Genomic DNA, 49,329 nt, shown 5'->3' with positions numbered 1-49,329 from the left:
CGAATTGCAACTGCAGAAATTGATGTTCCAGAAGTACCCGTATTAGATGCTTCTGGTGTTCCAGGTTCTGAAGAATTAGCTGCTGTTAACACATATAAATTAGAGATACCAGTTGCAATATCATAAGATGATACTAAAAGGTACGTAGTATTTAAATCAAAAGGAGTAGTACCATAAGTTAACGTACTTGAACTAGCACCAATTCCAAATAAAATTTTACCAGAACCATTATCCTTAGCTCCAACTCTTGATCTAAATTGAGCATAAGGCTGAGTATTAGAAGCTTCCATGATATGGAAAAAATAATTTCCTGTACCTACAGCACTTAAATTAACTAAAGCACTTGCGTATACTTTTCCAGAAGTTATAGTGGTAAACTCACTATTTACATCTTCTGAACCAGAACTTGAGAATGTCATTGATCCACCAATGTTTGAAGAAGGATAATCTGCCATTGATAAACTTGAAGTTGCATATCCAACAAGTGGCGCACCACCTGAATGAGTTGTCCACTCATTAGTGGTAGATGTTAAATCTCCAGCTGTAGTTCCATAGTCTAAATTTTTATCTAAAGAAACCATAGGAGTTAATACATAAGCACTTCCTGTAAATTGGTAATAATTTGCAGCTGCATACGTTCCTTCTGAAGCAAAACTAATATTATCAGCAAGAATGTCAGCTAAATAATCTCCAGGATTTGCGTCGAATTGAAATCCTAATAAATTACTTCCACTTAAATCGTAATCATCTTGTGTTAATTTATAATCTTTTGTACTAAAAGCACTTCCAATATATAATTGGAAACCTAACAAGGCTGTAGAGCTTTTACCCCATACTGGGTATTTTTCAGATAAAAAAGCAGGAAGGATATCTTTAGCATCATCAAGATTACTAAAACTTCCATACCCTAAATCTAAAGCATCATAATCGTCACTTGTAAGTGTATAAATAGCATCACCTACAATCACATCTTCTTGAGCATCAAGAGCAGCGTGAATTTCATCCATCGGTTCACAGCTTGTAAAAACCAAGCCTAAGACCGCTAATAAATAAATTATTTTTTTCATAATTCTATATTTTTAAAATTTAATTTTTGCACTAACATTAAATGTTCTTCCGTAACCATACCAAACTTTTGCAGTTTCAGTAACAGAACCTTCTCCATCAGTAGCATCAGCTATATATAGTGTATCAAATACATTGTTCATTCTTCCTGTAATTGTAGCATCTAAGTCACCAATTTTAAATCCATGTCTTAAACTCATATCAAATGTAGCGTATTCTGGCATTTTCCAAGCTTGTGGTGCACCAGCAGTACCTCTATCATTTGGATCGTAACGTGCATATAAATCTGCAAAGTAGTTATAATCTACTGTGAAATGTGTTTTATCCATTAATTCATAATCTAATCCTAAAGCAGCAGTTGTTTGTGCAGCATCAGAAACTTTCAATCCTGAAATAAACATATTTACAGTGTTTACTAAGTTTTGTTCTTCATCAAAAATTTGAACATTTTCAACATCATTTAGCCAAGTCCAATCTCCTAAAGATAGCATACCTGTTAATGTTAATTTGTCAGAAGATTTGTACATAAAGTCTAACTCAACACCTTGGTGTAATGCGTTTACACCCAAAATATTAGCACTTCCAAATGTTCCATCAGGGTTTTGGAAACTTCTTGTTAAGGTTCTGTCATTCCATTCAGTTCTGTATACATTAATATTAGCAGCGAAATTTTCACCTCTAAATCCATAACCTAGTTCAGCACTAAATATTTTTTCATTTTCAGCATCAGCATTAATATGCTCGTTGTCAAATTGTAAGAAAACAGAAGTAAAAATAGGAGCTTTTTCGAAATAACCAATGTTTGCAAAAACATTATGTTCATCATTAATATTGTAGTTAGCACCACCTTTTACGCTATATCCTCCGAAATTATATTTATCAGTTGTTTGTAAAGGATCGCTATCTAAATAATTAAAGTAATCAACTCTTCTGTATGAAGTATTTGATGCAGCAACTGAAATGAATCCAGATAAATTATCAGTATTATACTCTAATTGAGTAAATAAACCTAACCATCCCACTTCACCATCATTTTTATAAGAAAATTTATCACCAACTTTAAGAGCAGCGTTAGGGTTGTTTACGTCAGAGTTATCATACGCATAATCACCACCTAACAAATCTGTAACTTCTCTAAAGTGTTTTCCAGTATATGTTCTTAAATCTACACCTCCAATAAATGATAATTTATCATTTAATTCAGTTTTAAATGTTGATAAAGCACCAAACCATTCATGGTCGTTTCTTGAGGCTCTTAAATAAGCTTCAGAGCCTAAAGCTCCATTTGCTCTATTAATTGCAACAATATTATCTAAATCAATTGGTTGGTCATCACCACCTATTCTAACATTAAATAATCCTGTGTTAGAACCTGCAGTTCCACCACCACCACCAGAACCATACGAAGCATATATAGCTGTTGATAAACTAGATTTATCATTGATAGTCCAATAGTGATTTAAAGAAGTTTGAGATTTGTGATAGAAGTTATCTTCTACGTGAACTACTTGTCCATTTTTATATCCCCAATCTGAATTAAATTTAGTTCCACTTTCTGCGTTTCTATAAGTAGAAATTAAATGTTGGTTTTGTCTTTGCCCGTGTCTTTGTGGTGCTCCAAAAGCTGTAATAGATATTTTGTGATGGTCATTTATTTGTTTTGAAATATTCACAAAATAATTAGTTCCTTCAAATTCAGTACCATCCACATATCCATCTCCTTTTGTTTTAGCAGCAGAAATTGTTGCTGCAAATCCACTGTCTAATAAACCTGTTGAAACAGTTACACCATACTTTTGGTAACCATCGTTACCAACTGAAGTTGAAACGCTACCACCTTTTTCAATGTCAGTAGTTTTTGATAAGATATTTATAGTACCACCAATTGAAGGTACAGCTACTTTAGAAGCTCCTAAACCACGTTGCACTTGCATTGCACTTGTAACATCAGATAATCCAGCCCAGTTACTCCAGTAAACTCTACCGTTTTCCATATCATTAACAGGTACACCGTTAATCATAACCGCAACATTTTCAGAGTTAAAACCTCTTAAATTTAATCTACCATCACCAAATCCACCACCTGATTTAGTAGCGTACACACCTGGTGTAGATTTTAAAATTTCAGGAAATTCTTGAGATCCTAATTTGTTTTCAATTACATCAGCTTTTATAGTTGAAACTGCAACTGGCGTTTTTCTATCAATAGCAAAAGATGTAGCTGTAATAATAATTTCATCTAATGATTCAGCAGAAGGAGCTAAAGCAATTGTTCCAAAATCTTTGTTACCACTAAATGTTAATGATTTTGTTTCGTAACCTACGAATGAAACTAAAAGAGTACCATTAGTACTTGTAGTTTCGAATGTAAAATTTCCATCAAAATCTGTTGAAGCTCCTGTTTGTGTTCCTTGAAGAACTACAGTAGCACCAGGCAAAGGTTGATTTGTTTCGTCAACAACTTTACCAGTAAGTTTGGTTTGAGCAAAAATGATAGATGTTGAAATCAACATTACTACCACTAGCCAATTTTTAAAATTTCTCATTGTGTATTTAAATTTGAATTAAATGTTTGTGCAAAAATGCACTTTTTTATTGATTTTACCTTTGAACTTATTGTTAAATTTTAACAAAAAATTAAGACTTTTAAAAGTAATAAAATTAATACTATTAAAAATGATAAAAATCACCTTTAAACTGATTCATATTTGTTTATATATTAACAGTCTATTAACAGATGTTATTTTTTCGATAAGGTTGCTTAGTAAAGAGTTAAAATATTAATTTTTTTTATATAATTTTTGAGCTAATTCCTTTCCAAGTTCAACTCCAAATTGGTCATAACTAAAAATATTCCAAATTACACCTTGAACAAATATTTTATGTTCGTAAAAAGCGACTAAACTTCCTAAAGTTTTAGGAGAGAGTTTTTCTATTAAAACGGTGGTACTTGGTTTGTTTCCTTCAAAAATTTTATAAGGCAATAATGATTCAATTTCGCTCATTTTACCTTGTGTTTTTAAATCTAAATGAGCATCTTCTTTTGTTTTTCCTTCAGCGAGCGCTTGAGTTTGTGCAAAAAAGTTTGCCATTAACTTTTCATGGTGTTCTTTATTTCCATAAAGTGATTTTTTAAATCCAATGAAATCAGCTGGAATTAATTTGGTGCCTTGATGTAATAATTGCATAAATGCATGTTGAGAATTCGTCCCTGGACTTCCCCAAATTACACTTCCTGTTTGATAATTTACACGATTTCCATTTCTATCAACACTTTTACCATTACTTTCCATAATAGCTTGTTGCAAATAAGAAGGTAGTTTATTTAAATATTGTGTGTAAGGTAAAATAACTTCAGTTTCAGCATTAAAAAAGTTGGTATACCAAACACCTATTAAACTTAATAAAACAGGTGCGTTATTTTTAAAAGGAGTATTTTTAAAATGTTCATCCATTTCAAAAGCACCAATTAATAAATCTTTAAAGTTTTTGAAACCTACAGCTAAACTTATGGATAAACCAACGGTGCTCCATAAGGAGAAACGACCACCAACCCAATCCCACATTGGGAAAATATTAGTTGTAGTAATACCAAATTCACGTACCGATTTTAAATTAGTTGAAACGGCAACAAAATGTTTGGCAACATCATTATTAGTTGCAGTTTTTAAAAACCATTTTTTTATAGTTGTTGCATTGGTTAAGGTTTCTTGCGTAGTAAACGTTTTAGAAACAATTACAAATAACGTAGTTTCAGGATTTAAATTTTTAATCACTTCTTGAACATGGTCTCCATCAATATTTGAAACAAAATGAACGTTTAAATGATTTTTGTAATATTTTAGGGATTCAACAATCATGTCAGGGCCTAAATCTGAACCTCCAATTCCAATATTTACAATATCTGTGATAGATTTTCCAGTATATCCTTTCCAATCTCCTGAAGTAACTTTGTTAGTAAAAGATTCCATTTTAGCTAAAGCTTCTTTTACTTCAGGCATAATGTTTTTCCCGTTTACAAAAACTTCATTAGTTGATTGATTTCTTAAAGCAGTATGCAAAACAGCTCTTTTTTCGGTTTGATTTATTAGTTCTCCTGAAAATTGAGCGTTAATAGCACCTTTTAAATCAATTTCATGAGCTAATTCAACTAAATAATTTATAGTTTCTTCGGTAATTCTGTTTTTTGAATAATCAAATTCAAAGTCGTTAAAGTTGATAGTAAATTTATCTTTTCGCCCGATATCATTTAAAAATAATGATTTGAGGTGTACATTTTTTATATCGTTATAATGCGTTGTAAGTTGTTTCCAAGCTTTTGTCTCAGTTGGATTGATATTCTTCATGGTCATAATCTTAAGAGTTTAATTCTTCTTCAGAAAGAGTAATTTCTTTACTTAATTTAGGGTAGGGAATGGAGTCTAGTTTATTTTTAGATGGAATAATAAATTTGAAATACGCTGGTTTAACAGTTTCTTTCATAGGTTCTGCTGCTGGTAATTTTTGTTTGTATGGGTCAACTTGCTTTCCGTTTTTCCAAAAACGATAACAAACATGTGGCCCTGCTGTATTTCCAGTCATACCAATATAGCCTATAACTTCACCTTGTTTAACAACATCACCAACCTTAACGGCTCTTTTACTCATATGTAAATATTGAGTACTATAAGTGTTATTATGGCGTATTTTAACATAATTTCCATTCCCACCTTTGTATCTAGATTCTATTACGGTTCCATTTGCAGTTGCCATAATTTCTGTTCCAATAGGTGCTGCATAATCTGTTCCTTTATGTGGTCTAACTTTATTTCCATAGTAAGCAATTTTTCTTCTTAAATTATATCGAGAAGAAATTCGGCTAAATTTAACAGGCATTTTTAAAAACTGACGGCGTAAATTAGTGGCTTCATCATCAAAATAATCAGGAACTCCTAATAGGGTGTCTGCAATATATTTGAAAGCATAAAAAGGTTTTCCACCGTGTTCAAAATAAGCAGCTTTAACCTCGCCTATACCAACAGGAACAGTATCATTAATATATAATTGTTCATATATTAGTTTAAATTTGTCATTTTTTTGAAGTTTAGAAAAATCAATGGTCCAAGCATAAATATCATCAGCCATTTTAAAGGTGAGATAAGAACTCAATCCTTGGTTTTCCATGGCGTTTGATAGATTACTGGTAATTATACCTGAAGCTGTTTTAGTGACTTTTTTAACGGGTTTTTTAGCATTGTAAGCCGTTATTATAGAATCTTTAAAATCTATAACCGTATAACGAACTTTAGAGTGTTTATATATAAAAACTTGTGCTTGTTCGGTTGAATCTTTTTTTGCTAAAATAGTATATGGAACACCGCTTCTAATTTTTCTAACATTAAAAGTATCTTTTATTTTAGATACAATTTCTAAAACTTTAGGGTATTCTACATGATGTCTATCTAATATTTCACTAAAATTTTCTCCTGATTTTATAGTATCTTGAATCACTTTGAAATCATTCAATTTAAAACCATATTCATAAATAATTTTTGGTAATGCGGGTGTAATATTAATTACAGGTTTATCATCTTTACAAGCCGCTAATAAAACGACAACTAAAAGAGCAACTAGTATTTTTAAAGGGTTTGTATTCACGAATTAATAAGGTTAAAAATTTAAAACGCAAAAGTACAATTTAATTGTTGAAAATTATGTTAAAAGGATGCGCTAAACCTTTAAAAGCATCTAAATCTGCTCTTAGAGATCCAACGGCAAGTGAAGCTTTAATGCGTAGAGGAATTTTGTTTTCATCATCAGATATCCAAATACTTAAACTTTCTTTTTCTTTAAATACGCGTCCAGCTTGTACCAAAGGTCTAAATTTTAATGCTTTTACTTTCCCAAATTTTGTTCTTATAATTTCTCTACCTAAAAAATGAAGTTTAAAATTTGTGATTTCTTCATCAAAAAACATTTGTAATTGAATATCTTCTCCAATTTCTAAATTACCAATATCCTGATTTCTTAAGTAATATAATGAAGAAAGAATATCTTGTATATCACTACTTATTGGGTGTTTTTCTACCGTATTATGTTTATAATCTTTAACAGTTGCTTCATTTGTTTCATAATCGAATAATATTTCTTTGTTTTTTGTGTAGCCACCTTCATTTATTTTTCGAATAAAACGACAAGGTCTAAGCGTTTCTTTGTCTATATAAGATTGATAATTATCTTTTACTTTAAAGAACAAACTGATAAGTCCGGTAGATTTTCCTTGTCCAATAATGTGAAAAGCATTTTTATTATTATCAGTTACTTCCTTCACTTCTATTGTTGAATAACCAGCATTTAAAAAGTTACTATAGCTCATTCTAAATTTTAACCATTCACCTTTTTGAAATGCGTAATTAGTTGTGCTATCTTCATTTTTTACAGATTGTCCAAATGAAAATACAGAAATAAAAAGTAATAATAGTGTAATTTTCTTGTTCATTTATAGTTGAATTAAGGGCTGTTTTTTTTATAAAAATACAATTATTAAGCCAAAAATAATAAAAGCTTAATAATTTAAGGTTCTCCTTTTATTAAATTATGTAATTATTTAAGAACTTTATAAAGTTCCTCTTCGTTCTTGTTCAGCTTCAATACTTTCAAATAAGGCTTTAAAATTTCCTTTTCCAAATGATTGCGCACCTTTTCGTTGTATAATTTCAAAAAATAATGTTGGTCTATCAGTTACAGGTTTTGTAAAAATTTGTAATAAATATCCTTCATCATCACGGTCAACTAAAATACCTAAGTCTTTCAATTCAGCTAAATTTTCATCTATTTTTCCAACTCTATCTAACACAGTATCGTAATAAGATCCTGGAACGTATAAAAATTCTACACCACGCTCTGTCATAGCTTTCACGGTTTCTAGAATATTATTAGTTGCAACTGCAATATGTTGAACTCCTGGACCACTATAAAAATCTAAATATTCTTCAATTTGAGATTTCTTTTTCCCATTAGCAGGTTCGTTAATTGGGAATTTTACACGTCCATTCCCGTTAGTCATTACTTTACTCATTAGCGCCGTATATTGTGTTGAAATATCTTTATCATCAAAAGTAATTAAGTTTGCAAAACCCATAACTTTATTGTAAAAGTTAGCCCAAACATTCATTTCATTCCAGCCGACATTTCCAACCATATGATCAATATAGCGTAAGCCAACATTTGAAGGGTTGTGCGTAGATTCCCATTTTTCAAACTTTGGAAGAAATATACCGTTATAATTTTTACGTTCAACAAAAATATGAACGGTATCTCCGTATGTGTGAATTCCCGATCGAACAACTTCTCCAGAATCATCTGTCTCTTTTATAGGTTTTAAATAGGATTTAGCTCCTCGTTTTGTAGTTTCTTCCCAAGCTTTTGTTGCATCTTCAACCCAAAGTGCTACAACTTTTACACCATCACCATGTTTTGAAATGTGTTCAAAGATTTCTTTATTTTCTGAATTTGGCATTGGTGTAGTTAAAACCAATTTTATTTTATCTTGAACCAACACATAACTTGTTCTATCAGTCATTCCAGTTTCTAAACCAGCATATGCTAATGATTGAAACCCGAATGCTGTTTTATAATAATGTGCAGCTTGTTTAGCGTTACCAACATATAATTCAACATAATCAGTTCCTAATAAAGGTAAAAAATCCTCAGCATCAGGAAATATTTTTTCTAGTCCGTAATTAAAATTTTGTATGTTTTTTAGACTCATAACTTCGTTATTTAATAAGCCAATTAGCTAATTAGAGAATAAGCCAATTTTAGCTATTTGTTATTATTTCAACATTTTAGATGAAGAAATTATTTTATTTAATATTTTTCTTATTGTTGTTAATTTTTCAATTAAATAATCGGTATTTTCATAGGACTTTATTTCATTACAAATGAATAACCAATATTCTAATTCGTCAGCTTCTTTTAGAGCAATTTTTAATTTATGAATAAAATCTCTGTTACTTTCTGCATTTTGAGATTCTTTAACATTAGCTCCAATTGAAGTTCCAGATTGTAATATTTGTTTCGAAATAACGTATTTTTGATTTTTATTTAACGTTTCTGAATAGTTTATAATTTCAACCGCAAACTCAAATGTGAGTTTTAAAATGAGATTATCTTTATATTTTGGGCTTTCCGTAAATTTCATTTTTTTTATTGACTAATTATTCCATCCACGATTTATAATAATCATCTACCTGTAAATTCATAGCCTCTTCTGTAATCATAACGGGTTTAAAAGGATCAATCATTACAGCTAATTCTTCAGTAAACTTTTTACCGACACTTCTTTCAATTGCGCCAGGATGAGGCCCGTGAGGAATTCCTCCCGGATGCAATGTTAATTGCCCTTTTTCAATATTATTTCTACTCATAAAATCACCATCAACATAATACAATATTTCTTCAGAATCTATATTACTGTGATGATAAGGTGCCGGAATAGCTTTTGGGTGATAATCGTACATTCTTGGTACAAATGAACAAACTACAAAACCAGCGGCTTCCCAAGTTTGATGAATAGGTGGTGGCATATGAATACGACCTGTTAATGGTTCAAAATCATGAATTGAAAATGCATAAGGATAATTAAATCCGTCCCAACCAACAACATCAAAAGGATGATTATTATAGATATATTCCCATAGAACTCCTTGTTTTTTAATTAGAACTTTAAAACTTCCTTTTTCATCATGAGTTTTTAAATTGGTTGGTAATCTAAAATCACGTTCACAAAAAGGTGAATGTTCTAATAATTGCCCAAAATTATTCCGGTATTGTTTTGGAGTTACAATTGGGCTGAAAGATTCTACATATAGCAGTCTGTTTTCCTCAGTATTAAAAGCTATTTGATAAATTGTCCCACGAGGAATAATTAAATAATCACCATACTTAAAACTAATATTTCCATACATAGTTTTTAAGGTTCCAGATCCAACATGTACAAAAAGCATTTCATCGGCATCTCCATTTTTGTAAAAATAGGTTGAAGAAAATTCTTTTGGAGCCGCTAAACCAATATGCAAATCGTTATTTACAAAAAGCGTTTTTCTACTTTCTAAATAATCAGCTTCAGGTGGTAAAGAAAACCCTTTAAAACTAAGCGCTTTCATATTTTTTTCGATGGCAATTTTAGGAGCCACATTTTTCAGTTGCTTAATTTCAGAAACTATTGTTGGTGGATTTAAATGGTACAATAATGAAGACATGCCAACAAAACCGGCAGTTCCAAAAAGTTCTTCTTGATATAATCCGCCAGCTGGTTTTTCAAAAGTTGTATGACGTTTTGGTGGAATTTCACCTAATGAATAATATCTAGGCATTTTTATATTTTTTTAGTTAGAATAATAGCCCAAAAGGGCTGTAGTTGGTTAAAAATGAATTTTTTAAATTGAATTTCAACTTACTAAAGTTAAACAATTTTAAAATATGAAATTAAAAATTCACGTATAAAATAATTCACTCAGGATTTCTCTTGATTAAGAATTTAAGGAGTAGTAATAATTCAATCCAAGTTGTTTTCATGTTTCACAAATATAAAAATATTATTTTAAGGAAAATTTTAACCAAAAAAAAGAGCGCTTAAGCGCTCTTTTTTTAATATGTTTTCTAAAATTAAAATGAAATTCCACTAACTTCAATAACATTATTAATTTGTGGTGCATGCCTTTTTATAGTTGCTTCAACACCATTTTTTAAAGTCATTTGATTTACAGAACAACCTAAACAAGCACCTTCTAATTGTACACTAACTGTATCATTGGTAACACTAACTAATTTAATATTACCACCGTCAGCCTCTAAATAAGGTCTTATTTCTTGTAGTGCAATTTCTATAGTCGCTTTAAGTTCTTCTGTGTTCATAGTTACTTATTTGGTGCTACATCCACTCATCGTTGTAATTCTCACGATTTCAGTTGGAGGTAAATCTTTATTTCTTTTTACCAATTGAGAAAGCGTATTTTTTGTTATTTCAGTGAAAGCTTTTTCTAAAGGTGTGTTATCTTGTAATGCTACAGGATGACCAACATCACCAGCTTCTCTAATACTTTGTACTAATGGAACTTCACCTAAAAACTTAGTATCAATATCTTCAGCTAAATTTTTAGCACCATCTTTACCAAAAATATAATACTTATTATTGGGTAACTCAGCAGGTGTAAAATAACTCATATTTTCAACAATACCTAAAACAGGCACATTGATATCTTTTTGTTGAAACATAGCAACTCCTTTTTTAGCATCGGCTAATGCTATATCTTGTGGTGTGCTAACGATAACAACACCAGTAACGGCAACAGCTTGTACAATAGATAGGTGAATATCACCAGTTCCAGGAGGTAAATCAATTAAAAGAAAATCTAATTCTCCCCAATGAGAGTCAAAAATCATTTGATTTAATGCTTTTGAAGCAATTGCTCCACGCCAAATTACAGCTTGATTAGCATCAGTGAAAAATCCTAATGATAATATTTTTACACCATAACTTTCTATGGGTTGCATTTTTGATCGGCCATCAATTTCTACTGAAAGTGGTTTCGCATTTGCAACATCAAACATTAAATGTATTGATGGTCCGTACACATCAGCATCTAAAATTCCAACTTTAAAGCCCATTTTTTGTAAAGAAACCGCCATGTTTGCAGTTATGGTAGATTTTCCAACTCCACCTTTTCCTGATGCTATTGCAATAATATTTTTAATTCCAGGAATTGAGTTTTCTTTTACTTCAACTTTTTTTGTAGGAACAACTGCTGAAACATTCACTTTTACATCAATTTTTTGATCTATTTGATCGTGAATGGCTTTCATTATTTCAACTTCAATTTTCTTTTTTGCTTGTAATGTAGGGTTGTTAATGGTAACATCTACAATAACTTCTTTATCAAAAGTTACAATGTTTTTAATTGATTCACTTTCAATTAAACTTTTACCTTCTCCAGGCGCAGTTATAGTTTCAAGTACTTTTGTTATATCTTTTTTGCTTAAGGTCATAATTGTTTATCTAAAATCATTCTAAACAACAAATATACAGAGTTCAAACGAATATAAAAAAAATCCTTTTAAAAAGAAATGTAGAGGGTGTTACAGACGAATTAAAATATTATTCAATGTTTAATTCTTTAAAAGGATCCCAAAAAAGTTGTTTAAAATTTTGAACTTGATTATTATTGATAATAATTCCTTCACTTTCTAATAATTGTTGCATTAAATTAGTGCCATCAAAATGAATTTTTCCAGTTAATAAGCCATTTCTGTTTACAACTCTATGCGCAGGAATTTCATTTTTATTATGTGAAGCATTCATAGCCCATCCAACCATTCTTGCAGATTTAGCAGCTCCTAAATATTTTGCTATTGCTCCATAACTAGTTACTCTTCCGAAGGGAATTAATTTAGCAACCTCATAAACTTTATCAAAAAAATTTCCTGATTTTTTCATTCAATAAAAATAACAATTTAATATTGAAGTCTAAATTTAATGTAAGTTATAGGCTTTCCTTTTTCTAAATATTGACTTTCGTAGAAGGTTTGTGTGGAAGTTACTTCTAATGGTGAATGTGGGTTTTTATAGATATCATGATGTGCGTATAAAATTTCATGACCTGCACCGTGTAATAATCCTAAAGTATAACCGTGCATAAATTCGCTGTCGGTTTTTAAATTTACAATACCATTTGGTATTAAAACATGGTGGTATTTTTTAAGAAAATCAGCGTTTGTTAATCGATGCTTTGTACGAGTATATTTTATTTGAGGATCGGGAAAAGTAATCCAAATTTCGGTTACTTCATTTTCACTAAAAAGTAAATCTATGAGCTCTATTTGAGTTCTAATAAAAGCTACATTGGTTAAATTTTCTTCTAAAGCAGTTTTAGCACCTCTCCAAAAACGAGCACCTTTTAAGTCTATTCCAATATAATTAATTTGTGGATTTTTTCGAGCCAAGGCTATAGTATATTCACCTTTTCCACAGCCTAATTCTAATACTATTGGATTATTGTTATTAAAATGTTTGTGCCAATTACCTTTTAAAGATGATCCTTTCAATAAATCTTCTCGTTCAGGTTGAATTACATTGGAAAATGTATCGTTTTCACGAAATCTCTTAAGTTTGTTTTTACTTCCCACAAAATTTGAGTTTTAAAAAAGGAATGAAAGTGAAATTAAATTTAAAACTATTCAATTTCAGCTTTTTGATTTTTTTTTAATACACTTAACCAATAAATGAATGCGATAAAAGTTATTACAATAAATACCCAACTGATTGAGGTTTGTAACCACCAATTATCCATTGACCTTAAAGCATCGAATGGTTTAAATAAAACATTTGTACAAAAATCACCTATTGCCTTAAAAATATTGTTTGCAATCATATCTTAATTATATTTACAGGCAAAAGTATAAAATATAGTAATGATTGCAAATTTTTTTAATAAATCTAAGCCAGTTAATGTTTTTATTATAACATTGTTCCTTTTATTATTTTATATTTTTTCAAATTTTTCACCAAACGCTGTAGAGTTTTCAATAACTTTTTTATTTAAAAAATTGTTTCTATTCTTTTGGTACATTTTATACATTCTGATTTTTAAATTTATAGTAGAAAAAAATAAATTAACAAAAGATAATTCTTACGCATTGTTTTTAAGTGTATTACTGTTAGGTACCTTTTCTGAAGTATTTTTATCTAATTATATACTTTTTTCAAATTTAATCTTATTATTAAGTTTTAGAAAAATTTATAGTTTAAGAAGTGGTATAAATACTAATTTAAAACTTTTTGATGCTGCTTTTTGGATAGGAATTTCAGCAATAATTTATTCTTGGAGTATTTTATATTTATTTTTAATATATATAGGTATTATAATTTACAAAAAAATAAATTTAAAGAATTTGTTAATCCCTATAATTGGTTTTAGTGCTCCAATTTTTATTTACTTTACGTATAATTTTTATGTTGATAATTTACCTGCTTTTTATAATACATTTAATTACACTGTAAATTTAAATTTTATAACCTATAATTCTTTAAAATTTTTAATACCCATTACTTTTTTAATTACAGTATTATTATGGTCTATAGTTATAGTGACGCCAAAAATTATTTTGGTAAGTAATCACTTAAAATTTTCTTGGAGTATACTTTTAAATCATTTAATAATTTCAGTTATAATGGTATTATTATCACCAATTAAAAATGGTTCCGAATTTTTTTACTTGGTATTTCCATCTGTAATAATTATTACTAATTTTTTACAAAAAAGCAAATCATCTACATTTAAAAACTTAGTACTTTATTTATTTTTGATACTATCGGTGAGTGTTTATTTTTTATAATTTTTCACCAAAAGCTAAATCACCTGCATCACCTAAACCAGGGACAATATAACCTTTGTTGTTTAGTTTATTATCTACAGTTGCAATCCATAATTTTGTAGTTGAAGGAAAGTTTTTTTGTAATAATTCTATGGCTTTAGTAGAGCCAATAACACAGGCTAAAATTATTTCTTTTGGTGTTCCATGGTTCTTCAAGCCTTTATAAACACTTAAGATAGATTGACCGGTTGCCAACATTGGATCTGCTAAAATTAAAGTTTTACCTTCTAAACTAGGCGAAGCAAAATACTCAACTTTAATTTCAAATTCAGTTTCGGAAATATGTTTTCGGTAAGCCGAAATAAAGGCATTTTCAGCATCATCAAAATAATTTAAAAGACCAGTATGTAAAGGTAAACCAGCTCTTAAAATTGAACACAAAACAATATCGTTTTTAGGAACTGCTACTATTTTAGTTCCTAAGGGTGTTGTAACAACTTTGTTTTCATAACTTAAAGATTGACTTAATTCATAAGCTAAAATTTCACCAATTCGTTCAATATTCCTTCTAAAACGCATGGAATCTTTTTGAATAGTAACATCTCTAATTTCAGCAATGAATTTATTTAGTAGTGAATTTTTAGAATCTAAAGTGTTAACAATCATATTAAATTATTTTATGCAAAAATAACACATTAATATGATAAATTTAGCTAGTAATTAAGGTTAATTTTTGTAACTCTCTTTATAATTAAAATATAGGATGTAAAGGTTTTGTAATTTACATGTCTTTTTTATGAAATAGAAACGAAGATTTTTTGCACTACTTTTTCTGAAGTAATACTTCGCATTACATCATTATATAACCTTCACAAACTTTATTGCGAGAAATAGAACAAGGAATATTTGGGGGTTTTTACAAATTTGGGAAAATTGCATTTTTAAATGATTGATTAGAAGGTGCAAATTTAGTATAAGGATGTTTAATTTCCCAAATAGTTAAGGTATAAATACCTAGCATGGCTGCAAAATGAGCAATACCCATCCATTTTCCATTTTTTGTACTACTGACATTTTTTAAATCGGAAAATAAAGGTTTAAAAAACGCTTTTAATACTACCGTTATTTTTACCAGTTGGGTGTTGTTTCACAAATGTACGTAGCACAAGAACAATCATCGCAACATCACCCATTGCTGATAATCTGATAATTAAAAGGTATTTTTATTTGCTTAAAAAACGAATTTAAAAAATGTAAAAGTAGTATATTAAATATTATTTATAAAATCCGTAAATTTGCTTAAATTTTAGAATTAGATGATACAATCAATGACTGGATACGGTAAAACCGTGTTACAACTTCCTACTAAAAAAATTACGATTGAACTAAAATCGTTAAATAGTAAAAATTTAGATGTAAATGTTCGAATTCCTTCTTATTACAAAGAAAAAGAATTGAATATTCGAAAAAAATTAGCATCCTTATTGGTTAGAGGAAAAGTAGATTTTTCAATTTATATTGAAAATAATGGAGGTGAAGTTTCATCAAAAATCAATAAAAATGCTGTTAAAGAATATATGAATCAATTAAAAACTATTGTTGATTCTAACGAAATGGAATTGCTAAAAATAGCTGTTCGTTTGCCAGATTCTTTAAAAACTGAAAGAGAAGAATTAGATGAAGGTGAATGGTTGCAAATAGATGAAGGAATAAATGAAGCAATAAAAAAAACAACTTTATACAGAACAGATGAAGGTGTATCTATGCATAACGATTTTGTATTACGTATTTCAAATATAGCATCATTATTAGAAAAAGTGATTGAAATTGATCCAAAACGTATTGCACATGTTCAGGATAAAATCAAAAAATCGATTGATGAATTAGCTGCAAAAATTGATGAAAGTAGATTTGAACAAGAATTAATTTATTACATTGAAAAATTAGATATTACAGAGGAAAAAGTTCGTTTAAAAAATCACTTAGATTATTTTAGAAAAGAATTAAATGAAACAACTTCTAATGGAAAAAAACTTGGATTTATTACACAAGAAATAGGGAGAGAAATTAATACTATTGGCTCAAAATCTAACTTTGCAGATATGCAAAAATTAGTAGTTCAAATGAAAGATGAACTGGAAAAAATTAAAGAACAAAGTTTGAATGTATTATAGAAAGGTATGCCAAATAAAAAAGAAGGTAAATTAATAGTTTTTTCAGCACCTTCAGGTTCAGGGAAAACTACAATTGTTCACCATTTATTAAAACAATTAGAGTTAAATTTAGATTTTTCTATTTCTGCAACTTCACGTGATAAAAGAGGAACTGAAGTACACGGAGAGGATTATTATTTTATTTCATTAAAAGATTTTCAAGAACACATTAATAAAAAAGATTTTATTGAGTGGGAAGAGGTATATACAAATAATTTTTATGGAACATTAAAGAAAGAAGTTGAACGAATTTGGAGTTTAGGGAAGCATGTGATTTTTGACATTGATGTTATTGGAGGTTTAAGTATTAAAAGCCAATTCCCCAAGCAAACATTAGCTATTTTTGTGAAGCCACCATCAATAGAAGAAATGGAACGTAGGTTAAGAAACAGACAAACCGAGAGTGAAGAAAAAATAAAAGAAAGGGTAGCCAAAGCTGAAAAAGAATTAAAATACGCAGATGATTTTGATGTTATTTTAATAAACAATGATCTTGAAACTGCAAAAAAAGATGCATATAAATTAGTTGAAAACTTTATAAAATAAATGAAAATAGGGTTGTTTTTTGGGACATTTAATCCAATTCATATTGGGCATATGATAATTGCAAATTATATAGTTGAATTTTCTGATTTAGAGGAAGTTTGGTTTGTAGTTACACCTCAAAGTCCATTTAAACAAAAAACCTCTATGTTAAGTAATTATCATAGATTATCAATTATAAATATAGCAGTTGAAAACTATCCAAAGTTAAAAACAACCGATATAGAATTTAACCTTCCACAACCCAATTATACCATAAATACCCTAGCTTATATTGAGGAGAAATATCCCAAAAAACAGTTTTGCTTAATTATGGGAGAAGATAATTTAAAAGGGTTTCATAAATGGAAAAATCATGAAACAATCCTTCAAAATTATGAATTGTATGTGTATCCAAGAATTTCAAATGAACAGCCAAAAAGTCAGTTTTCTAATCATCCAAAAGTGCATAAGGTAAAAGCACCAATAGTTCAAATCTCTTCAACTTTTATTAGAAAATCCATCAAAGAAAGGCGAGATATAAGTACGATGCTACCAACAAACGTATGGAATTATATTGATGAAATGAATTTTTATAAAAAGTAAAATTAGCTAATTTTTAACATGACTAAACAGGCAGTTTAAAATTTTTTAACTAAAAATTCGTTGTATATTTGTTTTGTATCTAATTATGGCAAAAAAACCTCAAAATAAAGGAAAATTCAGGCAAAAATTAATTCATAAATACCGTTTAGTAGTTTTAAATGAAGATACTTTTGAAGAAAAGCTATCATTTAAATTAACTAGATTAAACGTGTTTATTTTAGGAAGTGTTTTTTCTATAGTATTAATTGTTGGAACCATTTTTTTAATTGCTTTTACTCCATTAAGAGAATATATTCCAGGTTATTCCTCTATTCAATTAAAAAAGGATGCTACAAAATTGGTGTATAAAGCAGATTCTTTACAGCAAGTTTTAGAGGTTAATAATTTATATATTCAAAAAGTTAGAGCATTATTAACAGGCGAGATTTCTGAAGTACTTTTTGATAAAGATTCAGTTTTACAAGCTGTTCAGTACGATAAAGACACTATAAATTTAGAGCCTTCACAAGTAGATTTAGAGTTTAGACAAGAAATAGAAAGTACAGATAGGTATAGTATTTTTGATGAGGCTACCAAAGATGTTGATATTGTATTCTTTGCACCTGTTGTTGGAACAATTAGTAATGGGTATAATTTAGAAAAGAAACATTTTGCCGTAGATATTGCTGTAGAAATGGGAACCCCTGTAAAATCTGTTGCTGATGGAACTGTAATTTTTGCAGAATGGACTGCAGAAACGGGAAATGTTATTATTGTAAAGCATGCAAGTGGATTTATTTCAATTTATAAGCACAATTCAGCATTACACAAGCATCAAGGAGATTTGGTTAAATCTGGAGAGGTAATTGCTTCAGCTGGAAATTCTGGCGAATATACTACAGGCCCACATTTACATTTTGAGTTATGGAATGAAGGCTATCCCGTAGATCCAACTAATTATATCGATTTTGAATAAGCTATGAGTATCAAATCAATTCTAGCAAAGCCTTTTGCAAAATATATAGCATTAAAATTTTACAAGCAAAGTAATAATGCGGTAAAAATTCAACAAAATATTTTAAAAAAATTGGTATCTGATGCTCAAAATACAACTTTTGGGAAAGATCATAATTTTAAAAAAATACAAACATATCAAGACTTTAAAAAGCAAGTTCCGGTGAGAGATTACGAAGCTCTTAAGTTGTATGTAGAAAAAGTTGTAGCTGGTGAATCCGATATTTTATGGAAAGGAAAACCAATGTATTTTGCGAAAACATCTGGCACAACATCTGGCGCAAAATATATTCCACTTACCAAAGAATCTATGCCAATGCATATTAGTGCAGCACGAAATTCTCTGTTGCTTTATATTGCTGAAACCAAAAAAACAGCTTTTGTAAATGGGAAAATGATTTTTTTACAAGGAAGTCCAGAGTTGAATGAGAAAAATGGTATAAAAACTGGTCGCCTTTCAGGTATTTCAGCACATTTTATTCCTAATTATTTACTCAAAAACCGTTTACCAAGTTGGGAAACCAATTGTATTGAAGATTGGGAAACTAAAGTTGATGCAATTGTAGATGAAACAATTAATGAAAATATGACACTCATAAGTGGAATTCCATCTTGGGTACAAATGTATTTTGAAAAAATTATTGAAAGAACAGGTAAAAAGGTTGGTGAAGTTTTTCCAAACTTTAATTTATTTGTTTATGGTGGGGTAAATTTTGAACCATATAGAAAAAAGTTTGATGATTTAATTGGAAGAAAAGTAGATACTATTGAATTGTATCCAGCTTCCGAAGGTTTTATTGCCTATCAAGATTCTCAAACAGAAAAAGGAATGATGCTGTTGGTAGATAATGGAATGTTTTATGAATTTATTCCTTCCGAAGAATTTTTTGATAAAAACCCAACACGACTTTCTTTAGCCGATGTAAAAGTTGGTGTAAATTATGTGCTAATTTTAAATACAAACGCAGGGCTTTGGGGTTATAATATTGGAGATACGGTTGAATTCCTCTCATTAAATCCACCACGAATTATTGTAACAGGACGTATAAAACACTTTATTTCGGCATTTGGAGAACATGTAATTGGTAAAGAAGTAGAACAAGCAATACTTGAAACTACGGCAAAAACAACAATTAGTATTACTGAATTTACGGTAGCACCTCAAATTACTCCTATTGAAGGATTACCATACCATGAATGGTTTATTGAATTTGAAAATCAACCAGAAAATTTACAAGAATTTGCTGCTAAAATTGATGCTTCAATGCAACAGCAAAATATGTATTATTTAGATTTAATTGAAGGGAAAATATTACAACCTTTAAAAATAACCAGTATTGAAAAGGGCGGATTTAATAATTTTATGAAATCAATTGGAAAATTAGGTGGACAAAATAAAGTGCCTCGTTTATCCGATAATCGAAAAATAGCTGATGAACTTTCTAAATTTCAAGTAAAATGAAAGTAGTTTCAGTTAATGTTGGAAAAAAAAAGACGATTAATTATAAAGGAAGAGTAGTAGAAACAGGTATTTATAAATTTCCGGTAAACGAAATATTTTTAGGAGTTGAAGATGTTGATGAAGATGTGATAATTGATAGAAGATACCATGGTGGAATTGATCAGGCTGTTTATGCATATTCTGAAAATCATTATGCTTATTGGAAAGAATTATATCCAAATTTAGATTGGAGATTTGGCATGTTTGGAGAAAATTTAACAATTTTAAATCTCGAAGAAACCAATATACACATTGGAAGTATCTATAAATTAGGTGAAGTAACTATTGAAGTCACTAAATCCAGACAACCCTGTATGAAATTAGGGATCGTTTTTGGCACTCAAAAAGTAATGAAACAATTTTGGAACTCAACAAAATGTGGTGTTTACTTTAAAGTACTTCAAACGGGAAAAGTAACAGTTGAAGATGAACTTATTTTAATTAAAAAAAATGGAGGTTCACCAACCATTGCTGAGGTGTACGAAACCAAAAAGAAGAAATAAAAAAAGGCTTGCAGTTGCAAGCCTTTTTAGTTTACTAAATAAAGTTTGGTTTACTTTTTAGATAATAAATCTCTTATTTCAGTTAATAAATCTTCTTGAGAAGGTCCTTTTGGTGCTTCAGGAGCTGGTTCTTCTTTCTTTTTTGTTTTATTAATCCCTTTAATAATCATAAACATTACAAATGCAACAATAACAAAGTCAATAACATTGGTAATAAAATCACCATAAAGTACAGCTACTTCACCAATAACTTTCCCTGCCTCATCAGCAACACCGTCCTTTACAATATACTTTAAATCTTTGAAATTTGAATTGAAAATTAAGCCAATAAGTGGCGAAACAATACCTCCTGTAAATGAAGTAACAACACTCTTAAATGCAGCACCCATTACAAAACCCACTGCAATATCAACAAGGTTTCCCTTCATTGCAAAATCTTTAAATTCTTTTAGCATTCCCATTTTATAGTTGTTTTAGTTAATGATTAGTTAAGCGAATGTACTAAAAAAAATTATTTTTTTAACACTATTTTAACATTCGTTTAACACGTTGTGAAATTGCGGTAAGTAATTCGTAAGGTATAGTATTGAGAGCTTTTGCTAATGCTGCAATATGTTGTTGATTTTTGTAAATAATAACTTCATCACCTTCATTGCAATTAATTTCAGAAATATTTACCATAATCATATCCATACAAATATTTCCTACGATAAATACTTTTTGATTATTGATATAAACATAACCAATACCGTTACCAAGATGTCTTGAAATACCATCAGCATGTCCAATTGGAATAGTTGCCGTTCTCATTGTTGAAGCCGCCTTATAAGCACGATTGTAACCTACAGTTTCACCTTTTTTAATTGTATGAATTTGGGAAATAATAGATTTTAAAGTAAGAACATTTTTTAATTTAGAAGTTTCATTTTTAGCATTTCCAAAACCATATAGTCCAATTCCTAAGCGCACCATATCAAATTGTGCTTCAGTAGCATAATTTAGTATTCCTGAAGTATTTAACATATGTTTAAAAGGAATAGTTTTTAATTGACGTATAATTTTTTCTGAAATGATTTGAAAAGTAGTTATTTGTTGTAAGGTAAATTCTCGTTCATTTAAATCTTCACTAGCGGCAATATGTGAAAATATAGAGGTTACAAGAATTTTATTTTGATTATTAATTAAAGAAATTATTTTTGAAATATTTTTTTCAGTAAACCCTAATCGATTTAAACCGGTATTAAATTTTAAATGAATTGGATAATTTTGAACATTTAGTTCTTTCGAAACTTCAATAAAAGATTTTAAGATACTTATAGAATATAAATTTGGTTCTAAATTAAATTCAATAATTTTTTTAAGATTATTTTTTTGAGGATGTAGTACTAAAATGGGTTTTTTAATACTAGCATTTCTTAAAGCAATTCCTTCATCTAAATATGCAACAGCAAAATAATCAACTTTTTGTTCTAAGTATTTTGCAATTTCAATAGCGCTACTTCCATAGCCAAAAGCTTTTATTACAACTAAAATTTTTGTACTACTTTGAAGTTTAGCTTTAAAATAATTGAAATTAAAATCAATGGCATTTAAATTTATTTCAAGCTTAGTAACGTGATTATTTTTCATTAGTATTTTGTTCAACCTTTTGTTGTTGAGCTTCCTTCATGGCTTTGTAATATGCAGCACGGCTTAAAGGTTCGTATTCTTGTGTTTCACCTAGCATTACTAATTCATCACCAACAGCAGTTCTATGGCTATAGTGAGCTAAATTACCAGTTCTTGTACAAATAGCGTGTACTTTTGTAACATATTCTGCGGTTGCCATAAGTGCAGGCATTGGGCCAAACGGATTGCCTTTAAAATCCATATCTAAACCAGCAACAATAACACGTATTCCACGATTTGCTAATTCATTACAAACCGCAACAATACCCTCGTCAAAAAATTGAGCTTCATCTATTCCAACAACATCAACACCAGCAGCTAAAATTAAAATATTTGAAGATGATGGTACAGGTGTAGATCTAATTTCATTAGCATCATGTGAAACCACCATTTCTTCATCATATCTAGTATCAATAGCGGGTTTAAAAATTTCTATTTTTTGTTTGGCAAATTGTGCACGTTTTAACCTACGAATTAATTCTTCTGTTTTACCAGAGAACATAGATCCGCAAACTACTTCAATCCAGCCAAATTGTTCGTTATGATTTACTGTATTTTCAAGAAACATTTTGTAATTTCACGATTGAAAGGTTATTGTATTTTTTTTAATTTTAAAAGAATGCAATAAAAATTAGTATTACATTCGTTTTTTGAATTCATACAAATTTATTAAAAAATAAACATCAAAAATCATTTAATAGCGCAACTTATGCACAAAAAAATAAAATCCGAATTAGTAAGTCTGGCACACAGTATTTTAGAAATGAAAAATAATGATGATATTGTTGAATTACATAATAAATCACAAGAAATATATGAAAAACTTACAATTTTAAAGTTTGTTAATTCCAATATAAATAAGGTGTCTGTAAATGAAGAAATTGTTGATAAAATTGTACCAATTATAGAAAATACAGAAAAAATAGTGACTTCTAAACCTTTGGAATATCATGAAGAAATTAAACAAAACAAAATACTTTCAGAAGAACAAGTTGAAGAAATATTTGGTATTGAAGATGCATTATCAAAAAATGATGAGCACGAAATTCTTTCAATTCAAAATACTTTAGAGGAAGAATTAAAAGATGCTATCTCTGCGGATGTTGCTACAAAACTCTTTGAAAGAGCAACTAAAGAAAATCCAGAAATTGAAGAAATTTCAAAAAATAATCAGAAGTCTTTAAATGATACATTGTTTAAAAGCAATTTACAAGTTGGTTTAAACGATAGAATAGCATTTGTTAAATATTTATTTGAAGGAAATCAAGGCGACTTTAACCGTGTTTTATCTCAGTTAAACACTTTTAAAAGTGAAAGTGAAGCAAAAAATTTTATTAATAAAATGATAAAACCAGATTATGATTGGAGTTCTAAAGAAGAATATGAGCAACGATTAATAGATTTAATTGAAAGGAAATTTTTATAGTAATGAATTACCTTTTGCTAGAAAAAGAACTTAAAAAAAGAACAAAATTTAAATATTCCTGGGGAAGAAAACAAGCCGATAAATTTGATAAACTAACTGGTTTCATTTATAAAATTGATTCTTTTGATAGTCTTACTAAAGAAATAGAAGTAAAATTTAAAGGGAATCCCCAATATATTAATTTAAAAAATTATGCATTCAACAGGTGGTATAATTTTTGGTCGGCCAAAGCTGTTGAACATTTTTTTTGTGAACATACTAATGTAAAGCCACACGCTAATATAAAAGATAAATTTACCGATTTTTACATTAACGATATCCCGTTTGATCATAAAACAACTGTTTTCCCAAAAGGGTTTAAAAAATCTGTTCCTTATGCAATTAGCCATAAAAATGAACTAATAGCGTGGTTATATAAAAATCAAAGTCAGCAACAACGCAAGCATTTTAAAAATAGACTTTTTGTGGTATTGGTTAATTATGAGAATGTAAACGAACATTGGAAACTGAAATCTGAAATTGGATTGCTTCATCAAAAAATATCAACTTATTTATGTAAATTTGATGCTTCTAATTTATACAGTTTTACACATGATAATGAAGTTGTGAAAGCAGATATAATTTGGGTAATTAAATAAAGTTAAGTGAATTATATAGGTTCTAAACATAAACTTTCTTCATTTTTAAAAACTTCAATAATTGATAGTGTTGGAGACAATTTAGCCAATCTTGTTTTTTGTGACTTGTTTGCTGGTACAGGAATTGTTGGAAGAATATTTAAACCGCTAGTAAAACAAGTTATTGCAAATGATGTAGAATACTATAGTTATGTACTAAACCGAAATTATATAGGAAATTATAAAAATTTAAAGGCCGAAGAACTAATTAATTCATTAAATAATTTGGAAAGAGTTGAAGGCTTTATATTTCATAATTATTGTGAAAATGGAAAAGAAGGTCGATTGTATTTTTCTTCAGAAAATGGAAAAAAAATTGATGCAATTAGGCAACAAATAGAAACTTGGAAAATAGCTAAAGAAATAAATGAAGATACTTATTATTTTTTATTAGCATCATTAATAGAAAGTGCCGATAAAGTTGCAAATACAGCATCAGTTTATGGTGCTTATTTAAAGAAACTAAAAAAGACTGCTCAAAAATCATTAATTTTAAAAGCTGCTGAATTTATGACGACCAAAAATTCACATCAGGTTTTTAATGAAGATAGCAATGAATTAATTAAAAAAATTAATGGTGATATTTTGTATTTAGATCCTCCTTATAATGCACGTCAATATGGTTCTAATTATCATTTACTAAATACAATTGCTAAATATGATAGCTTTATTCCGAAGGGAAAAACAGGGTTAAGAGAGTATTACCGCTCTTCATATTGTAAAAAAAATGAAGTGAAAAAATCTTTCGAAAATTTGATAAAAAATACTAACTTTAAGCATATTTTTTTAAGTTATAATAACGAAGGTTTAATGACTGAAAGTGAGGTGAGTACGCTAATGTCAAAGTACGGAAAGTACAGTTTGAAAACCACAAATTATCAACGATTTAAAGCAGATAAAACTGAAAATAGAAATCATAAAGCAACTTCAACAGTTGAATATTTACATATTTTAGAAAAACATGAGTAATAAAACAGAAAATAACAACTATATTTTTTGTATGAAGTGGGGAACTTTATACGGTGCAGAGTACGTAAATAGATTGTATTCTATGGTTAAAAAAAATTTGACCTACGATTTTAAAATGGTTTGTTTTACCGATGATGATGAAGGTATTATAGAGGAGGTTCAATGTTTTCCTATTCCAGAAATTAATTTAGATTCAAACCTTCCTGAACGTATGTGGAAGAAACTTACAACATTAAAGGAAGATTTATACGGATTAAAAGGTCGCGCTTTATTTTTAGATTTGGATATTGTTATTGTTGATAATATTGACTGTTTTTTTGAGGTTGAAGGAGCGTTTAGAATAATTAAAGATCATAGTTGGAGATCTTGGAGAATTACAGGAAATTCTTCTGTTTATAGATTTGATATTGGTAAACATGGATATGTTTTTGATGATTTTATTGCCAATTTTGATTCAGTTATAAAACAACATAGAAATGAACAAGAGTTTTTAACTCATGCAATTAATGAAAAGGGTAAGTTACAATATTGGCCAAAAGAATGGTGCCCAAGTTATAAATACGATTGTCTTTCACGTTTTCCATTAGCATTTTGGAAGAAACCTACAATACCAAAAGGTTCTAAAATAATTATTTTTCATGGTGAAATTAATCCGCATAAAGCAATTATTGGTGGGCGAGGAAAATGGTATCGTTATGTAAGACCTGCTCCTTGGGTTGCAGATTATTGGATGTAAAATAGAGTTGAATATAATTAGGTTTATTAGAATGTTTTAAAGTTTTAGATATTTAAAACATCAACTCTTTTTTTAGTATTTCCTACATAAACTTCGTTGTTATTAATTATTACCGGGCGTTTTAAAAAAGTATATTCATCAAGTATTAATTGTCGATAATCTTTTTCAGTTAATACCTGGCTTTTCAAATCCATTTGTTTATATTTTTTAGCTCTTCTGCTAAATAAAACTTCGTAACTATTCGTTAGTTTATACAATTCATCTAGCTGTTTTGCAGTAATAGGCTTAGTTTTTATTTCTTGTAAAGTATAGCTGGTAATATCCATTTCTTTTAACATTCTCCTACAAGTGTCACAGGTTTTTAAGTGATATATTTTTTTCATTACTTTAATAAAATGTGTTTAAGTAAAATTAATGCGTTTTTATTTTAAATTTGAATACTTTTAATAAAAAATCAAAAAATAATGCAGCAAGAAATTAATATCTTAAAAAAATCTAGACAACTTACCTTAAAAGCAATTGAAAATTGTACGATAGAACAATTAAATAAAATTCCTGAAAGATTTAAAAATAGTATAGCTTGGAATATCACACATTTAGTTGTTACACAACAATTATTGTGTTATAAGTTATCAGGTTTAGAGTGCTTAGTTTCTGAAGAAATGATACATAACTTCCAAAAAGGAACTGCTCCAACATATTCAATATCTGAAAATGAATTTGAAGCCATTAAAAAGCAATTTATATCCTTACCTGAAATTTTAGAAGAAGATTACTCAAAAGGAATATTTAAAAAATATATTGAATACAAAACAAGTGTAGAAATCACGTTAAACAGTATTGAGGATGGAGTAATATTTAATAATTACCATGAAGGAATTCACTTGGGAATTATTTTACAATTATTAAAATTTATATAAAATGAGTTTATTTGCAGTAGTCTCTATTTTAATTGTTATTTCGGCACTTTTTGGTTATTTAAATGTAAGGTTTTTAAAATTGCCAACTACCATTGGTTTAATGGTAATTACCATAATTTTCACACTTTTAGTTTTAGCAACAAGCCTTTTTAACGATGCACTATTGGAGCAGGAAAAATTATTGATAGCACAAATAGATTTTCAGACTGTTCTATTAGATGTAATGTTAAGTTTTTTATTATTTGCAGGAGCATTACATACCAATTTTCAACAGCTCAAAGTACAACGAAAACCGGTTCTAATATTTGCTACATTTAGTACGCTTATCTCTACATTATTGGTTGGTGTATTTTCATATTATATTCTAAAAGTAGTTGGTTTACATATTGATTTTATTTATTGCTTACTGTTTGGGGCGTTAATTTCTCCAACCGATCCAATTGCGGTATTAGGTATTTTAAAACAAGTGGGCGCACCGAAAAAACTAGAAACAAAAATTGTTGGAGAATCTTTATTTAATGATGGAATTGGCGTTGTTGTTTTTTTAACAATTTATCAAATTGCTAAAGGAGGAAGTTCACTAACATTTGGTCATGTTGCCGAAATGTTTTTGTTTGAAGTTGTTGGAGGGATAATACTAGGTTTATTACTGGGTTGGATTACGTATCGGCTATTAAAATCTATAGATGATTATGATGTGGAGGTAATAATTACAGTAGCAGCCGTTATGGGAGGAACAGTTTTAGCTCAATATCTTCATTTGTCAGCACCATTAGCAATGGTAATTACAGGATTATTTGTTGGTCATGATACCATTAGAGAAACCTCTATGAGTAAAATAACTGAGCAATATGTAGATAAATTTTGGGAATTAGTAGATATACTTTTAAATACCGTTTTATTTGTAATGATTGGGATGGAGATGTTGGTTTTAACGTATAAGAATCAATATATTTTAGCAGGTTTATTATGTGTACCAACCTTATTATTAGCACGTTATTTATCGTTAATGTTACCTATTAAATTGTATGCCAAAAAATTAAACTTTATTCCAAATACTAATTTAATTATGACTTGGGGAGGTTTGCGCGGCGGAATTTCTATTGCATTGGCATTAAGTTTAACACAAGAAATGCATAGAGATTTATTTTTAGTAATTACTTATATAATTGTTGTTTTTTCTATTATAGGGCAAGGATTAACCGTTGGTAAATTAATTAAAAAGTTAAGTAAAGAATAAGTACATTTGCCTTCAAACATATCCTGAATAGAAAATAGTTTATTATGAAATTCAATACAAAAGTAATCCACGGGAAACAACAACATGACCCTTCAACAGGGGCTGTAATGCCACCAATTTACCAAACATCAACTTATGCTCAGGCTTCACCAGGAGACCATAAAGGATATGAGTATTCAAGAACAGGAAACCCAACTCGAACAGCACTTGAAAACGCTTTTGCAAGCATTGAAAACGGAAATTTCGGTTTGGCTTTTGGTTCAGGATTAGCAGCTATAGATTGTGTTATAAAGTTGTTAAGCCCTGGAGATGAAGTAATTTCAACAAGCGATTTGTATGGTGGTTCTTATAGAATATTCACAAAAATATTTGAGAATTATGGTATTAAATTTCATTTTATAGGAATGGAAAATGCAGATAAAATTGAAGAATTTATTTCAGAAAAAACAAAACTTATTTGGGTTGAAACTCCAACAAATCCAATGATGAATATTATAGATATTGAAGCAGTTTCTAATGTTGCTAAAAAACATCAAGTTTTATTAGCTGTTGATAATACTTTTGCAACTCCATATTTACAAAATCCATTAGATTTAGGAGTCGATATTGTAATGCACTCGGCTACTAAATATTTAGGAGGTCATAGTGATGTTGTAATGGGTGCTTTAATTGTAAATGATAAAAAATTAGCAGATAAATTATATTTTATTCAAAATTCTTGCGGAGCTGTTTGTGGTCCAATGGATAGTTTTTTAGTGTTGAGAGGCATAAAAACTTTACATGTTCGTATGCAACGTCATTGTGAAAATGGAAAAGCAGTTGCAGAATTTTTAGCAAAACATCCTAAAATTGAAAATGTATATTGGCCTGGTTTTAAAAACCACCCAAATCATGAAATTGCTAAAAAGCAAATGAGAGATTTTGGAGGAATGGTTTCGTTTGTTACCAAAGGGAATAACATTAAAGATGCTTTTAAAATAGTAGAAAACTTAAAAATATTCACTTTAGCAGAATCATTAGGTGGCGTAGAGTCATTATCAGGACATCCAGCAAGTATGACTCATGCTTCTATTCCAAAAGTAGAAAGAGAAAAAACAGGTGTTGTTGATTCTTTAGTTAGATTAAGTGTTGGTATTGAAGATAAAGATGATTTATTAGCTGATTTAGAGCAAGCTTTAAGCCTAATTTAGGTAATAAACATAACCAACATGTACCCACAAGAGCCAATCATTAAATTTATTGGCAGAATCGTCTCTTGCATTTAAACCATCAACAAAATTTGAAAAAAAGTATTGCCAACGAGACTCAATCAATATATCTGAGTATTCTCCTAATTTATGTCTTGTTCCTATACCAAAAGTTAGTGATCCAGTAAAATTAGATTTCATGTTTGTTGCACCATCTACTGCCCACTTTGGAAATAAATCATACGGTTCATCAATTTTTAAATCAGGATTATAATAATCAACCATAAAACCAGCACTTACATAAGGAGACCATTGTAAATCAGGAATTCTACGAGAGCCAAAATCTACAATATCAACTATATGAAACTCTAATTGAGTACCAAAGTTTACAATAGTTGTTTTACCATGCATTGCACGAAGTTGTTGAGCACCTAGAGATAGCACTCCGGTATTTTTATCTATAATATCTATCCATTTACCAAAATGATCTAAATTGGCTGACATGTAGGATAATTCAGCTCTTATTCTAAAATGCTCAGCAAAGTAATTTGTACGTTGATCCCATATATATCTGTAGTCAGAAAAATTTAAGTAATATATTAAACCTATACCCATCCCAATATTACCTCCAACATTACTTGAAAAATTATATCGAGTTCCATAATCGGTTGTAAACGAGGCTGCTCCAGAAATAAAACCAATTTCATGGCTACTTCTGTCTTGTCCTTTTACTGTTGTAATTACAAAGAAGCACAAAAAGGGAATTAGTATTTTATGAAGGTTACTCAAAATAAGGGTTTTAGATGTATCAAAAGTAATGAATTTTTTAAACTAATAATATTCATAAACTAAATTGAAGTTATTTTAGTATAAATATTTCGTTTTCTCCCCAATTTGCTCTTATTACTAAATCTTTTTCAAAATATTTAATTATTTCAGGTTGACGTTTACTTATAAAATCTCCAGTATCCCAAATACCATTTTTATTTTCATCAATAGTAACTCTTATCAAGTAATTTCCAGGGGGTAATAAATTAAAAGTTACTATTTGTGGTTTATTTAATTTTTTGGTTCTAATTACTGAACCTTTACTGTCAATTAATTCAACAATAAAATAAGTTTTTTTATCGCTTTGTAAGTCAAGGTTAAGCAATCCATAATTTTCTGGATTTTTTGTTGTTAATTGAAATGATAATGAATCGTTTGAAACTCCAAAAATATCAGTTATTGTTTTTGGTAATAACGTAAAATTATATTTTGAGTTGTGTTTTTTTTCGAAATCTAGATATAATTTTGTTTTAGATTCAGATAGAATTAAATTAAAATCTACAGCTGTAGAGTCTTGGTCTTCTATATTTATTAATGATTTATCAACGTTAATAATTGGAATATTGGTTGATAATGAAAAGGTGTCTTTTAGGTGTAATACACTGCTTGTACTTTTATTAACAATTAATGAATCAAGTTTTGAAGTTCTAGTTTTTACGGTAAACTCTTCAGAATAATCACCCTTTGAAACTAAAAAATTTAGAGAGTCTATTTCAATTTCAGAATACCAATAATTAATAGTGTCTTTATCTTTTTCGAAGTTAATTTCAGATTTAAAATTAGTAGGTGTTTTAGTTAAAAGAGTAATATTTAAATTTTTGGCATTTCCTTTATAGCCAAAAATAAGATGGCCTTTGGTAACTTCTTTAGGTTTTATGACTTTCAATTGAGGAACCTCTTTAAATATTGAAAAGTTATATTTATTATCGGTAGGAATAGTGATGGTATCCTCTACAAACCCAATTTTATCTATTTCTGGATTATAAATTTTATTTCCATTAGCGTCATTTAAGGCAATAAGTAAGTATTTTCCAGCACGTAAATTTGTAATATCAAACAAAGTACTATCTAAGGTATTGGCAATATAACGAGGTTTTTCTTTGAAAATAATGGAATCTGTAAACGTATCATTATATTCATATAACATCACATCAATTCCTTTAACCGACTCTTTTAAAATGGGGTCATTAACTTCTCCAGTTAAATTTAATGAATCGATATAAGTACCTGTAGAAAAGACATATTTAAAATTCCCTAGTTTATTTTCTTCATTATTATCAACAATACTATTTCCAAAATTAAAAGCGTAAGTAGTATTAAGATCTAGGGTATCTAAAATTTCTATGGTAATTAACTTACTGGCAGTTCCAAGAGGAGAAATTATAGGGGCATTTTTTTGCGGAGGAGAAATAACTAATTGTTTAGTAACATTTTTTAATTTAATATACTCATCAAAATAAATTTTAATTTTTTTTGCTTTAAAATTTATAGATTCATGTTTTGGGTTTGCACTGACTAATATTGGGGCAATACTATCTAAAGGTCCACCAGTTGGTCTACCTCTTTTTGCACAGTTAGTTAATAATAAACTAAGTACTACTATTAATAGAATTTTATAACTCATAATTTATGCAACTAAATTTAGTGCAAAATAACAATTAATTTATTTAAATAACGCTCTAGATTATTTTGTATTTTATGAATATAAATTATTTAGTATATGCCATACAAGCAATACTTATTTTTAAACCTTCTATGTTCTTAAAAGCTTTACAACAAGCTTCAAGCGTGGCACCTGTTGTAATAATATCATCAATTAATAAAATATGCTTATTTTTTAAGTTGTTTTTATGTTGAACTACAAATAATTCCTGTACATTTTTCCAACGATCTAAACGTATTTTTTTGGTTTGTGTTTTAGTTGCTGATACTTTTATTAGAAAAGTTTCATGGTATGAAATGTTCAGTTTTTCTGATAAACTTTTACCAAAAGTAGCAACTTGATTATAACCTCTTGTTTTTAATTTCTTTTTGTGAAGAGGAACAGGAATTATATAATCAATATTTTTAAATCTAGTACTTTCTGTCATTTCTAATCCTAACCAATTCCCTATAAAACAACCAACTTGCTGCTGTTTATTATATTTAAGTTCATGAATTAATTGTTGAACCTTCCCTTTTTTAAAAAAATAAAATAATGCTGTTGCATTTTCAATTGGGAATCTTCCAAAGAATGATTTTTCAACTAAATTATTTTTTTCAAAACTGAAATTAGTTAAAGGCAAATCATGTCTACAATTAATACAAATTGTATTTTCATTAGTTGTTAAATGCTCATTACAACACAAACAAACTTCAGGAAAGAAAATATTAATAATATCTTTCAAAAATTTCACAACAATAATTTTTTTAAAAATACATAAAATTGAATTAAAAATGAATCTTAATATTATGAAATATAGTTTTTATAATGTAACTTTAGAATTCCTAAAAAAAACACCTCAAAATTATTTATTGGTTCTATTATAATTTATTTTTGCATTTAGCGTTGAATAATAAATTAAAGTAAATAAACAAATTAAGGAATAATGGAAGAAAATAAGAAATCAAATAGTAAAATAATTGTTATCGTTTTAGCAGTTTTATTACTCGCAGTTGTAGCATATACTTTTTATAACAATACAGAACATAAAAAGCTGACAGATGCAATTGAAGAAGAAAAAATGGAGATTGAAGGAAATTTAGACAATATGATTGTAAAGTATGAAGAAGCTATTGGGCAAAACACTTCCTTATCTAGTGAATTATCTATAGAAAGAGATAGAATTGTTGCTTTAAGAGATTCAATTAAAGGATTAAAAGCAACCAATTACAGTTTAATAAGACGTTATAGAAAACAAATTGCAAAATTAGAAGAAACAAACAGACGCTTGTTTTTTATGACAGATTCTTTAACAGGTGTAAATCAGTTATTAACTATTGATTTAGATAGTGCAAATGTTAAAATTTCTAGTCAATTAGCTAAAAATGATACTTTAACTTCTCAAAATTTAAGTTTATCAGAAAAAGTAGCAATTGGTTCAGTTTTAAAAGTAAATAAAGCTAAAGTACTAGCAATGAGAGAGCGTAATAATGGAAAATTAGTTGAAACTTCAAGAGCTAAAAATACCGATGCTTTTAGAATTAACTTTACCATTGCAAAAAACGAAATAAGTGAACAAGGTGAGCGTCAGGTTTATATTCAAATAGTAAATTCAAAAGGACTTACAGTAGCAAGTAAAGGAGAATTAACTATAAATGATACTCAAGTAAGTTATAGCGACCAAACTATTGTAAATTATTTAAATGAAGCAGTTGACATTATTTCTCTAGTTGAAGTAAATAGAGATTATGTTGAAAAAGGTCTTCATACAGTAAATATTTACATAGAAAATAAATTTGTTGGAGCAACTAATATTACCCTAAAGTAAAGTAAGTAACTCCAGATTAGTATTATTTAATGTTAATTGGGTGGAAATAGTTTCGGCTATTTCCACTTTTTTATTTTTTAGTATTAAAACCTTTCCTATTTTTGCAAAATGGCAAATCAAGACGATAAATTTAAAAAGGTAGTTTCACACGCTAAAGAGTACGGGTTTGTATTCCAATCTAGTGAAATTTATGATGGTTTAAGCGCCGTTTATGACTACGCTCAAAACGGTGTAGAGCTAAAGAAAAATATTAGAAATTACTGGTGGAAAGCAATGGTACAAATGCACGAAAATATTGTAGGTTTAGACACTGCAATTTTTATGCATCCAAAAATTTGGAAAGCTTCTGGCCATGTAGATGCTTTTAACGATCCTTTAATTGATAATAAAGATTCTAAAAAAAGATATAGAGCTGATGTTTTAATTGAAGACTATGTTGGAAAATTAGATGCTAAAATTGAAAAAGAAGTAACAAAAGCAGCAAAACGTTTTGGTGAATCTTTTGATAAAGAACAATTTTTAGCCACCAATCCAAGAGTAGTTGGTTATAAAGAAAAGGGTAATGCTATTTTACAACGTATGGGTAAATCTCTAGAAAATGAAGATTTAGCCGATGTAAAATTATTGATAGAAGAATTAGGAATTGGATGTCCTATTTCAGGTTCTAAAAATTGGACAGATGTGAAGCAGTTTAACCTTATGTTTGGAACTAAATTAGGTGCATCAGCAGATACGGCAATGGATTTATATTTACGTCCTGAAACAGCTCAAGGTATTTTTGTGAATTTTTTAAATGTACAAAAAACGGGTAGAATGAAAATTCCTTTTGGAATTGCACAAACGGGTAAAGCATTTAGAAATGAGATCGTTGCACGTCAATTTATTTTTCGTATGCGCGAATTTGAACAAATGGAAATGCAATTTTTTGTACGTCCTGGCACTCAAAAAGAATGGTATGAACAGTGGAAAGAAACACGTTTAAAATGGCACTTATCATTAGGGATGGGAAAAGATAATTATCGTTTTCATGACCACGAAAAATTAGCACATTACGCTGATGCAGCTTCAGATATAGAGTTTAAATTCCCCTTCGGATTTAAAGAATTAGAAGGAATTCATTCAAGAACAGATTTTGATTTATCAAGTCATGAAAAACACTCAGGTAAAAAATTACAATATTTTGATCCGGAGATTAACGAACATTATATACCGTATGTTGTTGAAACTTCTATTGGTTTAGACAGAATGTTTTTAGCGGTATTTTCAAATTCATTACAAGAAGAAGAATTAGAAAATGGAACTACACGTACGGTTTTAAGATTACCATCGGTTTTAGCGCCAACTAAAGCAGCTATTTTACCATTGGTTAAAAAAGATGGTTTACCTGAAGTTGCTCGTAAAATTGTAGAAGATTTAAAATGGGATTTCAATGTTGCTTATGATGAAAAAGATGCAATTGGAAGACGTTATAGAAGACAAGATGCAGTAGGAACGCCATTTTGTATTACAGTTGATCACGATACTTTAAATGATAATTCTGTAACTATTCGTTATAGAGATACGATGCAACAAAAAAGAGTAAAAATAACGGAACTTCATTCTATTATTAAAGAAGATGTTGCCATTAAAAACTGGTTAATGAAAATGTAATAAATAGAATTTCAAGATATATTGAAGTGTTTAAAAACTTTAACCCATCATTCTGAAAATGTCACACTGAGCTTGTTGAAGTGTTATTTCAGAATCTCATCATTCGTATTGTAATTATTATGAGAACCTGAAACGAGTTCAGGTTGACGAAAATTAGAGTTTTTAAACATTTTTTATTTTATAAGATGAGATTTTAAAATCTGTAACCAATAGCTACACCACCTCTTCCAACTACTTCAAAATCGTGGTTGTTTAGGAGATCTCTACCAATTCCAAGATAAATTTCTGCAACAAACCCTCGTTTTGAAACAAATTTAGCACCTGCAGATACCCCAACAGCAAAATCAGTGTATTTTTCAGAGTTTGTAAAAGATTCATAAGGGGGAAAATCAGTATAAAGTGTATCTAGTTCTTCCTCTCCAGAGTGAAGCATTGTAAATACTTCAACAAAAAAACCAGCGGCATATTTATTAGAGAAAAAATGTCTATAATATGGTGTAATTGAAAAGGTCCTATATTCATCAAAATCACTAGAGTCAGAATTTTTATCAAGGTTAAAAAGAACATTAACACCTATTGTTGATTCTTCATTTAGTATTTTTTCATAACCAACATCAAGAAACTTAAAGGCAATTAAGTTAGACATGTTAATTTTCACTTCGTTTTTCATTAAAGAGTACTCTTTATCGTTTTGTTGAGCAAAAATGGAGATACTACTAAGACATAATATTACGACTAGTGTGATTTTTTTCATAGTTTATAAGTTTAATTTAAAAGTAAAGATAATAGCAAATATTAAACCAAAAAACATAATTATTAAAAAAATGCTTTTAATTGAACAGTTCCTGTATGAATTGTTTTTGAAGTTTCACTTTTACGGCCTAAATAATTGATATTTAAATTTAAATATGAATTTAATTTTCGTTGAAATAATAAACTCCACGTATAATTTTTTCCTGGTTGCAACCCTTCTAACATTTGGTAAGCAACTGGTGAGTGGGAAACACCTTCAAAATTATTTTTAAAAAAATTAAATTCAGCTTTTAAATTATTTTTTTCATTGTTTCTGTAATTTAATATTCCCCCTAATTTATCAGATTTTAGAACTTCTAAATCTCCAATACTGTTTTCTTTGTTTTTATGCTCATAAAATACTGAAAAATATGATTTTTCAGTATAGTAATAAGATAGTTTAGGGAGCAATTTAGAGTTGTTTAAATTATAATTTCTATTACTGTAATTTAATGAATTTGTATTGTTTTTAGAGGTGCTTACATCAAAATTTACTTGCCAAAAATCACCTAATTTATGTTCAAATTGAAGTTGATGTAATTCAATTTTATTTTCTAAATTGTCTATAGTTGTCGTAGTTTTGTTTTGAGATTTAATAAATCTGTATGTGGTAGAAAAGTTCTTTTTCCCTTTGTTAAAGTACAAGCCATTGTTTAAGTTGAAATTTAAACCCAGTAAATTTTCATTAGTAATATCAAACGGATTTAAATTGAATTTCTTTGTCATTTTTTGCTGTTTGCTATCAATTAGTATAAACGTTTGATTGTAAAAATGAGAGGCTAATTTTTTTATTCCTTTTTTTGAATTCCACTGTTGTGGATTTATGGAAATAGTTTGTGTAAATTTATTTTGATACGTGGCAATATAATCCACCGTTGGTAAAATTATTCGTAAATATTCAGCTTGATCTGAAAATTGTGCAATTTCAAACTCATTTAATTCTTTAACACCATTTTCATTATAATCAATCCAAGTGTAAAAACCTTGTCCGGGTTCAGTTTTTAGGTACGTAAAATCTTGTTGAGGTAACGTCCCTGAAAGTGTTTGATACACCATATTAAAAGTTAAAAACTGATGAAATAATTGTTGTTTGTAAACTATTTTTGAATTGAGGGATTCTTCATCTTTAAAATTCGCATTTTTAACGGTTCTATAATTTATATACGCGTTTAAATTAGCTGTTTCAGAATTTATGAAACTAGATTTTAAATAAAATGTATTAGAGGTATTTACTTGTTCAAATTTAGTATTTTGAATACTGTCAGTTGTTCTAAAGTTGACACCAATTTGCGTGTACACTTTTGTAGAATCTCCAACACCAAAAAATGTTTCAATTTCATTAAATTTATGACTTAAATTTGATAATGTTTGAGTAAAAATTGAAGTCTGTTCATTTTTTTCTGCGTTTAAAGTAACTCCAAACCAGCTTTTTTTCAAGTTGTATTTAGAATTTAAATAATATCTTAAAAAAGTACCTTTTTCAGTAGTTGTTTTACTATTTAATAAACTGCTATTAAAATTAAATGAAAAGTTTTTATGACTCAAATTTCCAAAAAGGTGATGTTTGTTTCCTTTAAAATAATCACTAAATTCTAAGTTTGAAAACTCATAATTAACACTATTATTTTTTTGGTTTGAAAGTGACAAAGTGGTACTTATTAATTTTTGATTGCCAATGGTAGTTTCTATATTCCAATCTCTATTAAATTCAATAGCTTGAATTCGTTCAATACTTTTGAAGTCTTTATGAATGAAATCAAATTTTAAATTGCTTTTTAGTTGCCATTTTTTTTGAAAAATAACTTGTTCCCAACTAAATTTTGTAGCCAAGCCAGTATTGGTTGAATTATCTATAGTTGAAAATAAATTTTCATCATTATTACTAAAAGCTGTTTCTGCGTGAATAGAAGTTTTTTCTGTTGGATTGTAGGAAGCTTTAAAAACAGCAATTTGTAATTTATTTGGTGCAATTAATTGAATTACAGGATTATAATTCCCTGAATTTTCACCGATATATTCAAATATTTTTCCAGTAGCAATCACATCTTTTAAATGATAACTTCCTAAATTTTCTCCAACATACGTAAAAATTACGTTGTACAATTCATCATTTTCATTGGTAGAATATTCAAAAACTTCATCAATACCAATAAATGTTTTTTTATACAAAATTTTATCTTCAGAAAACGTATCAATAAACGCAGAAGGTGTTACCATTGCATTACTATCATTTCCAGCGTTGGCTAAAATTTGTTTTTGTTCGTTACTTAGACCTTGTTCTAAAGGTTGATTTTTAAGATCGTTTTCATTATAAAAATAGCCACTAACACTCAATTTATCACTCTTGTAAGTTACATTATTATAAGTTACAAAACGTGTATAAACTCTATCTGTAAATTGATATTCGGCAGTAATTCGCATATCAGCAGTTAGTGGAAAAGTTGTGCTAAATGTAATTTCAGCAGTGTTATAATCTATGGTGTAATCGTTGTTTTCACCACGCTTTAATAATCTTCCATTCGCATAAATTTGTTCTGTTCCTGATAAAATTAAAATATAGGTATTGGTATTTAAATCTGATAATTTATAAGGACCTTGATTTCCTTCCTGACCATTAAATTGTACTTTTTTGTATTTTCCCTTAACAATTGCTCCTGAAGTTTCAATTTTAAGTTCTGAATTCTCTTTTTTTATACTTGCACTTACGGCCAATCCAGATACTTTTTTATTAAATCTAAGGAAATTAGTTTCGCTATTATTTAAATAAATATCACCAGCATAAATTTGCCATTTATCGCTAGATAATTCTATAAAAACACGGTCAAATTCATTTAATTTATAAGTGTTTCCGTTTTCTTGAATGGGTAAATTTGTATCTACTATTGAAGCTTTTAAAGTCACTTTATCAGATAATTTACCTGCAATTTGTAAATCTAATGTAGAGTTTACAACAGAGTTTTGATTGTTTCCAATAGTAACCCCACGGGTAATATGACCAACAGTATTTAAACCGTTAAAAGGTTTAAAAGGTAATTTTTTTTCGTTACTAGTTAAGCTATACAATTGTGTTTGATTGGTAGCTTTTGGAACAATTAATTTTTTGTCGAATTTAAAATAATTCTTAGTTAAAAATGTTGGGTAAGAAGTGTATTGAATTTTAATTTTTGAAAATTTAGTTAGATTTTCTTTCTTAAAAAATAATAATGCCTTTGAAAAATCAACACTATATTTTGAAGTGTCAATTTCAATATTTTTATTTGAAAATACTTTAAAGTTAAAAGGACTAATACTAATCGTATCTATTTTTAAGGTATCATTTTTTATCAAAAACGACTTTAAATGAGCATTTTCGGATTGAATTTGAGCATGTATTGAAACGCTAATTAAAAGTACCAATAAGAGTAGTAAACCTTTTTTCATTTTTTAAACTAACATTGCAATGTTAAATATAGTTTAAAATAATGATTGTTGTGGTGAGGGACTTTCGTGTGCTAACAACCATTTTTTACGCCATAAACCACCAGCGTAACCAGTTAATGAACCATCGCTACCAATAATTCTATGACAAGGAATTACAATCCAAATAGGATTTTTACCATTTGCTGAAGCTACTGCTCTAATGGCTTTTGGGTTACCTACTTTTTTAGATTGTTCTAGATAATTGCGCGTTTTTCCGAAAGAAACATTTAAAAGTTCATTCCAAACTCGTTTTTGAAAATCGGTTCCTTGAGGATTTAATTTCAACTTAAATTCAGTTCTAGTCCCGTTAAAATATTCTTCTAATTGTTGTACACATGTTTGAAGTGATTGAGGAACATTAGCTGAAGTTTCAATTTTATCGTCTAACACCGTAATAGATTGAATACCGTTTTCATTGCCTTTAATTTTAGCGGTACCAATAGGTGTTTTATAATATGTAATTTGATTAGATTCCAAAAATATTTTTTGAGTTTTGAGTGGTTATTTTAGCAATTTCTTCTGAACTTATTTTATAAATATCAGCTAATTTATCTACTACTTTAGTAATATAACTGCTTTCATTTCTTTTTCCTCTAAATGGAGTTGGAGCTAAATAAGGGGCGTCAGTCTCCAATACAATATGTTCTAGTGGAATTTCACTTAAAAATTGGTCTATTTTTCCATTTTTAAAAGTTACAACACCACCAATTCCAAGTTTCATATTGTAGGATATTGCTTTTTTTGCTTGTTCTAAATTTCCAGTAAAACAGTGAAAAATACCAAAGAGTTTATCATCACTTACAGCTTCTAAAACTTCAAAAATTTCATTAAAAGCATCTCTACAATGAATAATAATTGGTAAGTTTTTTTCTTTAGCCCATTCAATTTGAGTTTTAAAAGCGAATTGTTGTTCTTTTAAAAATGTGTTATCCCAATACAAATCAATACCAATTTCGCCAACGGCATAAAAAGTTCGTTTATCGAGCCATTTTTTCACAAAAGCCAATTCTTCAGTAACATTTTCTTTTACATGTGTTGGATGTAACCCCATCATTAAAAAAGTATTGTTAGGAAATGCTTTTTCCAACTCTAGCATAGCATTTATGTAGGTAGAATCTATTGCTGGAACAAAAAAACGAGAAACACCAGCATCTATGGCGCGTTGTACCATCTCATTTCTATCTTCATCAAATTGTTCGCTGTATAAATGTGTGTGTGTGTCGGTAATTATCATTGCACAAAAGTAATTAAAAGATTGTAAATCTTTTTATTGAAATTTCTGACACTGAGACCCATTTTATAACTACTTTGGTTTATGATTAAATACCTATGGATTAATGAAAATAAAATATATAATTATTGTAATTACGCTCCTTGTTATTGAGTATTCCCATGCTCAAGAATGGAAATCACAAAAAGCTTATCAAATTGAAACAGGAAACCAGAGATTACTTAATGGTTGTTGGTTGAAGAAAGACCGAAAAAAGCAAACCGAAGTTTGGAGTAAAGCGAATGTTTTTAATTTATTGGTTAAAAACGGAAATTTAAAATATAGAACTATTAGTCAAATTAGAGATTTTTATAGTTGGTTTGATAAAGAGAGGAAAAAGAAAGGTCATGAAATAAAAGGTGTAGGAATTGCATCTATTGCCGCTAAACAATTATCAAAAATGGACAATTTTTTAATTCGTTTTCTTATTGTCAGAAATAAAGAAATTGTATTATTTGCTAATAATGGTTCGCAAATAGTATTTAAATTTGCATTTCCATTGCTAAAGAAAGTTTACTTTTCTAAAGAAATTATAAAAGGTAAAAAAGCAAAATTATGGGATTTAAAATATGGTAAAATTGAGCAGTGTGAGATCCTAGAACCTTTGTACCTAAAATTATCTTTTAAAGCTATTTATAGATTAGAGAAAATGGCAAAAGGGAAAGGTATTTTTAATTTAGGGGTGCCAAACGAATTAAAATATGAAGGTGAAATTGATAATTGCCACACACGATTTGAGCATGGAAAAAATAAATTGTTACCGTACTATTTAAAGAAAAATAGCAATTAGAATTTTTTCTCTTACTTTAATTTATTCAATAATTTTTCAGCTTGTACAAATTCATCAGCACTTTCTGGAATAGTTTTTAAAACGTATTTACAAGCTTCAAACTGTTTTTGTTTTAACATACTTAATGCTTTATACCAAGTTGCTGTATTTTTAAATGCTGAATTTCCGCTACTAATTTTGTCAAAAATAATATCGGCATCGGCATAGCTATTTAATTCAAGAAAACAAATTCCTTTATACAGTTCTATTTCAATATCGTTAGAAGTTGATAACTGCATTAAATACGTTAAAGCTTCTTTATAATTTTTAGAATTAAAAGCTTTTTCGGCTTTTGAAATAGCATCATTGTTTTCACCTCTAACTGCTAATTCTAATGAGTTATGGTTTGAAAAATCACTATAAACCGGATTTCCATTATTAAATAAGAAAAATCCAATTAACAAAGCTACACTTGCAGCAACCATTAATTGTTTATAATTAATTAATGAAATTAGTTTGCCTTTCTTTTTATTTGATTTTTTTTCTTTTATATATTCTGAACCTAAATTTGATAAGGTTTTACGTAATGCTAATTCTTTTTCAGTATTAAATTTCGACTTTAATGAAGTTTCTAAGTTTTTATAAATTTCAAATTCTTGTTTAAAATCGGCATTTGATTTTAATTTATCTTCAAAAGATTTTAATTCAACCGTTGTTAATTCTTTGGCTAAATATTTATCAAACGTTATGTAATTATTTGTTTTCATTTTAAAACCTTTTTAGTTGATGAAATTCCTTCGAATTTTTCACAAGCTGCGTTAATTTACCTATACATTGTGATTTCTTCTTGCGAGCATAACCATAAGAAACGCCTAAAATTTCAGCAACTTTCTCCATCGATTTAATTTTAAAGGCGGCTTTTAATAATTTTTGACATTTTGTACCTAATTCTTTAAATTTTAATTCGAAAAGCTGCTGTTGTTGCTCAAAAATTTCAGTTTCTTCAACTTGTTGTTCTTGCTCTTCAGTAATAGATGTATCATCTTCTAAATTTGTTACCCTATTTTTTCCTCTTTTTTTAAGTTCATTTAACCATCGTCTTTTACATAATAAATAGAAGTAAGCATCAAAAGGGCAAGTAAGTATAAAGCCTTTGTCTTTTGCCTGATGATAAATGGTAACTAAAGTTTCCTGAATAATATCCTGCGCATCATCTGCATTTCCACTATTTTTTTTCACATACGAAACAATTTTATATGAAAATTGCTCATAAATTTTAGAAAGAACTCTACTATCGTTTTTCAACAAAGCTTCAATATATATATGATCTGTGTGTGGTTTTTGACTCATTTAAAATGGTTAGATGTAGCTAATTTAAAATTTTTTTCAGAAAAAAGGGTAACAAAAACCAAAACCTGTTGATATGTTAGTGTAACACAAATTTAAAAACTATTAAAATTAAATAATTATGAATACACAAAAACAAAATTTCACAAACTTAAATAATAGTAAAGTTGTGAGTCGAATTTTTAAAAATGTAATGGTATTATCAATTCTTGTATTTTTTTCAAGTTGTATTGATAATAAAGATGAAGTTTTAGAACCACAACCAGATGGTGCAGCATTGGTAGCCCGCTTTGAAGATAATAGAGCAGATGCTTTACAAGAATTTATTTTAGATGCTGCTATAGGTGGTGTTATTACAGGAACAGAAGGGACGCAAGTAACTTTTCAACCAAACTCATTTGGATTAAACGGAACGCCTGTAACAGGAAATGTAACTGTAAAATTAATTGAAATTTATGATAAAGCTTCAATGTTATTAAAAGATAAATCTACTTTAGGAATGAGAGATAATGGTGATAAAGAAGCCTTAAAATCGGCAGGTGAATTTTATATTGATGCAGAGCAAGGTGTAAATAGTTTAGAATTGTTAGAAATGGCATCAGTACAAAGTCGTCCAGTTGATTTTGCAGATTTAGATGGTGGAATGCAAATTTTTAGAGGTGATGATGATACAGATGGAGATTGGGTAGAAACTGATGAAGATGGTGATGGTGAAAATGATGATGCACAAATAAGAGATGGACAAGGCGCAGCTGGTGAATTTGCAACATACAATTATGATATTGGTGACTTTGGATGGACAAACTTAGATAGATGGTACAGTTTTACAGGACCAAAAACCGAATTATTTATTGATGTGCCAGCTGAATTTAATCAAGATAATTGTGCAGTGTACTTATCATACGATGGTGAACCAACAGCTTTAGCTAGAATGGATGTGTATAATACAGATTTAGAAATGTTTACAGAACATTACGGATTAATTCCAATTGGATTAGAAGTACACATTATTATGGTTGCTGAAATAGACGGACAATTAAACTATGCAATTCAAGGAACAACAATTGTAGATGAGCATATAGAAGTAATATCTAGTTTAAGCCCAATTACACAAGCAGCTTTAGAAATATTAATTAATGATTTACCTTAAAATATTGCAATTAGAGAACAGTTAGAAATAGGTTAATTGCTATAAAGAGGCTTCCCACTTTGGGGAAGTCTCTTTTTAATTGTCTTTTTTAACCAATGTTTATGTACTGTTTTATCAAAACTTAAATGCTTTTTTTATATTTGTTTAAATTACAAACTATGAAAAATTATTTTTTATTACTGTTTTTACTATTGTTTCATACTTTATTTTACGCACAAGTAATTGAAAATGATACAATTACAAGAGTTGCATCTATCGTTTATTCAGTAAATGGGAATAAAGTTTCGTTTCATCCAGAAACACCACAATTAAATCAAATTTCAGGTGCTCCAAAAGCATTTTACACCTATTATTGGGAATTTGGAGATGGTAATTATAGTTTTGAAGAAGCGCCAAAACACACGTATAAAAATAAAGGAAACTATAAAGCACAACTTTCGGTTACTAATAATTATGATGATGGTAAGCCGCCAAGAACAAGACCTAAAGAAGTTACTATAAATGAAGAAAAGTTTGATGTTTCAGAAAATGAAAATTATCATTTAATTTCAGCGCACAATGGATTTAGATTACAAACTAATAGAGATCCTGTTCCAGATGAAGAAATACAATTGGTTTTAAGTTATGGAAACGTGAAAGAATATCCAACCAATGGTAAAGTTTATGTGTTTTTTAATGAAAAGAAATACAAAGCTAAAAATTTCGACTTAGTTGATGTTCGATTACACCACAATGAAAATGAAATTCCTTCAGAAATAATTGCTAATAATGAACGATATATTTCGAAAAATGAATTTATACAAACTACAGGGGTTTCAACATTTATAAATGAAAAATTAATAGTAAATGATACGTTAAAACAGAATTTGCCATTAACATTAGAAGAAGCAAAAAACTATTATCAAGATGTGAAAATTTATGAAGTTGATAATTTAGAATCTAAAGAAGAACGTACTATATTTTTTAGCTTTAAAACAACACCTGAAATGTTGAAAGATACCAGTGCAGTAATTTCAATTAGAAGTATTTATGTACCTGAACGAGGGAATGATTCTCATAAAGTGTTAACTAAAGAAATGGAAATTGTAACTTCACACGATCCAAATAAAATGGCGGTGTATGATACACGTTTAAATTATAGGTTGGTTCGCTTTAAACGATTGAAATATAAAGTTCGTTTTCAAAATGATGGTGAAGGACCAGCTAGATTGATAAAATTAAATGTGAATATTCCTGAAATGTTAGATAAATCTACATTAAAGGTTTTAGATATGTATCCTAAATGTCCAATTTGTCCTGATGAAGAAGTGCGATATAGTTGTTTAGATACTGTTATTTCAAAAGATCAAATTTCTTTTCAATTTAAAAATATTTATTTGCCCGGAACTGCACAAAAAGGAGTTCATGATAAAGATTCTACCAAAGGATTTGTAAAATATTCTATGAAATTTGGAAAGGATTTTCATAAGCAAAAATCAAAAAGTAAAACTGAAATTATCTTTGATAAAAATGAGCCAATAATTACAAACACATCAACATCGCGTTTTTCACCAGGAATTTCAATTGGTGTAAAATCGGGTTATAATAGCTATTTAGATGTAAAAGGCTCTAAAAGTTATTTTGTTGGAGCTACCATTTCACCATATAAATCGTATAAAAAATACTTGCAAGCCGAAATTATGATTTCAACTCATGAATTTGCAAATTTTAAAAGTGCGAGTGAAATTATTGGACCAATTGACACTCAGGGCGCTATAATTGATAGTGCAATTAGATTTGATGATACAACTTCAGAAATTACAAAATTAAATATTGATATTGTGCCAGTTTCATTTCGATATAATTTAAATGGAATTATTGGTGTTGGAGTCGGTCCTCAACTATCATTTGATATTTCTAATAAAATTAATAGCACAACAAATTCAAGTTATTTTACGTATTTAAAAGATATTGTTGGTGATCCAATTGATGTGCTTAACGAAACAAAAACTGTAGAAAGTAAATCTTCATTTAGCGATATTAGATATGGTATTTTTGGAGATATAACTATTGGAGCTTCTAGAATTGGGCCAAGTGTTGGTGTGCGTTATATTTATAATTTAAATGTACCACATTCTCAACTTCATTTTTATGCAATTTGGAAAATTTAATTTAGTAAGATGCTGAATAAAAAGATAACACTTCTATTCTTTATTTTTTCAATAATTGTTGCCGCTCAAAAAACGGATGAGCGTTTTAAAAATAGGATTAAATTACTTAAACAGCAAGACAATTATTCTGAATATATTTATGTGCATTTAGATGAATTTGCTAAAAACCCATCGATAGAGAATCTCTCTATTTTTAAAAGTGTACAATCCAATCTTTGGAGAGTCTCAAGTAATAAAAAAGAAAGTACTGCACTATTATATTTTTACGTGAATTACGCTTTTCAATTAAAACAATTTGGGTTTATAAATCAATCAATACTTCAATATGAAAATGCGTATGCAGTTTACACAAAAAACCACCTATCTAATTATAACATTATTGAATATTGTTTAAAGCCTTTGGCTAATAATTATACAAGATTAGGTGATGTTGATAGAGCTGAAGATATTTTAAAAATCACGATTGATAAAGCCCAAAAAAAAAATAAAACGAATCAATTAATAGCGGGTTATTCAAATTTAGCAATAGTTTACAGAACAAAAGGTGCATATACAAATGCTGTAACGTATTTAAAGTTAGGGTTAAAATTAAGTAATAATTCACAAATAAAATCTAGGTTGCATTCAGACTTAGCAATTAATTATTTGTTTTTGGATAATATAGAACAAGCAAAAAAAGATATTCAATTATCAATTAAATTAAATATTGAAAATGAAGTTTCTATTTCAACTAGAAATTTTATTACATTAGGGAATTGCTTTTTTAGTGAAAAGCAATTTGACACCGCATTGATAACTTTTAAAAAGGCACTAAAATTAGCGAAAATTGTTTTCGGAAAAAACAACCGTGAGGTTGCTAAAATTTATAATCAAATAGCGGCAGTTTACAAAGAGCAGCAGCAGTATAAAAAAGCACTGAGCACTTATCAGAAATCGCTAAGTACACTGTTTCCAAAATACAATCCAGTTTCAGAGTTTGAAGACCCATTAGCAACATATTTTTATTCTGAAAATACCATAAAAGAAGCTTTAGATGGAAGAGCAACTATATTTATTCAATTAAATAACTATGAAAAAGCACTTAAAAATTATGATTTAGCGTTTAAGGTTGAAGATAAATTGAGAGTAACTTATTTAACACAAAATGCTAAATTAATTCAGCAGCAAGAAAACAGAAATAGAAGTGAAAATTGTATTGAATTGTGTTATGAAATGTATCAAAAAATGAATAATTCTGATTGGATTGAAAAAGGATTTCAATATGCTGAACAATCAAAATCGGTTGTGTTATTAGAGGAAAAAGAAACATCTTTTTTAAAATCAATTATTAAAAAGGATAGTTTGTTTGATGTCGAAGAAAGTTTGAACTTAAAAAAAACTCAACTTAATAAGAGTATTGTAATTGAGGAATTAAAGGGTGAAAATGCTTCAATTAAATTGTTAGCTAACTTTATAGAACAACGAAATGAAATTTCTAATGAGCTTCAATTGTTAAATCAAAAAATTCAGTTAAAATATCCAATTTTAAAAGTTCAAAAAAATTCTTTAATTACGTTTAAAGAGATTGAAGCGAAACTATTATTAAACAATGAATTATTCATTGAATTTTTTGATGGGAAAAGGAATATATATGTTTTTTCAGTTTCAAAGGGAAAACCAAAGAATCTTGAGAAGATTAAAAAAGATGATAGATTTAACTTGTTAGTTTCTGAGTTTTTAAACTTATTTTCTGATAGTAGAGGAACGGATTTGCAAAATAATGTCCCAAAATATACAACGTTAGGATTTAAATTATTTATAAAATTATTCAATTTTAAATTAAATAAAAACACCATTATTGTACCTGATGGAATATTTTCATTTATTCCTTTTGATGCCCTAATTACTGAAGAAACAACTATTACTAATTTTGAAAAATTACCGTATTTAATTAATGAAATCTCAATAAGTTATGCTTATTCTGCTGCCATTTTACTACAAAAAAATAAAATAATTGAAACCAAGAATGATACTTTTATTGGGTTTTTTCCGGTTTTTGAGGACAACCATAGAAATTTATCTGAGTTAAATTACACATTGCAAGAAGCAAAAAGTATTGAAAACACAATTGATGGTAATTTCTTATTAAAAGCAAATGCTTCTAAAAGTAATTTTAATAAATACGCTGAAGACTATTCAATAATACATTTGTCTACACATGCTTCTGCAGGCGACTTTTATGTGCCGCCAGCAATTGAATTTTATAATGAAACGTTGTACTTACCTGAAATTTACGGTTACAATTTACAAACAGATTTATTAGTATTAAGTGCTTGCGAAACAGGTTTGGGAACTTTAAGAAAAGGAGAAGGTGCAATGAGTTTAGCTAGAGGTTTTTCTTATGCAGGTGTAAAAAATTTACTAGTTTCTTTGTGGAAAGTTAATGATAAATCTACAGAGAAATTAATATCGGATTTCTATATTAACTACAAAAAATCAGGAAACAAAGCAGGTGCATTGCACAATTCAAAATTATCTTATATAGATAATAAAACTATTTCTGCCAGTAAAAAATCACCATATTATTGGGCTAGTTTTGTGTACATTGGAGATGTAACTTCAATAGATGATAAAGACTTCCGTTTTGTATGGATTTTTATTGTCGGAATCGTTTTAATAATGGGGTATTTTCTTTTAAAAAATGTTAAATTTGGTCGAAATACATAGCCCATGAAACTAAGTCGCATTCTTTTAAGAAAAGGATATACTATCATAAAACTTAAAAAAATTAATACAAACCATTTTGAACTCAAAGCTACTTTAAATGGTGTTAATGGTCGATTTATTTTAGATACTGGAGCTTCAAATTCTTGTATTGATATTCAG

General features: G+C 28.5%; 46 protein-coding genes and 1 pseudogene. 19 read left to right on the top strand and 28 right to left on the bottom strand.

All coding sequences use genetic code 11. The annotated features are described in order from the left end of the window. The 15 genes and pseudogenes from QM495_RS02045 to QM495_RS01975 all read right to left on the bottom strand — a co-directional run. A pseudogene (locus tag QM495_RS02045) lies at positions 1–1,067 on the bottom strand (hypothetical protein); the annotation flags it as partial. A gap of 12 nt (positions 1,068–1,079) precedes the next feature. Further along, positions 1,080–3,611, bottom strand: coding sequence for a TonB-dependent receptor (locus QM495_RS02040; protein WP_408670442.1), 2,532 nt, complete (start codon positions 3,609–3,611; stop codon positions 1,080–1,082). A gap of 234 nt (positions 3,612–3,845) precedes the next feature. Continuing rightward, complete coding sequence (gene pgi, locus QM495_RS02035) at positions 3,846–5,417, bottom strand: glucose-6-phosphate isomerase (protein ID WP_408670441.1); 1,572 nt, start codon at positions 5,415–5,417, stop codon at positions 3,846–3,848. Between the two features lie 4 nt (positions 5,418–5,421). Continuing rightward, positions 5,422–6,702: a M23 family metallopeptidase gene (locus QM495_RS02030; RefSeq protein WP_408670440.1), complete on the bottom strand. Its 1,281-nt coding sequence runs from the start codon at positions 6,700–6,702 to the stop codon at positions 5,422–5,424. 40 nt (positions 6,703–6,742) lie between these two features. Next, on the bottom strand, positions 6,743–7,543 hold the full coding sequence (locus QM495_RS02025; RefSeq protein WP_408670439.1) for a DUF3108 domain-containing protein: 801 nt from the start codon (positions 7,541–7,543) through the stop codon (positions 6,743–6,745). 117 nt (positions 7,544–7,660) lie between these two features. Next, positions 7,661–8,815, bottom strand: a complete 1,155-nt coding sequence (gene hppD, locus QM495_RS02020) for a 4-hydroxyphenylpyruvate dioxygenase (RefSeq protein ID WP_408670438.1) — start codon at positions 8,813–8,815, stop codon at positions 7,661–7,663. Between the two features lie 63 nt (positions 8,816–8,878). Further along, on the bottom strand, positions 8,879–9,247 hold the full coding sequence (locus QM495_RS02015; RefSeq protein WP_408670437.1) for a four helix bundle protein: 369 nt from the start codon (positions 9,245–9,247) through the stop codon (positions 8,879–8,881). A gap of 16 nt (positions 9,248–9,263) precedes the next feature. After that, positions 9,264–10,421, bottom strand: a complete 1,158-nt coding sequence (locus QM495_RS02010; protein ID WP_408670436.1) for a homogentisate 1,2-dioxygenase — start codon at positions 10,419–10,421, stop codon at positions 9,264–9,266. 292 nt (positions 10,422–10,713) lie between these two features. Next, the gene (locus QM495_RS02005; protein WP_408670435.1) at positions 10,714–10,962 is read right to left on the bottom strand and encodes a NifU family protein; all 249 of its coding nucleotides are present in this window, start codon (positions 10,960–10,962) and stop codon (positions 10,714–10,716) included. A gap of 6 nt (positions 10,963–10,968) precedes the next feature. After that, the gene (locus QM495_RS02000; protein ID WP_408670434.1) at positions 10,969–12,093 is read right to left on the bottom strand and encodes a P-loop NTPase; all 1,125 of its coding nucleotides are present in this window, start codon (positions 12,091–12,093) and stop codon (positions 10,969–10,971) included. 109 nt (positions 12,094–12,202) lie between these two features. Beyond that, a complete protein-coding gene (locus QM495_RS01995) occupies positions 12,203–12,541 on the bottom strand; it encodes an MGMT family protein (RefSeq protein ID WP_408670433.1) in 339 nt (112 codons plus the stop codon). Positions 12,542–12,558: 17 nt separating this feature from the next. After that, positions 12,559–13,230, bottom strand: a complete 672-nt coding sequence (gene trmB, locus QM495_RS01990; protein ID WP_408670432.1) for a tRNA (guanosine(46)-N7)-methyltransferase TrmB — start codon at positions 13,228–13,230, stop codon at positions 12,559–12,561. 47 nt (positions 13,231–13,277) lie between these two features. After that, positions 13,278–13,475 carry a DUF6341 family protein gene (locus tag QM495_RS01985; RefSeq protein WP_408670431.1) on the bottom strand — a complete coding sequence of 66 codons (198 nt, stop codon included), beginning with the start codon at positions 13,473–13,475 and terminating at the stop codon, positions 13,278–13,280. A 958-nt stretch (positions 13,476–14,433) separates the two neighbouring features. Beyond that, positions 14,434–15,084 (bottom strand): uracil phosphoribosyltransferase, encoded by a 651-nt coding sequence (gene upp, locus QM495_RS01980; protein ID WP_408670430.1) that lies wholly within the window; start codon positions 15,082–15,084, stop codon positions 14,434–14,436. A 250-nt stretch (positions 15,085–15,334) separates the two neighbouring features. Next, entirely contained in the window at positions 15,335–15,463 is a 129-nt protein-coding gene (locus tag QM495_RS01975) for a hypothetical protein (RefSeq protein ID WP_408670429.1), read from the bottom strand. A 271-nt stretch (positions 15,464–15,734) separates the two neighbouring features. On the opposite strand from QM495_RS01975, the gene QM495_RS01970 reads away from it, so the two are divergent. The 6 genes from QM495_RS01970 to QM495_RS01945 all read left to right on the top strand — a co-directional run bounded on the left by QM495_RS01970 (position 15,735) and on the right by QM495_RS01945 (position 20,756). Next, positions 15,735–16,592, top strand: a complete 858-nt coding sequence (locus QM495_RS01970; protein WP_408670428.1) for a YicC/YloC family endoribonuclease — start codon at positions 15,735–15,737, stop codon at positions 16,590–16,592. Positions 16,593–16,598: 6 nt separating this feature from the next. Continuing rightward, on the top strand, positions 16,599–17,177 hold the full coding sequence (gmk, locus tag QM495_RS01965) for a guanylate kinase (protein ID WP_408670427.1): 579 nt from the start codon (positions 16,599–16,601) through the stop codon (positions 17,175–17,177). Then, positions 17,178–17,759 (top strand): nicotinate (nicotinamide) nucleotide adenylyltransferase, encoded by a 582-nt coding sequence (nadD, locus tag QM495_RS01960; RefSeq protein WP_408670426.1) that lies wholly within the window; start codon positions 17,178–17,180, stop codon positions 17,757–17,759. It abuts the gene before it with no gap. 85 nt (positions 17,760–17,844) lie between these two features. Then, positions 17,845–18,714: a M23 family metallopeptidase gene (locus QM495_RS01955; RefSeq protein ID WP_408670425.1), complete on the top strand. Its 870-nt coding sequence runs from the start codon at positions 17,845–17,847 to the stop codon at positions 18,712–18,714. 3 nt (positions 18,715–18,717) lie between these two features. After that, positions 18,718–20,214 (top strand): GH3 auxin-responsive promoter family protein, encoded by a 1,497-nt coding sequence (locus tag QM495_RS01950; RefSeq protein WP_408670424.1) that lies wholly within the window; start codon positions 18,718–18,720, stop codon positions 20,212–20,214. Further along, positions 20,211–20,756, top strand: coding sequence for an MOSC domain-containing protein (locus tag QM495_RS01945; RefSeq protein ID WP_408670423.1), 546 nt, complete (start codon positions 20,211–20,213; stop codon positions 20,754–20,756). The genes QM495_RS01950 and QM495_RS01945 overlap by 4 nt, the downstream gene beginning before the upstream one ends. 50 nt (positions 20,757–20,806) lie before the next feature. On the opposite strand, the gene mscL is transcribed toward QM495_RS01945, so the two are convergent. From mscL to QM495_RS01930, 3 genes are all read right to left on the bottom strand, one after another. Beyond that, positions 20,807–21,211: a large-conductance mechanosensitive channel protein MscL gene (mscL, locus tag QM495_RS01940; RefSeq protein WP_408670443.1), complete on the bottom strand. Its 405-nt coding sequence runs from the start codon at positions 21,209–21,211 to the stop codon at positions 20,807–20,809. A gap of 70 nt (positions 21,212–21,281) precedes the next feature. Continuing rightward, a complete protein-coding gene (gene alr, locus QM495_RS01935) occupies positions 21,282–22,385 on the bottom strand; it encodes an alanine racemase (protein ID WP_408670422.1) in 1,104 nt (367 codons plus the stop codon). Beyond that, positions 22,375–22,992, bottom strand: coding sequence for a thymidine kinase (locus tag QM495_RS01930; RefSeq protein WP_408670421.1), 618 nt, complete (start codon positions 22,990–22,992; stop codon positions 22,375–22,377). The genes alr and QM495_RS01930 overlap by 11 nt, the downstream gene beginning before the upstream one ends. A 141-nt stretch (positions 22,993–23,133) precedes the next feature. On the opposite strand from QM495_RS01930, the gene QM495_RS01925 reads away from it, so the two are divergent. Genes QM495_RS01925 through QM495_RS01910 form a run of 4 tightly spaced genes read left to right on the top strand, consistent with a single transcriptional unit; the run spans position 23,134 to position 26,232 of the window. Continuing rightward, the gene (locus QM495_RS01925; protein ID WP_408670420.1) at positions 23,134–23,850 is read left to right on the top strand and encodes a hypothetical protein; all 717 of its coding nucleotides are present in this window, start codon (positions 23,134–23,136) and stop codon (positions 23,848–23,850) included. A 2-nt stretch (positions 23,851–23,852) separates the two neighbouring features. Then, positions 23,853–24,488: a hypothetical protein gene (locus QM495_RS01920; RefSeq protein WP_408670419.1), complete on the top strand. Its 636-nt coding sequence runs from the start codon at positions 23,853–23,855 to the stop codon at positions 24,486–24,488. Positions 24,489–24,494: 6 nt separating this feature from the next. Next, complete coding sequence (locus QM495_RS01915; protein ID WP_408670418.1) at positions 24,495–25,496, top strand: DNA adenine methylase; 1,002 nt, start codon at positions 24,495–24,497, stop codon at positions 25,494–25,496. Continuing rightward, positions 25,489–26,232 carry a glycosyltransferase gene (locus QM495_RS01910; protein WP_408670417.1) on the top strand — a complete coding sequence of 248 codons (744 nt, stop codon included), beginning with the start codon at positions 25,489–25,491 and terminating at the stop codon, positions 26,230–26,232. The genes QM495_RS01915 and QM495_RS01910 overlap by 8 nt, the downstream gene beginning before the upstream one ends. Positions 26,233–26,276: 44 nt before the next feature. Here QM495_RS01910 and QM495_RS01905 read toward each other — a convergent pair whose 3' ends face one another. After that, positions 26,277–26,615 carry an arsenate reductase family protein gene (locus QM495_RS01905; protein WP_408670416.1) on the bottom strand — a complete coding sequence of 113 codons (339 nt, stop codon included), beginning with the start codon at positions 26,613–26,615 and terminating at the stop codon, positions 26,277–26,279. 81 nt (positions 26,616–26,696) lie between these two features. Between QM495_RS01905 and QM495_RS01900 the strand changes: the two genes are divergently transcribed. The 3 genes from QM495_RS01900 to QM495_RS01890 are packed head-to-tail and all read left to right on the top strand — an operon-like array spanning position 26,697 to position 29,582. Next, the gene (locus QM495_RS01900) at positions 26,697–27,152 is read left to right on the top strand and encodes a DinB family protein (RefSeq protein WP_408670415.1); all 456 of its coding nucleotides are present in this window, start codon (positions 26,697–26,699) and stop codon (positions 27,150–27,152) included. Between the two features lies 1 nt (position 27,153). Continuing rightward, positions 27,154–28,392, top strand: a complete 1,239-nt coding sequence (locus QM495_RS01895) for a cation:proton antiporter (RefSeq protein ID WP_408670414.1) — start codon at positions 27,154–27,156, stop codon at positions 28,390–28,392. Between the two features lie 44 nt (positions 28,393–28,436). Further along, entirely contained in the window at positions 28,437–29,582 is a 1,146-nt protein-coding gene (locus QM495_RS01890) for a cystathionine gamma-synthase (RefSeq protein WP_408670413.1), read from the top strand. Here QM495_RS01890 and QM495_RS01885 read toward each other — a convergent pair. The 3 genes from QM495_RS01885 to QM495_RS01875 all read right to left on the bottom strand — a co-directional run bounded on the left by QM495_RS01885 (position 29,574) and on the right by QM495_RS01875 (position 32,803). Further along, the gene (locus tag QM495_RS01885) at positions 29,574–30,368 is read right to left on the bottom strand and encodes a THC0290_0291 family protein (RefSeq protein WP_408670412.1); all 795 of its coding nucleotides are present in this window, start codon (positions 30,366–30,368) and stop codon (positions 29,574–29,576) included. The two genes, QM495_RS01890 and QM495_RS01885, sit on opposite strands and share 9 nt — an antisense overlap. 70 nt (positions 30,369–30,438) lie before the next feature. Further along, positions 30,439–32,031 (bottom strand): Ig-like domain-containing protein, encoded by a 1,593-nt coding sequence (locus QM495_RS01880; protein ID WP_408670411.1) that lies wholly within the window; start codon positions 32,029–32,031, stop codon positions 30,439–30,441. Between the two features lie 85 nt (positions 32,032–32,116). Beyond that, on the bottom strand, positions 32,117–32,803 hold the full coding sequence (locus QM495_RS01875) for a ComF family protein (protein ID WP_408670410.1): 687 nt from the start codon (positions 32,801–32,803) through the stop codon (positions 32,117–32,119). Between the two features lie 192 nt (positions 32,804–32,995). Here QM495_RS01875 and QM495_RS01870 point away from each other — a divergent pair, with 192 nt between their 5' ends. Both QM495_RS01870 and QM495_RS01865 read left to right on the top strand, forming a co-directional pair. Next, positions 32,996–33,877: a hypothetical protein gene (locus tag QM495_RS01870; RefSeq protein ID WP_408670409.1), complete on the top strand. Its 882-nt coding sequence runs from the start codon at positions 32,996–32,998 to the stop codon at positions 33,875–33,877. Between the two features lie 108 nt (positions 33,878–33,985). After that, entirely contained in the window at positions 33,986–35,527 is a 1,542-nt protein-coding gene (locus QM495_RS01865; protein WP_408670408.1) for a glycine--tRNA ligase, read from the top strand. A gap of 193 nt (positions 35,528–35,720) precedes the next feature. Here QM495_RS01865 and QM495_RS01860 read toward each other — a convergent pair whose 3' ends face one another. The 4 genes from QM495_RS01860 to QM495_RS01845 form a co-directional block, all read right to left on the bottom strand. Further along, a complete protein-coding gene (locus QM495_RS01860; protein ID WP_408670407.1) occupies positions 35,721–36,281 on the bottom strand; it encodes a DUF3575 domain-containing protein in 561 nt (186 codons plus the stop codon). Between the two features lie 62 nt (positions 36,282–36,343). Beyond that, positions 36,344–39,739: a hypothetical protein gene (locus QM495_RS01855; protein ID WP_408670406.1), complete on the bottom strand. Its 3,396-nt coding sequence runs from the start codon at positions 39,737–39,739 to the stop codon at positions 36,344–36,346. 33 nt (positions 39,740–39,772) lie between these two features. Then, positions 39,773–40,255 carry a methylated-DNA--[protein]-cysteine S-methyltransferase gene (locus QM495_RS01850; protein WP_408670405.1) on the bottom strand — a complete coding sequence of 161 codons (483 nt, stop codon included), beginning with the start codon at positions 40,253–40,255 and terminating at the stop codon, positions 39,773–39,775. Next, on the bottom strand, positions 40,245–41,012 hold the full coding sequence (locus tag QM495_RS01845; RefSeq protein WP_408670404.1) for a TatD family hydrolase: 768 nt from the start codon (positions 41,010–41,012) through the stop codon (positions 40,245–40,247). Before QM495_RS01845 ends, QM495_RS01850 begins: the two co-directional genes overlap by 11 nt. A 103-nt stretch (positions 41,013–41,115) precedes the next feature. On the opposite strand from QM495_RS01845, the gene QM495_RS01840 reads away from it, so the two are divergent. Further along, positions 41,116–41,838 carry a hypothetical protein gene (locus QM495_RS01840; RefSeq protein WP_408670403.1) on the top strand — a complete coding sequence of 241 codons (723 nt, stop codon included), beginning with the start codon at positions 41,116–41,118 and terminating at the stop codon, positions 41,836–41,838. 11 nt (positions 41,839–41,849) lie between these two features. On the opposite strand, the gene QM495_RS01835 is transcribed toward QM495_RS01840, so the two are convergent. Together QM495_RS01835 and QM495_RS01830 are read right to left on the bottom strand one after the other, a co-directional pair. Beyond that, positions 41,850–42,584, bottom strand: coding sequence for a tetratricopeptide repeat protein (locus QM495_RS01835; RefSeq protein WP_408670402.1), 735 nt, complete (start codon positions 42,582–42,584; stop codon positions 41,850–41,852). A 1-nt stretch (position 42,585) separates the two neighbouring features. Next, positions 42,586–43,167 carry an RNA polymerase sigma factor gene (locus QM495_RS01830; RefSeq protein ID WP_408670401.1) on the bottom strand — a complete coding sequence of 194 codons (582 nt, stop codon included), beginning with the start codon at positions 43,165–43,167 and terminating at the stop codon, positions 42,586–42,588. A gap of 118 nt (positions 43,168–43,285) precedes the next feature. Between QM495_RS01830 and QM495_RS01825 the strand changes: the two genes are divergently transcribed. The 3 genes from QM495_RS01825 (at position 43,286) to QM495_RS01815 (ending at position 49,170) form a co-directional block, all read left to right on the top strand. Then, on the top strand, positions 43,286–44,314 hold the full coding sequence (locus QM495_RS01825; RefSeq protein ID WP_408670400.1) for a hypothetical protein: 1,029 nt from the start codon (positions 43,286–43,288) through the stop codon (positions 44,312–44,314). Between the two features lie 158 nt (positions 44,315–44,472). Further along, on the top strand, positions 44,473–46,464 hold the full coding sequence (locus tag QM495_RS01820) for a PKD domain-containing protein (RefSeq protein WP_408670399.1): 1,992 nt from the start codon (positions 44,473–44,475) through the stop codon (positions 46,462–46,464). Positions 46,465–46,473: 9 nt separating this feature from the next. After that, on the top strand, positions 46,474–49,170 hold the full coding sequence (locus QM495_RS01815) for a CHAT domain-containing protein (protein ID WP_408670398.1): 2,697 nt from the start codon (positions 46,474–46,476) through the stop codon (positions 49,168–49,170). Positions 49,171–49,329 lie beyond the last annotated feature (159 nt).

This window comes from Lutibacter sp. (assembly GCF_046055765.1).
Classification (GTDB): domain Bacteria; phylum Bacteroidota; class Bacteroidia; order Flavobacteriales; family Flavobacteriaceae; genus Lutibacter.
This window is presented reverse-complemented; position numbering and strand designations above follow the sequence as displayed.

Excerpts from the sequence above, each read along its gene's own strand:
- QM495_RS01985 (WP_408670431.1), bottom strand. The coding sequence starts at position 13,475 with ATGATTGCAAACAATATTTTTAAGGCAATAGGTGATTTTTGTACAAAT.
- QM495_RS01870 (WP_408670409.1), top strand. The coding sequence starts at position 32,996 with ATGGAAGAAAATAAGAAATCAAATAGTAAAATAATTGTTATCGTTTTA.
- upp (WP_408670430.1), bottom strand. The coding sequence starts at position 15,084 with ATGATTGTTAACACTTTAGATTCTAAAAATTCACTACTAAATAAATTC.
- QM495_RS01820 (WP_408670399.1), top strand. The coding sequence starts at position 44,473 with ATGAAAAATTATTTTTTATTACTGTTTTTACTATTGTTTCATACTTTA.
- QM495_RS01995 (WP_408670433.1), bottom strand. The coding sequence starts at position 12,541 with ATGAAAAAATCAGGAAATTTTTTTGATAAAGTTTATGAGGTTGCTAAA.
- QM495_RS02010 (WP_408670436.1), bottom strand. The coding sequence starts at position 10,421 with ATGCCTAGATATTATTCATTAGGTGAAATTCCACCAAAACGTCATACA.
- QM495_RS01905 (WP_408670416.1), bottom strand. The coding sequence starts at position 26,615 with ATGAAAAAAATATATCACTTAAAAACCTGTGACACTTGTAGGAGAATG.
- QM495_RS01945 (WP_408670423.1), top strand. The coding sequence starts at position 20,211 with ATGAAAGTAGTTTCAGTTAATGTTGGAAAAAAAAAGACGATTAATTAT.
- hppD (WP_408670438.1), bottom strand. The coding sequence starts at position 8,815 with ATGAGTCTAAAAAACATACAAAATTTTAATTACGGACTAGAAAAAATA.
- pgi (WP_408670441.1), bottom strand. The coding sequence starts at position 5,417 with ATGACCATGAAGAATATCAATCCAACTGAGACAAAAGCTTGGAAACAA.
- QM495_RS02005 (WP_408670435.1), bottom strand. The coding sequence starts at position 10,962 with ATGAACACAGAAGAACTTAAAGCGACTATAGAAATTGCACTACAAGAA.
- QM495_RS02015 (WP_408670437.1), bottom strand. The coding sequence starts at position 9,247 with ATGAAATTTACGGAAAGCCCAAAATATAAAGATAATCTCATTTTAAAA.
- QM495_RS01895 (WP_408670414.1), top strand. The coding sequence starts at position 27,154 with ATGAGTTTATTTGCAGTAGTCTCTATTTTAATTGTTATTTCGGCACTT.
- QM495_RS01835 (WP_408670402.1), bottom strand. The coding sequence starts at position 42,584 with ATGAAAACAAATAATTACATAACGTTTGATAAATATTTAGCCAAAGAA.
- QM495_RS01840 (WP_408670403.1), top strand. The coding sequence starts at position 41,116 with ATGAAAATAAAATATATAATTATTGTAATTACGCTCCTTGTTATTGAG.
- QM495_RS01920 (WP_408670419.1), top strand. The coding sequence starts at position 23,853 with ATGAATTACCTTTTGCTAGAAAAAGAACTTAAAAAAAGAACAAAATTT.
- gmk (WP_408670427.1), top strand. The coding sequence starts at position 16,599 with ATGCCAAATAAAAAAGAAGGTAAATTAATAGTTTTTTCAGCACCTTCA.
- QM495_RS02040 (WP_408670442.1), bottom strand. The coding sequence starts at position 3,611 with ATGAGAAATTTTAAAAATTGGCTAGTGGTAGTAATGTTGATTTCAACA.
- QM495_RS01890 (WP_408670413.1), top strand. The coding sequence starts at position 28,437 with ATGAAATTCAATACAAAAGTAATCCACGGGAAACAACAACATGACCCT.
- QM495_RS01845 (WP_408670404.1), bottom strand. The coding sequence starts at position 41,012 with ATGATAATTACCGACACACACACACATTTATACAGCGAACAATTTGAT.
- QM495_RS01825 (WP_408670400.1), top strand. The coding sequence starts at position 43,286 with ATGAATACACAAAAACAAAATTTCACAAACTTAAATAATAGTAAAGTT.
- QM495_RS01815 (WP_408670398.1), top strand. The coding sequence starts at position 46,474 with ATGCTGAATAAAAAGATAACACTTCTATTCTTTATTTTTTCAATAATT.
- QM495_RS01865 (WP_408670408.1), top strand. The coding sequence starts at position 33,986 with ATGGCAAATCAAGACGATAAATTTAAAAAGGTAGTTTCACACGCTAAA.
- QM495_RS01855 (WP_408670406.1), bottom strand. The coding sequence starts at position 39,739 with ATGAAAAAAGGTTTACTACTCTTATTGGTACTTTTAATTAGCGTTTCA.
- QM495_RS02025 (WP_408670439.1), bottom strand. The coding sequence starts at position 7,543 with ATGAACAAGAAAATTACACTATTATTACTTTTTATTTCTGTATTTTCA.
- QM495_RS02000 (WP_408670434.1), bottom strand. The coding sequence starts at position 12,093 with ATGACCTTAAGCAAAAAAGATATAACAAAAGTACTTGAAACTATAACT.
- nadD (WP_408670426.1), top strand. The coding sequence starts at position 17,178 with ATGAAAATAGGGTTGTTTTTTGGGACATTTAATCCAATTCATATTGGG.
- QM495_RS01970 (WP_408670428.1), top strand. The coding sequence starts at position 15,735 with ATGATACAATCAATGACTGGATACGGTAAAACCGTGTTACAACTTCCT.
- alr (WP_408670422.1), bottom strand. The coding sequence starts at position 22,385 with ATGAAAAATAATCACGTTACTAAGCTTGAAATAAATTTAAATGCCATT.
- QM495_RS01955 (WP_408670425.1), top strand. The coding sequence starts at position 17,845 with ATGGCAAAAAAACCTCAAAATAAAGGAAAATTCAGGCAAAAATTAATT.
- QM495_RS01975 (WP_408670429.1), bottom strand. The coding sequence starts at position 15,463 with ATGGGTATTGCTCATTTTGCAGCCATGCTAGGTATTTATACCTTAACT.
- mscL (WP_408670443.1), bottom strand. The coding sequence starts at position 21,211 with ATGCTAAAAGAATTTAAAGATTTTGCAATGAAGGGAAACCTTGTTGAT.
- QM495_RS01860 (WP_408670407.1), bottom strand. The coding sequence starts at position 36,281 with ATGAAAAAAATCACACTAGTCGTAATATTATGTCTTAGTAGTATCTCC.
- QM495_RS01830 (WP_408670401.1), bottom strand. The coding sequence starts at position 43,167 with ATGAGTCAAAAACCACACACAGATCATATATATATTGAAGCTTTGTTG.
- QM495_RS01930 (WP_408670421.1), bottom strand. The coding sequence starts at position 22,992 with ATGTTTCTTGAAAATACAGTAAATCATAACGAACAATTTGGCTGGATT.
- QM495_RS01900 (WP_408670415.1), top strand. The coding sequence starts at position 26,697 with ATGCAGCAAGAAATTAATATCTTAAAAAAATCTAGACAACTTACCTTA.
- QM495_RS01925 (WP_408670420.1), top strand. The coding sequence starts at position 23,134 with ATGCACAAAAAAATAAAATCCGAATTAGTAAGTCTGGCACACAGTATT.
- QM495_RS01950 (WP_408670424.1), top strand. The coding sequence starts at position 18,718 with ATGAGTATCAAATCAATTCTAGCAAAGCCTTTTGCAAAATATATAGCA.
- QM495_RS01910 (WP_408670417.1), top strand. The coding sequence starts at position 25,489 with ATGAGTAATAAAACAGAAAATAACAACTATATTTTTTGTATGAAGTGG.
- QM495_RS01880 (WP_408670411.1), bottom strand. The coding sequence starts at position 32,031 with ATGAGTTATAAAATTCTATTAATAGTAGTACTTAGTTTATTATTAACT.